The sequence below is a fragment of the Marinomonas hwangdonensis genome (genome assembly GCF_003721245.1).
Classification (GTDB): Bacteria; Pseudomonadota; Gammaproteobacteria; order Pseudomonadales; family Marinomonadaceae; genus Marinomonas; species Marinomonas hwangdonensis.
Genome location: NZ_RIZG01000004.1, coordinates 1 through 57,671 on the forward strand (window position 1 = coordinate 1; position 57,671 = coordinate 57,671).

Sequence of the window (57,671 nt, forward strand, 5' to 3'; positions counted from 1 at the left end):
TATGTCAACGTATTTTAGGATGGGACAGTAGATCAAAAAAGGGCTGAATAGATCAGCCCTTTTTTGTTTGTCACATTGTAAAATCTTGCAGCTTTGGATTATCCGCTAGCCACCAACTACGTTTACCAAAAGTGTCACCTTATCCCCTGGTTGAACGTATTTTTGACTGCTCACTTTCGGGTTCCATTTTTGGATGTCGTTTATGGACACTTTAAATTTGTTAGCAACCAAAGCGAGTGACTCGCCTGGTCGTATGGTGTAGATCACTTTTTTTACAACACTTCTAGCATTGCTTTTCTGTTGTTTGGGTTCTAGCCAGATCACCAGCTTCTTGCCAGGTCTGAGTGTGTCTCCCAGCCCCATGTTGTTCCAGCGCGCCAGTGTTTTCGTGTCTACATCGTACTTATTGGCAATCAACCATAAGCTGTCTCCTGACGCCACTGTGTGGTTTACCTTAATACGATTGCGAGTTGGCGACTTTGATTGTTTGGCAAGCAATCTCTGATGAGAACTTAGTGTATAGCTTTCAATCTTGTTGCCAGCAACGGGAATCATCAGCTCCTGACCCACGCGTATCATGGTAGAAGAGATTTTGTTGACGTCCTGAAGAACATTCACCGTGGTATTGTGCTGCTTGGCAACCAAAAGTAGGTTGTCTCCGGCTTTTACAGTATAACGAACCCAAGTGACTCTGTCTTTGCTGGGGATCTCTGCTAATCTGGTTCTAAATTGTTTGGCTTTACTCACTGGCATTAATAGTCTGTGGGGGCCATCGGGGGATGTTGCCCACTGATTAAAGCCTGGGTTCAGTAAATACACTTCATCTATGCTCACATCAGCCATTTCTGCAGCCTGAGCGAGATCGATCTGTCCACCTATATTGACCACTTCGAAGTAGGGCTTATTGGGGATAAAATACGTAGAGTAGTTGTATTTTTCAGGGTTTTTAATGATTTTTGCTAATGCGATAAGTTTTGGGACATAAGCGCGAGTTTCTTTGGGTAGATCCAAAGACCAAAAATCGGTTGGTTTACCGGCCGCCTTGTTCTTTCTTATGGCTCTCATCACGGTGCCTTCGCCTGAGTTGTAAGAGGCTAATGCGTGCATCCAATCCCCATCAAACATTTTATGTAGACGTGTGAGATAGGCAATCGCCGCTTGAGTTGATCCGATAATGTCGCGCCTACCGTCATACCACCATGTTTGGTCTAAACCATACATTTGGCCAGTCGATGGAATAAACTGCCAAGGCCCTGACGCACGTCCGTGACTGTAGCCAAATGGATCAAAGCCACTTTCAACAATAGGAAGTAAAGCGATTTCAGTTGGAAGGCCAGCTTTTTCTAGCTCGTCAACAATGTAATACAAATAGCGAGCGCCGCGTTTTGATACTCTGTCTAGGTGGGTGGGGTGAGTGCTGTACCAACGTAGTTGAGAGGATAATCTAGGGCGATCTATATCGATATCGAGTTGATAGCCCGCACGGATACGATCCCAGATATCCGTTGGAACGCTCGGTTCTTCAATAACGGCTACGGTATCTAGGTCCTCTTCGGTGGGCTCAAGAGCAGGTACTGTGTCGATAAATCCCAGCTGTTCGGTGTCGGCTTCGTCTATCTCTTCTTCGAGCTCTATTAGGTTGGTGGAAGTATTGTCGCCTAGGTTAGAGGGAGTTTGACACGCGCTAAGACCAAAAACAGCAATAACAATCCAAAAGAATTTATAAATCATGGGAACCACAAGGTTGAATAAAGTTTAGCCATTTTAAAGCGGTAATCTCATAGGTCAACTAAAACTGTCTTTAGCACTTCTGACTTGTCTAAAAGATCCAACAGGTTCGTTTGCTGGGGATTCATTAAGTTGTTGAGCTGCCGAGGTTTTAAGCGCTTCTATGTGTGTCCTAAGAAACGGATTGGTATTTTTTTCTAACGCTAAGCTGGTGGGTAGTGTTGGCTCGTTGTTGCGTCTTTTTTGCTGACTGCGTTCATTTTCAGCTACAAGTTCTGCATTGTTAGGTTCCAAAGAAAGGGCAAACCGGTAATTCGCTAAAGTGTACTCATGGGTGGCGTAGATTAGTGTATTATCGGGTAGCGCTGAAATCACAGTCATGGCGGCGAGCATTTGTGCTGGATTGCCTTCCATAATGCGCCCGCACCCACCTTTAAACAGCGTATCGCCACTGAATAGGATTGGTGTTTCCTGTGATGAAAAGTAGCATAGGTGATCCAGTGTGTGTCCTGGTGTTTCTAGTACTTTAAACGTGTGTGAAAAAATCGTCACTGTATCCCCTTTGGTCATAGGATGAGTGACTAGCTCCGTTAGGTGTGTTGGCCCATACACTGGACAATCGGCAAAGTGTTTTAATTCTGCCACGCCGCCAGTATGATCCTTATGGTGATGCGTGATTAAAATGCCTTTTAAAAGGACGTCTTGTTCACGACAATATTGCAATACAACACTGGCATCACCTGGGTCCACGGCCCATATTTCTGAACTTTTTGCGTCTTTTAGAATCCAGATATAATTATCTTGAAAAGCGGGGAGTGGAAAAATAGTCATAAAATGTCTGCTTTGTGGTGGTTTTCGTTCATACGACGTGATGACAAAAACAAAAAATAACACGTCTACATCGTTAAAAAGTGAGTTCATTGTATGTTGGATGATCAATCAAGACAATTTTTTCAAACTTGGTATCAAACAGAGCTAGGTGAAAATTTGTTGCAACGTGAAAAAGAGGAAATCATTGCCGAGCTGGATGCCGTGGTTGGTTACTATCTTGTGACTCAATCCCCAGTTAAAGCACTTACTCTAGATCCTCATCGCTTACGTGACAGTATTTTGATTGCACCAAGCTTGGAGTTGGGAGCATCCCCCAATACTGTTGTGGCGAGATCAAGTGAATTACCTTTTGAACCAGATGGGGTGGACGTTCATGTTTTTCATCATACGCTGGATATTTCGGCCACTCCCCATGACGATTTGCGTGAGGCCGCTCGAACCCTACTGCCCAGTGGTAAACTGATTATTGTAGGATTTAATCCCTGGGGGTTGTGGGGGGTATGTCGATTGTTTTCAAAACGACGAAAAGCGCCTTGGTGTGGACATTTTATTGCCCACCAACGATTGGAAGATTGGTTAAAGGTCGCGGGACTTACTTTAGAAGTTAAACGATTTGTTTGGTATCATCCGCCCCTACAATGCGGTAAATGGCGGGCGCGTTTTAATTGGCTTGATAAAATTCTTCAGCCTCTGAAGCTGCCTTTTAGTGGCGTTTATATCATAGTGGCGACTAAGCAAGAAAAGCGATTTATTCCGCTGAAACCACGTTGGTCAGGCGCTCGAGTTCGAGTGCCGCCCTTAACAAAACCAACAGCAAAAGAGATGAGAGAGTGAAGAAGGTAGTACTGTACACAGATGGTGCCTGTAAGGGCAATCCAGGAATTGGTGGTTGGGGAGCTTGGCTGACGTTTGGTGAACATGAAAAACGTTTATGTGGTGGCGAGCACGACACAACAAACAATCGGATGGAGTTGATGGGGGCGATAGAAGGTCTGAGAGCACTAAAGGAGAAATGCTCTGTGATACTTTATACCGACTCGTCTTATGTCCAAAAAGGCATTACGGAATGGTTGGCAGGTTGGAAGCGAAAAGGTTGGATGACCGCGTCTAAGCAACCCGTTAAAAATAAAGACTTATGGCAAGCCTTAGATGAACAATGCCAGCGCCATGAAGTCACTTGGAAATGGGTAAAAGGTCATGCCGGTATAGAAGGCAATGAAATTGCCGATGAGCTGGCGAATCAAGGTATAGATGAATTGAGGGCCGCATCATGAGGCAGGTTGTTCTAGATACGGAAACCACGGGGATCGACCCTAAGCAAGGGCACCGTATTATCGAGATTGGTTGTGTCGAAATGATAGGGCGTAAACTCACCAAACGTCATTTTCATGTGTATATCAATCCTGATAGAGAAGTCGAAGAAGAAGCCTTCCGTGTCCACGGCATCAGTAATGAGTTTCTGGCTGATAAACCGCGTTTTCATGAAATTGCTCAAGAGTTTTTTGATTTTATTAAAGGCGCTGAGCTGATTATTCATAACGCCCCCTTTGATATTGGTTTTATGGATCACGAATTCGCACGCTTGGGTGGTTATCCTAAAACACATGAGGTCTGTCGTGTCTTTGATAGCTTGGTGTATGCGCGTAAAAAGCATCCTGGTCAGAAGAACAATCTAGATATTCTTTGTAAGCGTTACGGTATTGATAATTCCCATCGAGAATTGCACGGAGCCCTATTAGATTCCGAAATCTTGGCGGATGTGTATTTGCTGATGACGGGGGGGCAAACCAGTTTAGGATTGGCAAACCATTCTGATTCACAAAATAAGGAAGAAGGGGATGTGGATGCTATTAGAAGGCTGTCGAATGAACGTAAGCCACTGAAAATCATCCGAGCCAGCCAACTTGAACTGCAATCTCACGAAGAAAGATTGAATCTTATTGATAAAAAATCTGGACAATCTTTGTGGCGTAAGCCGAACGTCCAATAAAAAAACCTCATTTTATGCCTTTCAATGCAGAGTAGTCCGCGATATTGAAAGGCATTTTATTGAGGGTTTTTAATGAACTATGGGTCAACTTTATAGTAAATAGACAACACAGAAGCCGCCTACAATGCTCAACACGATTGTGTAGGGCAGTGCCATCCAAACCATTTTTCCGTAGGACAAGCGCAGCAAGGGAGCAATGGCAGAGGTTAACAAGAACAAGAAAGCCGCTTGGCCATTAGGTGTCGCAACACTTGGCAAGTTTGTTCCTGTGTTTACCGCCACAGCCAATACATCAAAATGCTCACGTGTAATCAAACCAGCATCCAAAGCTGCTTTAATTTCATTGATGTAAACAGTCGCAACAAACACGTTATCACTGATCGCTGATAAGACGCCGTTTGCGATAAACAACACGATAGGCTGATGTTCAACCGGCATGCTAAAGACCAGATTAATCACGGGTTGGAAAAGGTGCTGGGCGTGAATAACGGAAACAACAGTGAAGAAAACCACCAAAAGTGCGGTGAAAGGAAGTGACTCTTCGAACGCGTGTCCGATTCTGTGTTCTTCAATAATGCCGTTAAAAGAGGTTAGTAAGACAATAACCATTAGGCCTACTAGACCGACTTCAGCAACATGGAAAGCAAGAGATAATACCAGAATAACAGCCACGATGCCTTGAATAATCAATTGCGCTTTGTGCTTATTGGTGTGCTTTTGCGATTCTTCTTTTTCGAAGTTATTCAAAATGTCTCGAACGGTATCAGGAAGCTGGGCACCGTAATCAAACCACGCGGTTTTTTCTAATACAATCACGGTCAGCAGGCCACAGACTAAGACAGGCATAGAGACGGGGGCGACATTTAGGAAAAATTCCAAGAAATCCCAGCCAGCAACTTTGGCAATGAGAAGGTTTTGTGGTTCACCTACTAATGTAGAAACGCCACCGAGTGCGGTACCCACAGCACCGTGCATCATCAGATCACGTAAGAAAGAGCGAAACTCACTCAAATCTTCTGCGTTGACGGGCAAGATGGAATCGTCTTTGCCATGATCATGATTTTTGTTAGAGCTCTGTCCGGATGCCGCTTTATGGTAGACTGAATAAAACCCGACACCGACACTGATAAGGACTGCGGTGACGGTTAACGCGTCAAGAAATGCAGACAATAAGGCCGCAGAAAAGCTAAAAATCAATGAAATAACAATTTTAGATTTCACTTTGACCAATAATTTGTTGAAGACAAATAACAGCATGTCTTTCATGAAGTAAATACCAGCGACCATGAACATCAGCAGTAAAATGACTTCTATATTATGGGAGACTTCAGTGTATACACCTTCGGGAGAGGTTAAACCAAGTACGACCGCTTCGATAGCAAGCAAACCGCCAGGCTGTAAGGGGTAGCATTTTAATGCCATGGCCAAAGTGAAAATAAATTCGACAATTAACAACCAACCCGCAACGAAAGGTCCAAACACCACCAGTACAATAGGGTTAATAATCAGAAAGGCTAGAATGACTTGCTTATACCAGAGTGGGGCAGCGCCCAGAAAGTTTCTGCCGAACGCTTGCGCGAGAGAGGGTTTCATTGGTTTCTCCTTTTAAGAAAAGGCACGAAAATGTGCGAAAAAAATAACAAGATTTCTCTGGTGTAAAAATGTCCAAAGGAATCTTGTTAGTTCTTTCACATCGAGTGTTTTCTAAAGCAGGGAAATTCTGAAGCGCCAGATAATAAGGCATATGAAATTTAGTATCTAGAGTGAATTGTAATAAAATTACATTGTTTTTTACATAATTACCCCAAATATATCTATAAATTATCAATATCTAGACAGAAGGAAGGCATTTTGGAATTTTTAACCGACTACGCCGCGTTTGCTTTAAAGTTAATCAGTGTTGCTTTAGTGATTGGTGTGTTGCTGGCGATGATGGCCAGTGGCAAGCGCAAATCACAGCCGGGTCATTTATCCGTAGCAAAATTAAATGACGCTTATGATGCAATGAAAGCTGAGTTAGACAGTCAGCTTTTGGATAAAAAAACGTTAAAAGCTCGACTCAAAGAAAAAAAGAAGAAAGAGAAACTTGAAAAGAAATCACAGAAAAAAACACCCAACAAGACAGAGGCGACAGAAGTCGTAAAAAAACGTGTATTTGTGTTGGATTTTGATGGTGACATAAAGGCTTCTGCCGTTGAAACCATGCGGGAAGAGATAACGGCAATTTTGAGCGTGGCGACGCCAGAAGATGAAGTTATAGTGCGCCTTGAAAGTGGCGGTGGTGTTGTGCATGGCTATGGGCTCGCTGCCTCACAGTTGCAACGTGTTAGAGAGGCCAATATACCGCTGACGGTATGTGTCGACAAAGTCGCTGCCAGTGGAGGGTATATGATGGCGTGCGTCGCGGATAAAATCATTGCCGCGCCTTTCGCTATTCTGGGGTCTATTGGCGTAGTGGCTCAAATCCCTAACGTACATCGACTATTAGACAAAAGTTTGATTGATGTTGAGCTTCATACGGCGGGACGTTATAAGCGAACGCTTACCATGCTAGGTGAAAATACCGATGAAGGGCGTGAGAAATTCAAACAAGATTTGGAAGATACGCATGATTTGTTTAAGCGTTTTGTGTCCAGTCAGCGACCACAGTTAGACATTGAAAGTATTGCTACAGGCGAGACTTGGTATGGTTCTGAAGCGTTGGAAAATAACTTGGTAGATTCGGTGATGACAAGTGATGCGTATTTAGTGTCTCACTATGACAAAGCAGACGTGATTCAAGTGACTTACAAGCAGCCAAAAGGCATGGCAGAACGGTTTGGTTTGTCCTTATTTTCTGCCTTAGAGCAGAAAGCCGTTAGTTGGATTGGTAAACTGACTCAGACGCGCGGTTATTAAAAAAGTAAAATTCGAAAAAAAGGAGCCTCAACAAGGGCTCCTTTTTTTTGCTCTGAATTTTTAACGCCAATTAAGCCTAGCAAAAACGTGTTTTAACGACTGTAAAGCTCGTTGGTGCTTTGTAGTTCATCGTAGTTCAAGCTGGCTCCGGTTTCAGGTGTCATTGTTTTCAATGCGATTCGCTCGAAAGCGTCTTCTAATTCAATCGGTTCAAAATACAATAAAGTGCCTATGGTTGGATGATCGAGGTAATTGACTTTTTTGCTGGCAGTCTTATTACTCTGATACAAAGTTAGCACGGCTGAAGGAACAAAGGCTTCGTCATTAATCGCCAAGTTAGGCAGTTCAATGCTGGTGCTCGTTTGCTCGGGTGCTTTTAGCAAGGTGATGTTGCTGTCTGTTACATCAAGGCTTGCTGACTGATCAGGTGTGTCATCTTGTGATGAGCTGACGGTGTTTTGCAATGCATTCCGACTAAATAAATAATGCTGATAACGAATGTCAGTTTCAAGATAGCGCCCCAGTTTTATGGCAACGTCCGCCGTAAGTTCAGGGTAGCCGAATGCTTCGCTGTAATGCGTAAACTGCTTGCGAATGCTGTCTCCTGGGGCTTTGAAAATCAGTGTCCATTCTTGATTGGCGAGTATGTCTACCCGACGTTTGAGTTTGTTTTCCATGGCAACAAACGGTGAATCGAGCTGTAGATCAAGAGGTGACTCTTTCTCATTGGCTTGTTGTTTATTGTTAGTCAGCAACCCCAATTCGGCAGGCAATAAATCCACATAATTGACTTGTTCAGTAGATTGGCCTTCAGGCCAACTAAACGTCAACAAGTATCCTTGATAAGCTCTGGCGGTTTCTGGGTCGTACTGTTCGGTGTCCGCTAGCAAGGGATGGCTGAACAAGCATGCTGTTAGTAGAACAGAAGTTGCGACTTTCAATGTAATAACTCCAAGGTTTTTGTCGTTTCTTGAAAACGCTCATCAGCGCTGTTCATTGTGGCAATAAACTTTAAGGTGTCTGGCCCTGCCAGTTTATATTGATCGGGTTTGGTTTGTATCAGCTTGATCAGTTTCATTGGGTCTACTGGGGTTTTGCTGTTAAAGAATATTTTACCTTCTTTGAGGTTGGCTTCAATTTTTTTGATGCCCAGCTGCTCCGCTTTGAGTTTTAGTTCCGTTTGACGAAACAGGTTTTTAGTGGCATCGGGCAGTAAACCAAAACGATCAATCATTTCCACTTGCAGATCTTTTAAGTCATCACTGGTTGCGGCACTGGCAATACGCTTATACAGAATTAGGCGTGAATGAACATCGCTTAAGTAGTCTTCCGGTATAAGGGCGGGGACGCGTAAATTGATTTCGGTTTGGGCAGGTGAAGATATGTCTATGTCAGGTGATTCGCCATTTTTAAGCGACTTTACCGCTCTGTCTAGCATGTCCATAAACAATGAAAAGCCCACATGTTCGATGTGACCGCTTTGGCCATCACCCAGTAGTTCACCCGTGCCACGGATTTCTAAATCGTGGGTGGCTAACGTGAAGCCGGCCCCGAGAGTGTCGGCTAAAGTAATGGCTTCGAGACGTTTTTCGGCATCGGTGGTCACCTTGCGATCACTTGGCGTCAGCAGATACGCATAAGCTTGATGGTGCGAGCGTCCGACACGACCTCTAAGTTGGTGTAATTGAGCCAGACCGAATTTATCGGCGCGTTCTATAATAATGGTATTGGCATTTGGGATGTCGATGCCTGTTTCAATAATGGTGGAACATACCAATACATTGGCGCGTTTATGGTAGAAGTCTGACATGACTTGTTCCAGTTCTCTTTCACGCATTTGGCCGTGGCCCACAATGACACGCGCTTCGGGAATCAGCTCTTCCAATTCTTCGGCGGCTTTTTGAATCGTTTGCACTTCGTTATGCAGATAGTACACCTGACCGCCACGATGCAGTTCACGCAAAATGGCTTCTTTTATTTGATGGGCGTCCTTCTGTTTTACAAAGGTTTTTACCGACAACCGTTTGGCGGGTGGCGTGGCGATAATAGACAAATCACGAATGCCCGAGAGTGACATATTGAGAGTCCGTGGTATCGGTGTCGCGGTCAAGGTGAGTATGTCTACTTCGGCTCGTAACGCTTTAAACTGTTCTTTTTGCTTCACGCCAAAGCGGTGCTCCTCGTCAATAATAACCAGGCCAAGGTTGGCGAATTTAATGTTGCTTTGAATCAGTTTGTGGGTGCCAACCACGATATCGGCTTTGCCATTTTCAAGTCGTTCAATGGCCGCATTGGATTCTTTGCCTGAACGAAAGCGTGATAAGAGTTCTACTTCTATTGGCCAATCAGCAAAGCGGTCGCAGAAATTTTCATAGTGTTGTTGTGCAAGCAAGGTAGTAGGCACAAGAACCGCCACTTGCTTGCCGCCTTGAACCGCCAGAAAAGCAGCACGCATGGCGACTTCTGTTTTGCCAAAGCCAACGTCGCCACAAACGAGTCGGTCCATAGGTTTTTTGGTCGACATGTCTTGCATAACGGCATCAATGGCCATTTGCTGGTCAGGCGTCTCTTCAAACGGGAAGCCAGCCGAGAAGATTTCGTATTGATCATCTGGTTTTGCAAAAGCATGACCGACTCTGGCTTCTCGTTTGGCGTAGATTTCCAGTAATTCGGCGGCTGTATCGCGGGCTTTCTCCGCGGCTTTTTGTTTGGCAACGCTCCATTTGTCTGTTCCCAGTTTGTGTAGTGGAGCGGTGTCTTCGTCGGCACCAGTGTAGCGAGAAATTAATTGCAAGGACGAAACAGGCACATACAGCTTGGCGTCGTTGGCGTAGCCAAGGGTTAATAGTTCGGTTTCCTGACCATCAATTTCGAGGTTGGTTAAGCCAAGATAGCGCCCAACGCCATGATCAATATGCACAACCGGGGCGTTTAATCTAAGTTCTGTTAAGTTGCGAATAATGGCATCGTCGCTGATATTGCTGTGCTTGTTGCGTCTGCGATGCTGAGAAACCCGTTCACCCAGAATGTCACTTTCGGGTATCAGGGTCAGTGTGTCCTGAATAACAAAACCGCGTCCGATGTTACCCTCAGTGATGGCTACTTTGTCGTTTGAATTTTCAAACGTTTTCCAGTTGCTGGTGAGTTTTGGGGTAATCTTGTGCTTTTTAAGTAGCTCAAGAAGCGCTTCTCGACGACCCGCTGATTCGGCGACGATAAGCACTCTGGTGTTTGTCTGATTTAAATGCTCTTGCAGCCTATATAAAGGTTGAGCCGCTTTCGAGTCGATTTTGACGTTGCTTAATGGCTTAAAGGTAGGGTGTTCGCCTTCGGCAGAAAAAATGACATTAGTGAAATGCTTTAATTCGGCAAATATTTCTTCTTCCTTTAAGCAGATTTCATCTGGATGAAGAATAGGGCGCTCTATGTTGTAGCTAAGCGACTCGTGTCGTGTGCGAAAATCGAGCTGGATACTAGCAAGTTGTTCGTTAAATGTACCAGATCGAATCACCAAGGTGTTCTTAGGTAAATAATCAAAGATGCTGGTGGTGTGTTCAAAAAAGAGCGGTAAATAATACTCTATTCCTGCTGGAATGAGTCCGCTGCTGACATCTTGGTAAATAGGGCTAGACAATGGGTCTTTGTCAAAACGCTCTCGAAAAGCTTGGCGAAAATATTGTATGCCCTGAGACGAGGTAGGAAACTCTTTTGCAGGCAACATCTTTATTTCAGTAACTTTACCAGTGCTGCGTTGAGTCTCTGGGTCAAACCAACGAATAGAGTCAATGTCGTTATCAAACCAATCGATTCGAATGGGATTCTCGGCGCCCATGGGGTAAACGTCCATTAATGCGCCACGGATGGTGTATTCTCCGTGTTCACTAACATGATCAACATTCGCATAGCCAGCGTCTACGAGTTTTCTCGACAAGGTTTCGAGGGGCAGTGTTTGGCCCTCTTTTAAATGAAAGCGTTGGGCATCCAAATGTTGTTTCGGACATAGACGTGTGAGGCACGAAGCCACTGTGGTCAAGATAATCGGGTTTTCAGCTTCATTTAAACGCGCTAGTGTCTCCAGTCGTTGCGATACGATATCTTGGTGGGGTGAAAAGGCGTCGTATGGCAAGGTTTCCCAGTCACTGAACCTGAGCAGCTCGTGCTGCTTGCTGCTGAGAAAAACGAGCTCACTTTCAAGTTCGTTCAGTTCAGCAACAGTGTCAACCATATAGAGAATGGGTTGTTTGTTGGAGGAGGCAATAGATAAAAGCTGTAATACTTTGCGACTGCCATCGAGGCCCGATATGAGGTTTTTGTAGCCAGGTTTTAGGGTGATGTTTGCAGTATCAGGCATAGTAAGGTTAAAGCTCTCTAGAAGCGGAAAGGGTTAAAGATACAGAGTCAGCAAAGCGTAAGGCGTGGGGTTTAGCGACCTCGACTTTTGCAAAAGTGACATGGTCGGCTTGCATGCAGATTTCAAGTAAATCTGCTGTCAGTTTTTCAAGCAACAAAAAACGATTGTTTTCAGTGTGTGAAATTATCTGCTTGCATATGGTGCGATAATTGACAGCATTATTGACATCGTCTGTGTGATAGGCGTCGGATGCTTGGTATTGCATCCAGGCATTAATCACCACATCTTGCTTGTTTTCTTTTTCAGAATCATTGAATCCAATATAGGTTCTAAGACGTAAATTGTTTATATGTATTTGCGCGTTTGGCTTAATCATAACTCATTGACTTCCGTTTTATTTGAGCTTGTTAATAAATTAACAAAGCAATATTGTGGCGTGTTAGGAAAAGTATAGCAACTTCGAAAGTACGGTGGTGATCGCTCGTTGGATCCTTTTATTTGCGGATGAATCTAAAAGTGTCTAATTGCTGTCAGTGCATTGATGTTCTTCTTTACGCCTTTTTGACGGACGCTTGGTGCGAATTGTGTTTCTGAGAATGAAAGATGCAAGCCAAAAGCGAAGGGCTTTGCTGGTCAAACCGTTGAATGCCCTTTATAATGTTGCGGTTTTTGGTGAAGTGAGTTTGTGTCAATAATCTACCCTTTAGATTAGTGGATTTACGCATGTTTTCCCGGAGGGGGGTGTAAACCTTGCACATTACGCTTTTTGTGTTCAATAAATTGTTGGGCAGAACATATGTTTAAAATCTCGAAAGGCCTAGATCTGCCGATCTCAGGCTCTCCCAATCAAGTGATTGATAATGCGACATCTGCCAAGACAGTCGCTGTCATCGGTCCTGACTACCATGGTATGAAACCTACTATGCTGGTTAAGGAAGGAGACGTTGTTAAAAAAGGCCAAGTCATTTTCACAGACAAGAAAACGGATGGTGTTAAGTATACCTCCCCAGCGTCTGGTGTAATTGAAGCGGTACATCGCGGTGAAAAACGCGTCCTGCAGTCCGTTGTTATTAAAGTTGAAGGCAGTGAAAGTGAAGCATTTGCTTCCTATTCAGGTTCTCAGCTTAAATCACTCGAACGCAGCAAAGTGGTTGAAAATTTAATAGAGTCTGGAATGTGGACTGCGTTTCGTACGCGCCCATTCAGTAAAGTGCCTGAAGTTGATTCGGTACCGAATTCTATCTTTGTAACTGCCATTGACACAAACCCTTTAGCGGCTTCACCAGAAGTTGTTTTAGCGGACCAAGCTGAAGCGTTTGCAGACGGTTTGACCGTTTTGACTCGATTAACAGAAGGCAAAGTTTTCCTTTGTAAAGAGCAAGGCGCCAAGATACCTACTACGTCTGATGTGACTGTTGAAGAGTTTGCGGGTGTTCACCCTGCCGGTCTTGCGGGAACACACATACATTTTCTTGACCCAGTCAGCGACAAAAAAACGGTTTGGTCAATCAACTATCAAGACGTTATTGCCGTTGGCAAGTTGTTCACAACGGGTGAGCTTTACGTTGAACGCGTTATTTCTTTAGCCGGTCCACAGGTTAAAAAGCCGCGTTTGATTCGCACTCAGATTGGTGCTGATCTTCTTGCCTTGACTGCGGGTGAGTTATCAGAAGGCGACAATAGAGTGGTATCCGGTTCAGTGTTGTCTGGCCGTAATGCGTTTGGTCCTTACGCTTACCTTGGTCGCTATCACAATCAAGTGTCTGTTTTGCTTGAAGGTCGCGAGCGCCAAATGGTGCATTACCTTCGTGCTGGTGTTGAAAAACACTCGACCATCAATGTGTTTGTTTCAAAATTGATGGGCAAAAAGACATTCGACATGTCCACTACGACAAATGGCAGTGACCGCACTATGTTGCCATTAGGTAACTTCGAGCGCCTAATGCCACTGGATATTCTGCCAACTCAGCTTTTGAGAGCTTTGGTAGTTAATGATACAGAACAAGCACAAAAGCTTGGTGCACTCGAGCTGGATGAAGAAGATCTAGCATTATGTACTTACAGCTGTTCAGGTAAGTTCGAATATGGCCCGATTCTTCGGGACTGCCTAACTCTAATTGAGAAAGAGGGTTGATTCATGGGACTTAGAAAAGTACTTGATAAAATTGAACCTGAGGTTCACTCAGGTGGCAAATACGAAAAATGGTATGCGCTTTATGAAGCCGTCGATACTATTTTTTATCGTCCGAGTTCCGTGACGAGAAACGGTTCACATGTGCGTGATGCGGTTGACATGAAGCGCATTATGATTCTCGTGTGGATGTGTACATTTCCAGCAGTTTTTTTTGGGATGTACAACATTGGTTTGCAGGCAAATACTGCGATGGATGCCATGGGTATCACAGCAGGTGAGTCATGGCGTCACGCGGTGATTGGAGGGTTAACATCCTACAATGCCGACAGTGTATGGGATAACATGATTTATGGTGCCATGCATTTCTTACCCGTTTATTTGGTGACCTTTATTGTAGGTGGTTTCTGGGAAGTATTGTTTGCTTCGGTTCGTAAACACGAAGTGAACGAAGGCTTTTTCGTTACCTCTATCTTGTTCTCATTGTCTTTGCCAGCGACTATTCCGCTATGGCAAGTGGCGTTGGGTATCACCTTTGGTGTTGTGCTTGCTAAAGAAGTATTCGGTGGAACAGGTAAAAACTTCCTAAACCCAGCGTTAGCAGGTCGCGCATTCTTGTTCTTCGCATACCCAGCGTCTATGTCTGGTGATGCTGTTTGGACAGCAGTGGATGGTTATTCAGGCGCGACTGCATTGAGTCAGTTAGCAGTTGATGGTGTTCCAGGCTTAACCATTGCTTGGTCTCAGGCCTTCTTTGGGTTTATTCAAGGCTCAATGGGTGAAACCTCTACACTTGCCATTTTAATTGGTGGTGGTGCCTTACTGATTATGCGAATTGCGGCTTGGCGTATTGTGGCGGGTGTGATGCTCGGTATGATTTTGACGTCAGGACTGTTCAATCTGATTGGTTCTGACACAAACCCAATGTTTGCAACACCTTGGTATTGGCATCTTGTTTTGGGTGGCTTTGCCTTCGGAATGATGTATATGGCCACAGACCCAGTATCGGCTTCCATGACAAACAATGGTAAGTGGTTTTACGGTATTTTGATTGGCCTTATGGTTGTTCTTATCCGTGTAGTTAACCCTGCTTACCCAGAAGGTATGATGTTGGCGATTTTGTTTGCAAATCTATTCTCGCCATTTATAGACCACTTTGTTGTTCAGGCGAATATCAAGCGGAGGATGGCTCGTAATGGCTAGTAGTAACGATAGTATCAAAAAGACCGTCATAGTTGCGTTGTCATTATGTTTGGTTTGTTCAATTTTTGTTGCTGCGGCAGCCGTTGGACTAAAGCCTATTCAGACCGCAAACAAGGATTTAGATAGAAAACGTAATATTCTATCTGCGGCAGGTCTGCTTGAAGAAGGTAAGTCTGTTGATGAGATCTTCGAGAACGTTGAAGCGCGTATTGTAAATTTACAGACTGGCAAATTTGCTACAGACGAAGAGATGCAAGCGGCAGGTATATCAGCGGGTAGCTTCAATCAGCAAGCGGCCGCTAAGGATACAGCGCTATCGATTGACCTAAAAGGAAACGATCCTGCAGGCATCAAGCGTCGCTCGAACTTCTCTGAGGTGTATTTGGTGAGAGCAGGTGACGATATTGATCGTATCATCCTGCCCGTTCATGGATATGGGTTATGGTCCACTATGTACGGCTTTATGGCGCTTCAAGGGGACTTTAATACGGTACTTGGATTTGGTTTCTATGACCAAGCTGAAACACCAGGTCTTGGTGGTGAGGTAGATAATCCAAATTGGAAAGCCTCTTGGGAAGGGAAAAAAGTCTACAACAGTGATGGTGAAGCTGTGCTTCAACTTGCTAAAGGTAGTGTAGACAGCTCTGACCCTCAAGCAGATTACAGAATAGATGGACTTTCAGGTGCAACATTAACATCTCGTGGCGTAACTCAGCTTGTTCAATATTGGTTGGGAGACAATGGTTTTGGAACATTTTTGTCGCACTTACGTAGCGGAGGAGTGTAATAATGTCTGAAGTAAAAAAAGTCCTTTTTGGGCCGATTCTTGCGAATAACCCGATTGCCTTGCAAATATTAGGTATTTGCTCGGCTTTAGCGGTAACAAGTAGCTTGAATGTAAGTTTGGTTATGGCGATAGCTTTAACATTAGTAACAGGGTTCTCTGGTTTTTTTATTGCGATTATTCGTAATCACATACCAAATAGTATCCGTATCATAGTGCAGATGATTATTATCGCTTCGCTCGTTATTGTGGTTGATCAAATTCTTAAAGCTTTTGCATTTGAGATTAGCAAGCAGCTTTCTGTGTTTGTTGGTTTGATTATTACCAACTGCATTGTAATGGGTCGCGCAGAGGCCTTCGCAATGAAAAATGGCCCTGTCATGAGCTTTGTTGATGGCATTGGTAATGGACTGGGTTACAGCGCGATGTTGATTGTGGTGGCCTTTTTCCGTGAGTTGCTTGGTGCTGGAAAACTGTTTGGTGTCGAGATTTTAGCTACGGTACAGAATGGTGGCTGGTATCAGCCTAACGGTTTGATGTTGCTTCCTCCTAGTGCATTTTTTGTTATTGGTTTAGTAATTTGGGCACTTCGTGCTTACAAGACCGATCAAGTAGAAGAGCCAGAATTCAAGATTGCAGCCAATTCCCGTTCACAGGAGGCACTATAAATGGAACAGTTAATTAGCCTATTTATTAAAGCGGTTTTCGTTGAAAACATGGCTTTGGCCTTCTTCCTTGGCATGTGTACTTTCTTGGCTTTGTCTAAGAAAGTTGAAACTGCCATTGGGCTAGGTATTGCGGTTGTTGTGGTATTAACGATTACCGTGCCGCTTAACAATTTATTGTACAAAAATCTTTTAGCGGATGGTGCTCTGGAGTGGGCTGGCTTGCCAGGAGTGGATTTAAGCTTCCTAGGTTTATTGAGCTACATAGGTGTTATAGCGGCGGCTGTTCAAATATTGGAGATGCTTCTCGATAAGTATATGCCATCTTTGTACAACGCACTTGGCGTATTCTTACCGTTGATTACGGTAAACTGTGCCATTTTAGGTGCGTCATTGTTCATGGTAGAAAGGGATTATAACTTTAGTGAAAGTGTCGTTTACGGCGCTGGCGCTGGTGTTGGTTGGGCGTTGGCTATTGCGGCGCTTGCTGGTATTCGCGAAAAACTTAAGTATTCAGATGTTCCAGCTGGTTTGCGTGGTCTTGGTATCACTTTTATCACGGTTGGTCTAATGAGTTTAGGTTTTATGTCATTTTCGGGTGTACAGCTGTAATACGCTGTACATTTAGGCAATCAAGAATAAGGTATAACTAACATGGTCAACTTAGAAATTATTCTAGGTGTGGTGATGTTCACGGCTATCGTGCTTGCGCTTGTGGCAATTATCCTTGCTGCTCGTGCACGCTTGGTAAGTACTGGTGACGTTACAATTCGCATCAATGGTGAAAAAGAGATTACCTCCCCAGCGGGTGGTAAGTTACTTCAAACTTTAGCTAATAGCGGCGTTTTCTTATCGTCAGCGTGCGGCGGGGGCGGTACTTGTGCCCAGTGTACTTGTAAAGTGATGTCTGGTGGTGGTTCTATGCTATCGACTGAGCAGTCGCACTTTACACGTCGTGAAGAAAAGGAAGGCTACCGTTTGTCATGTCAAGTTGCTGTAAAACAAGACATGGACATTATCGTGCCTGAAGAGGTATTCGGTGTGAAGGCGTGGGATTGTACTGTTGAGTCCAATCCTAACGTGGCAACTTTTATCAAAGAATTAACACTGAAATTGCCAGAGGGTGAGAACGTTGATTTTCGCGCAGGCGGATATGTTCAGCTTGAAGCGCCAGCTCATACGGTTCATTACAAAGACTTTGATATCGAAGAAGAGTACCGTGGTGACTGGGATAAGTTTAACCTTTGGAAGTTCACTTCTAAAGTAAACGAAACCGTTATTCGTGCCTATTCAATGGCAAACTACCCTGAAGAAAAAGGCTTGGTGAAGTTCAATATCCGTATTGCTTCTCCACCACCAGGTAAAGATGATTTACCACCAGGGCAGATGTCTTCTTACGTATTTAGCCTTAAACCGGGCGATAAAATTAAAGTGTATGGTCCTTTTGGTGAGTTTTTTGCCAAGGACACAGAAGCAGAAATGGTCTTTGTTGGTGGTGGTGCCGGTATGGCTCCAATGCGTTCCCACATTTTTGACCAGCTTAAGCGCCTTAATTCTAAACGTAAAATTTCTTTCTGGTATGGTGCTCGTAGTATGCGTGAAGCATTCTATGTGGAAGAGTACGATAAGCTACAAGAAGAAAATGAAAACTTTGAATGGCATTTGGCGTTGTCTGATCCACAACCTGAAGATAATTGGGAAGGTAAGACAGGCTTCATTCATAACGTTCTTTATGAAAACTATCTTAAAGACCACCCTGCGCCAGAAGATTGTGAGTTTTACATGTGTGGACCTCCAATGATGAACGCTTCGGTTATTAAGATGCTCGAAGATCTCGGTGTAGAAAAAGAAAATATTCTACTAGATGATTTTGGTGGCTAGAAACTGAATAAAAGACCCACCTTATGGTGGGTCTTTACGTTAATGACAACATAAGAACATTATGCGCATAAAAATATGGTTACCCGTTTTACTGATTCTATTGGCGGCTATTGTTTATCGTTTGGCGGCTTTTACCCCAGAGCTGGTAAGCTTTTCTGGTCCGACGATGGGTACCACCTATACAGTCAAATTTTACACGACAGAGGATTATGAATCGTCGTGGCGTGTAAAAGACAATATTGATGAACTCCTGCTAAAGGTTAACAAATCCATGTCAACCTATGACTCTCAGTCGGAGTTATCTTTGTTCAATAAGTCACCGTCTCAACAAGTTACAAAAATTAGTGATGAGTTGGCCTTTGTTATTGATAAGGCGCTGTTGATTAGCACCATGACGAACGGTGAGTATGATGTCACTGTTGGTCCTTTGGTAAACCTATGGGGATTTGGGCCAGGAAGGCTTGAAGACAAGGTTCCGTCTGACGTTTCCATTTTCGAAGCGAAGCGCAATGTTGGCTATCAGTACTTGTCTCTTCAGGATGGTGAATTGGTGAAAAGCAGAGACATATACGTAGATTTGTCATCCATTGCCAAAGGCTATGGCGTGGATGTTCTAGCAGAATTCCTAGATACAAAAGGGATTACGAGTTACCTAGTTGAAGTGGGTGGTGAGATCAAAGGCAAAGGTGTTAAGCTAGATGGATCGCCTTGGCGAGTTGCCATTGAAAGCCCTGCCGGTGGTCTAAACATGGCGGAAAAAGTAATTTCGCTTAATAACGCAGCGATGGCAACGTCCGGAGACTACCGTAATTATTTTGAAAAAAATGGTGTGCGATATTCTCATACTATTAGTCCGACAACAGGTAAGCCTATTACACATCGCTTAGCGTCTGTGTCCGTGATAGCAGAGACAGCAACGATGGCTGATGGCTTTTCTACAGCCATTTCCGTACTTGGTCCTGAATTGGGTTATGAGTTTGCTCAAGAAAATGGCATCGCCGCTTACTTAATAATGAAAACAGACTCAGGATTTGAATCTAAGTATTCAGAAAGCTTTAACGCTTACCTTGAATAAGAATTTCTTATATTAAACAATATACATATCATTACTGGTTAATGAATAGGAGTAGAAAATGTTAACAATAGTATTAGCTTTTTTTCTTATGCTGGCTCTTGTGGCAGCTATGGCCGTCGGTGTATTGATGGGCAGAAAGCCCATAGCAGGGTCATGCGGCGGTATGGGTGCATTAGGTATGGAAGTTGCGTGTGACCTATGTGGTGGCGATAAAGGTAAATGTGAAAAAGAATCCAGCAAAAGTGACGCTGGGAAAGTTGCTGATAAAAAGTTTTACGACGCAACAAAATAATTCGATATCAAAGAGGGTGTTATGACGACAAGACATTATGACGTAGTAGTATTAGGGACCGGCCCCGCAGGAGAAGGCGCGGCCATGAGTGCTGCAAAAGCAGGAAAAAAAGTAGCCGTTATAGAGGCGAGCTCACAAGTCGGTGGTAGTTGTACGCACTTAGGAACCATACCCTCAAAAGCATTGCGTCATGCTGTTAAGGAAATCATCGCTTTTAACACCAACCCAATGTTTCGTGATATCGGCGAGCCACGTTGGTTTTCATTCCCAAAAGTATTGGATAGAGCGAATCGAGTTATTGATCAACAGGTAATGGGGCGAACGGAGTATTACGCGCGTAATCGAATAGATATTTACTTCGGTACAGGTAAATTCAAAGATGCTAATACCATTGAAGTGAATACTTATGAAAAAGGGCCGGAGCTACTAGAAGCTAAAAAAGTCGTTATTGCCACTGGGTCTCGCCCATACCGGCCTGCCAATATCGATTTCTCACACCCAAGAATTTATTGCTCTGATACCATACTAAGTTTAAGTCACACGCCACGATCTTTGATTATTTACGGTGCTGGTGTCATAGGGTGTGAATACGCTTCTATTTTCTGTGGGTTAGGGGTTCGTGTCGAATTAATTAATCCGGCCAAGAAATTGTTGAGCTTTTTGGATGATGAAATTACTGATGCGCTAAGTTATCACCTACGCGATGGTGGTGTGTTGATTAGACATAACGAAACCTTTGAATCTGTTGAAACAACGGATAGAGGGGTAGTCATGCACATGACTTCAGGTAAGAAGCTTCGCGCTGATGCCTTGTTATTTTGCAATGGACGTTCTGGGAATACAGATAGCTTGGGTTTAGAAGCCATTGGGTTGGAAGCGAATGCCCGCGGTCAACTTGCCGTCAACGATACTTATCAGACTCAGGTAGAGAATGTGTTTGCGGCGGGTGATGTCATTGGTTGGCCAAGTCTTGCCAGTGCGGCGTATGATCAAGGTCGTGCAGCAGCAGCAAATATGTTTGGCTTAATCGGTGGGGAGTTTATTAGCGAAGTCCCCACAGGTATTTACACAATTCCTGAGATCAGTTCGGTTGGTAAGACAGAAGCGGAATTGACGGCAGAAAAAGTTCCTTACGAAGTGGGCCGAGCTTTCTTCAAAAACACGGCTAGGGCTCAAATAACTGGTGAAGCTGTGGGTATGCTTAAAATACTGTTTCATCGCGAATCACTGGAATTGTTGGGCATACACTGTTTTGGTGACCAAGCATCAGAGATCGTGCATATCGGTCAAGCTATAATGAAGCAGCCAGGAAAGCAAAACACACTTAAGTATTTCCTAAATACGACCTTTAACTATCCGACAATGGCAGAAGCTTATCGGGTTGCCGCCTTAAATGGTTTCAATCGGGTCTTCTAGATTAGTATAAGTTGTAACAGCAAAAAACCCACTTTAAGTGGGTTTTTTATGCGAGCAAACTAAGGTTGCTTGAGTCTGTGTAATTAGGGCTCTTCTAGCTGCCTTTGATTGCGTAAATGCCTTTAAGATTTCTAAAATAGCCTTTGTAATCCATGCCATAGCCGAAAAGAAAGCGGTCCGCGACATCTGTGCCTATGTAATCTGGAACGATATCTGTTTTTCTATCATGCAGTTTGTTAATGACAGTAGCGGAGTGGACACTGGATGTATCTTGTTGTTCCAACCATTTAATAATGGCCTGCAAGGTGTGCCCCTGGTCAAAAATATCGTCAATCACAAGGATATGTCTGTCTTTTAAACTGCTTTGAGGGTAACTAAGCCAATTTAAAGCAGCCCCTTCTGTTTCCATTCCATAACGTGTTGCGTGAATGTAATCCAGTTCGAGCGGGAAATTCAAGCGCTCAATAAGGGCTGCTGTGGGAACTAAACCACCATTCATCACACATAAAACCAGTGGGAGTTTGTCGGCTAGGTCAGCGGTGATTTGAGCGGCCATCTTATCGAGCGCAAGGTTGAGTGTGTGTTCGTTAACTAAGCAATCAGCGTCGTTCAGGATTTCATTTAAGTCATTGAGTGTGAGTGTCATGGAGGGGTCCCATTTTAAAAAATTGGCGCGATTCTACATCAATCTTTACCAGATGCTAAGTTTTAATATCATGCAGGCTTGCGCAGAGGCAAATCGATGCCAACACGATAAGCCAAGAGCTTTGCAGCCACACAATTAATATAGGTATGGCAGCGAAGGCACCATAGATTACCTGATAGCCAGTAAAAAACTGAGCGAATGAACCAAAAATGATATTGAGTATGTACAGACCTATGCTACCGGCTAGTGCTGAGATGGCAGCCCACTTGGGTGAGACATCGGCGTTAGGGGTCAAAAAATTTAATGTAAGCAACATTAGAAAGTATAAAATCATACTGCCTAGTTCGAGCAAACCATTCAACCAGATATTTGATTCGAGATTTTGTATCTGTATCGAGATTAGCGTGCCGTACATACTAAGCGAAGCCGCAAACAGAATTGGCCCTAATGTTAATATCGCCCAGTAAGTCAGTAGTCTCTCCCGTAACTTGCGAGCTTTCCTTATTCCCCATATTTCCTGAACACTGCCTTCAAAACTGTTTAGCAACAAAAGAGCAGTAAGAAACAAAGCCACTAAACCCGCTATAGGCAAGTTTTTCGCTTGTTCTGAAAAAGTGATCAGATAAGGTAGAACGACATCACTTGAGCCTGGCGCTAAGTGTTGTTCCACTAAATCAAAAAGCTGTATCTGCATTGATTCAAGCGCGGGTGTAAAGCTAAGGATGCCAAGAATAATACTGATAATTGGTACCGCTGCTAACAGACTTGATAGCGTCAGTTGAGAGGCTTTTTGTGACAGGTTACGATTCTGGAATCGAGCCAATGTTGGTTTTACGTAACGGGTAAAAGCCTCTTGGAATTGGAGTTTCTGAACAGTCATTTTATAAAGCTCTTTCGATTAGTGCGGTTATTATCGCAGCTTTTATCGGCGTTTCAAAAGCGCATTTCAATATCAACTGTCTAATTTCTAGTCATTGAGCTATTGAGTGTATTTTTTGTGACGTCAGGTGTGGATGAGTGCTTTTGTTGTTAAAAGCGAAATGCACAAATACGGTGCAAGAGTGCGTAACTATTGGTTTTTTGCTTGTTTTCTGGGCGTTGAGTCTATAAGATCCGCTTCGTTCCTTTTGTGATATTTGTATTGAAGGCGACAAATACTAGCTATTTATAGTTCCTTGTCTACAAATTGTCATTTAGCCCAGTTTTACTGGGCTTTTTTATGACTATTGGTTGACGATTATTATTCCATCCCTATAATAGCCCTCCAAATGAAATGTAATGACATTAGTTCCGTTAGCTCAGTTGGATAGAGCAACCGCCTTCTAAGCGGTAGGTCACTGGTTCGAATCCAGTACGGAGCACCATTTCAGTCCATTACTTTAATTAAATTTTTTATTTAGGTTTTGTTGGCTGCAATCAAATAAACGTCTTGTTAATAACAAGATTGCCAACAAATTAAAGCAGGTTCCCGAGAGGAAGTTTTATGCAAGTTTCTGTAGAGACAACGTCTCCAATCGAGCGCGTTCTAACAATTAGTGTTCCAGCTGCTCGTGTTGACGAAAAAGTAAATTCTGAAGTGGCTAAAACAGCGAAAACAATCCGCATAGATGGTTTCCGTAAGGGAAAAGTGCCTGTCAGCGTTGTGAAAAAACGTTACGGTCAAGGTATCCGCATTGATGCTGTTGAGCAAATCATGCGTGATGCTTATGTTGAAGCACTGCAAAAAGAATCGATTCAACCTGCTGGCGCTCCTTCCATCGAACCTAAGAGCCTTGCTGAAGGTGCTGATCTTGAGTTCGTGATTAAAGTTGAAGTTTACCCAGAAATTACTCTTGCTGATAACTCTGCGATTAAAGTAGAGCGCATCATTTCTGAAGTAACAGATGCTGATGTTGATACAATGCTTGAAACTTTGCGTAAGCAAAACTCAGAGTGGACATCCGTAGAGCGTGAATCAGCCGATGGCGATCAAGTAACGATTGATTTTGTTGGCTACCTAGGCGACGAAGCCTTTGAAGGTGGTGCAGCTCAAGGTCACAAATTAGTTTTGGGTTCCAACACCATGATTCCTGGTTTTGAATCCGGTATTCTTGGTGCTAAAGCAGGCGAAGAACGTACTATTTCTGTGACTTTCCCAGAAGATTACCAAGCTGAAAACTTGAAAGGCAAAGAAGCGTCTTTCAAAATTACTGTTTCCGAAGTAGCTGAACAGGTTCTTCCAGAACTTAATGATGCCTTTGTTGAAAAATTCGGTCTTGAAGAAGCAACGCTAGATGCTTTGCGTGCTGAAGTGCGTAAAAACATGGATCGCGAACTAAACCAAGCGGTTAAATCTAAGCTAAAAAATTCTTTGTTCGAAGGTTTGTCGTCTATTAATGAAGTTGAAGTTCCTTCCGCTTTAATTGATCAAGAAGTCGATGGCTTACGTAAACAAGCAGGCCAGCAATTTGGTGGTCAAGGTTTTGACGTGTCTCAGTTGCCAGCAGAGCTTTTCCAAGACGAAGCGAAAAAACGCGCTAAATTGGGTTTGCTGATTTCTGAAATCATCAAGTCAAACGAAATGAAAGTGGACGACGAGCGTGTATATGCTTTCTTAGAAGAGATGGCGCAAGCGTACCAAGAGCCACAACAAGTGATTGACTTTTACTTGAAGAATAAAGAGCAGCTTTCTCAGGTTCAATCTGCTGTACTTGAAGAGCAAGTTGTTGATAAACTGTTAGAATCTGCCCAAGTAACGGAAGTAACCTTGGGTTACGAAGACGCTATCAAGCCAAAAGCCCAAGCTGAAGAGGTTGGGGAAGAAGCATAAGACGAGTCTTATCTTTTTTAATAAGGTCGACATAGCATTTTGTTATGTCGACTTTTTTGTTTTAAGGAATGCGAAATGAATTTGATGAACCAAACTACCGGTCCTGTTGCGATAACAAGTAATGGCCTTGTTCCAATGGTAATTGAACAGACTGCTCGTGGAGAAAGGTCATTTGATATTTACTCGCGCTTACTTAAAGAGCGAGTGATTTTCTTAGTAGGTCAAGTGGAAGACCACATGGCTAACCTTGTAGTCGCTCAATTGTTATTCTTAGAATCTGAAAATCCTGAAAAAGACATTCATTTGTACATTAATTCACCAGGTGGTTCTGTTACTGCAGGCATGTCTATTTATGACACCATGCAGTTTATTAAACCTGACGTCAGCACCATGTGTATCGGTCAAGCGGCCAGTATGGGTGCATTGTTATTGACTGCCGGTGCCGCAGGTAAGCGTTTCTGCCTTCCTAATTCACGCGTTATGATTCACCAACCTTTGGGTGGCTATCAGGGTCAAGCTTCTGATATCGAGATTCATACTCGTGAAATCTTGGGTATAAAACATAAGTTGAATGAGATTATTTCTCATCATTCTGGTAAGCCAATTGAGCAAGTTGCTGCGGATACAGATCGTGATAATTTCATGAACCCGCAAACAGCAAAAGAATACGGTTTGATTGATGAAATACTACAGAAACGAACAGTTTAAAATAAGGGTGGAATAAATGTCAGATGATAATACTAGCCGTGGCGACCACTCTGATCGGTTATTATATTGCTCTTTTTGCGGGAAGAGTCAAGACGAGGTAAAAAAGCTCATTGCTGGACCTTCAGTTTACATCTGTAATGAGTGCGTTGATCTATGCAACAATATTATCACGCAAGAATTATCTCAAGCGGCCGACAGTGCTGAAGCGACGGACGTGTTGCCGTCACCAGCCAAACTTAGTGCAGCATTAGATGAATACGTAATTGGTCAAGATAAAGCCAAACGAGTGTTGGCTGTGGCGGTTTACAATCACTACAAACGCTTACGCCATCAAGGTAAATCGGATACCAGTATTGAGCTTGGCAAAAGCAATATATTGCTTATTGGTCCAACGGGTAGTGGTAAAACATTGCTTGCCCAAACGCTTGCTCGTGTTTTAGATGTGCCTTTTACTATTGCTGATGCGACTACGCTGACAGAAGCGGGTTATGTGGGCGAGGACGTAGAAAATATCATTCAAAAACTACTGCAAAACTGCGATTACGATGTTGAAAAAGCCCAGCGCGGTATTGTGTACATTGATGAGATAGATAAAATTTCAAGAAAGTCTGATAACCCATCTATTACTCGTGATGTGTCTGGTGAAGGTGTTCAGCAAGCCTTGCTTAAGTTGATTGAAGGTACGGTTGCCTCTGTACCGCCACAAGGGGGGCGTAAGCATCCTCAACAAGAATTTTTGCAAGTAGATACCTCCAACATTTTGTTTATTTGTGGTGGTGCGTTTGCAGGTTTAGAGCGTGTTATCAGTGATAGAACAGAAAAGAGCAGTATCGGTTTCTCAGCCACCGTGAAAAGCAAAGAAGTCGGACGTTCGTTCTCGGAAGCGGTTCATAAAGTGGAAACCGAAGACTTGGTTAAATTTGGTTTGATCCCCGAGTTTGTAGGTCGTCTACCTGTTGTAGCTACTCTTTCTGAGCTCGATGAAGAAGCGCTTATGACGATTCTCAGCGAGCCTAAAAATGCCTTGGTAAAACAGTACCAACATTTATTTGAACTAGAAGGTGTTGAGCTTGAGTTTACGCCAGAGTCATTGCGTGAAGCTGCTATTCTTGCACTAGAGCGTAAAACAGGCGCGCGTGGACTTCGTAGTATTCTTGAGTCGGCTTTGCTTGATTGCATGTTTGAACTGCCAACCCGAACGGATGTGGTTAAAGTGGTGATGGATGGTCCGGCCATACGTGGAACTTCTGAACCCAAAATGGTGTTGCAAAAGGAAGAGTTAGCGAAAAACGGCTAACCACTTTTACATAAGCCTAGCTAAGCCGAATTTGAGTATGATTGCTCTTATTCGGCTTTTTTTATGGTGTTTTGCGATAAAACACTGTGTACACTAAATTGAAATAACGATGGCGCTTGTAATTTCGGGCTTAGCCCTTATCTCTTTCCTATCAAAATGAATATAAAAGTGCGCGTTTTTTTGCGCCCAGATTGGAAGTCAATATGTCAGATTCTTTGCTCATGCCAATGTTGCCCTTGCGTGATGTGGTTGTCTATCCGCATATGGTGTTGCCCTTGTTTGTTGGTCGTCCTAAATCCATCGCGGCGTTAGAGTCCGCTATGGAAAATGACAAATATGTCTTTTTAGTGGCTCAGCAAGACGCGTCTAAAGATGATCCCAAGATTGAAGACCTTTATAAAATAGGGACAACGGCGAAAGTTATGCAGTTGTTGCGCCTACCGGACGGCACAGTCAAAGTGTTAGTAGAAGGGGGCAAGCGCGCTCGTCTTGACAAGATGGAAGAGGCGGACGGTTTTGTTCTAGGAAACATCACAGAAGTCAATTTAGAAGAAGAGAAGCAAGACGAACATGATGTGATCCGTAGCGCGCTCCTTAAGCAGTTAGATGAATATGTAGCTGGTAGTAAGCGCATACCTGCGGAAGTGGTGACTTCTCTTAAATCAATCGATGAATTGTCGAAACTGATTGATAACATCACAGGCCATATGAGCTTGAAGTTAGAAGATAAGCAAAAAGTGCTTGAGATCAACTCGCTAATTGGTCGTGGCGAATATCTTATGGGCTTAATGGACGGTGAATTAGACATAGCTCACCTAGAAAAGAACATCCGCAGCCGCGTGAAAAAACAAATGGAGAAGAGTCAGCGCGAGTACTATTTGAATGAGCAAATGAAAGCCATTCAAAAAGAACTGGGCGATATGGAAGATGGCAGCAACGATCTTGATATGCTTCAAGAAAAGATAAATGAAGCTGGAATGTCTGTTGAAGCGAAAGAAAAAGCCGACGCTGAGTTGAAAAAACTTCGCATGATGTCACCTATGTCAGCCGAAGCCACGGTTGTGCGTGGTTATATTGACTGGTTGACGTCACTGCCTTGGAAAAAACGCAGCAAAGTGCGTAACGATCTCGCTTATGCAGAAAAAGTGTTAAACCAAGACCATTATGGCCTGCAAGATGTTAAAGAGCGCATTTTAGAATTTCTTGCTGTGCAGCAGCGCGTGAAAAAAGTAAAAGGCCCAGTACTTTGTTTGGTTGGGCCGCCGGGTGTGGGTAAAACCTCATTAGGTCAATCTATCGCGAAAGCCGTTAACCGTCAGTATATTCGTATGGCGCTTGGGGGGGTTAGGGATGAAGCTGAGATCCGAGGTCACCGTCGTACCTACATAGGTTCTATGCCAGGTAAGCTTTTACAGAAGCTGGCAAAAGTCAAAGTGAAAAATCCGCTCTTTTTGCTTGATGAGATCGACAAGATGGGGATGGATCAACGAGGCGATCCAGCCTCGGCGCTATTGGAAGTATTAGACCCAGAGCAAAACCATACTTTTAATGATCATTACCTGGAAGTGGATTTTGATCTATCTGATGTTATGTTTATTTGTACTTCGAATAGCATGAACATTCCAGGTCCTTTGCTTGACCGAATGGAAGTGATCCGTATTCCGGGTTACACCGAAGACGAAAAACTCAATATTGCTAAGCGTTACCTGTTGCCTAAGCAGATTAAGTTAGCGGGTCTTAAAGACGGTGAGATTCAGGTCAGTGATGAAGCCTTGATGGATGTCATTCGTTATTACACCAAAGAAGCGGGCGTGCGTGGATTAGAGCGCGAACTCAGCAAAATTTGCCGTCGAGTGGTAAAAAAACAAGCACTCAACAGTGCAAAAGAAATTCAAGCGGTAGAAGTAACGCATTCTAATTTGGAAGATTTCTCAGGCGTTCACAAGTTCAGCTACGGGAAAGCAGAAGAAAAAAACCAAATTGGTCAAGTCACTGGCTTAGCTTGGACATCGGTAGGTGGAGAATTGCTCACTATTGAAGCGGCCGGCGTTCCGGGTAAAGGGCGTCATGTTAAAACCGGTTCTTTAGGTGACGTCATGCAAGAATCCATTCAAGCCGCGCTAACCGTGGTTAGAAGTCGGGCGATTGGTCTAGGGATAGATGAAAACTTCCATGAGAAAGTCGACCTTCATTTGCATGTTCCTGAAGGGGCAACGCCTAAAGATGGACCGAGTGCGGGTGTGGCAATGTGTACAGCTATTGTTTCAGTGCTAACTATGATCCCTGTTAAGGCCTCTGTGGCAATGACAGGAGAGATAACTCTGCGTGGTGAAGTCTTGCCTATTGGGGGGTTAAAAGAGAAGCTCCTAGCGGCTCACAGAGGAGGTATTAAAACCGTTATTATTCCTCAGGAAAACGCCAGAGATTTAAAAGAAATTCCGGATAATATCAAGTCTGATATTAAGGTGATTCCGGTGAAATGGATTGATGAGGTGTTGGATATCGCTTTAGAGAGCATGCCGTCACCAAAAAAGGACGAAACCTTAACAACGAATGAAAAAACTGTTGATGATCAGGAGCCTGTCAGTCATCATTAGGGGATAACCTGTGTTGACAGGGAGTAGGTTTGACTTGTATAACTGCTCGCTCGGCCTTGTGGCAAGGCATTTATACTGCGCCGAAAATTATTAAGGATCCACGAAAATACTGAAGGGGTACAACGTGAACAAATCTGAATTGATTGATGCTATTGCAGCGTCTGCTGATTTATCTAAAGCGTCTGCTAGCAATGCACTAGACGCGACTTTAAAAGCCATTGAAGCGGCTTTAGCAAAGGGTGACCAGGTTACACTAGTGGGTTTTGGTACTTTTGCAGTGAAAGAACGTGCGGCGCGTACAGGTCGTAATCCTCAAACTGGTGAGGAAATCCAAATTAAAGCAGCGAAAGTACCTGGTTTCAAAGCCGGTAAAGGTCTTAAAGACGCTGTAAACTAATGTTTTTGGAGCAGTAGTTCAGTTGGTTAGAATACCTGCCTGTCACGCAGGGGGTCGCGGGTTCGAGTCCCGTCTGTTCCGCCATTAGACACAAAAGGTGTATTCTAGTCAGGATACACCTTTTTTATTGGTCATTTAATTAACTTAATTGGAGGCAGTAATGCTCCAGGATATAAGAGATAAGTCTCAAGGCATTGTGGTAAAGATCATTGTCGGTTTTATCGTTGTGACTTTTGCTCTATTTGGTGTTGATGCATTAGTGCAAAGTTTTACGTCGTCTGAAACCGCTGCCGAAGTAGACGGTGTTGAGATCAGCCGTACCGAAGTGATGCAAGGGGCTGAAACTCAGCGTCGTCAGTTAATTTCGATGATGGGAGGGCAGGTTAATCCAGCACTACTAGAAGACAATCTTCTGCAGCGTCGTGCCCTAGATGAATTGGTTCAACGAGTTGTATTGTCTAACCAAGCGCGTGAATTAGGTCTTGGTGTGTCTGACGCGCAAGTAGACGCCTATTTACTGCAAGCAGAACAGTTTCAAACGAATGGTGTATTTGATCAAAACAAATACCTTAATTTCATACGCTCCCTTGGATTTACGCCACTTGCTTTTAAGGAGCGAATTAAACAGGACGTTCTGATTCAACAGCCGCGCAATGCCATTGCTGGTTCTGAGTTTGTTCTGCCTTACCAAGTAAACAGCGTAGCTACATTACAATCTCAGCAAAGATCATACGACTACGTGACTTTTTCATTGGCAAATGAAGCAGAAACCATGAGTGCTTCTGACGATGAACTAAACGCCTATTACGAAGAAAATAAGCAAAACTTTACTGCGCCTGAGCAGGTTAAAGTCGACTATGTGCTCATTTCCAGCGCGGATTTTTACAACAAAATCGAAATCAGCGATAACGAATTGCAAAATGAATATCAAGTGTCTATCGCATCTATGCCACAAGAAGAAAGGTTAGCCTCGCATATCCTTATAGATACTTCTGAGCGCAGTGACGATGAATCGCAAGCGCTGGTTGATGAGATTCAAGCGCGACTATCATCAGGGGAGTCTTTCTCTGCTTTAGCGGCGGAATATTCAGATGATATTGGTTCAAAAAATGAGGGAGGGAATTTAGGGTATGTTGCAGCCGGTACTATTGACCCAGCATTCGATGACGTATTGTTTTCTATGGAAGAAGGGGCAACTGAACTGGCGCAAACCCAATTTGGTTTCCATCTCATTCGCTTAGAAGCCATTACGCAAGCTGATGTACCAAGCTTTGAGTCTCAAAAGGATATCTTGGAACAAGCCTTACGAGAGACCAAAGCTAGGGATGCCCTGTTAACGGCGCATGAAGACATTACTGACCTTGCTTATGCGAGTGATAAACTGGGCGTACTTGCTAAAGAGTACGGTGTAGATATTCTGCAAAGTGCGTATTTTGACCGCAATGGTGGGACAGATCTCGTCACCAGCCACCCTGAGGTCATTGCAGCGGCGTTTAGTCCGACTATTCTTGAAGATAAATTGAACAGTAATTTGATCGAATTAAATGATGACGAAGTGGTGGTGATTCATTTAAATGATTACAAGGCCGCTTCTTTGATGTCATTTGAAGAAACCGTTGAGCAAATTACGTCTATTGTTGTTCAGGAAAAAGCCACAGCGTCTTTGAAAGCCAAAGCCGAGGCGGCTAAAGATTCCGTTGATACCGAATGGCGTGCGGTCGAGCAAGCGCAACGTGGTCAAGATGAAGTGACTGCATTGGCATTTGCTATGCGTCATCCAGAAGGTGACAACGCAGTTACAGAGGTGAAAAACTTGTCAAACGGTGATCTTGTGTTAATCCGTTTAAACAAGGTTGAGAATGGTACGGATGCGGTATCGGAAGAGCAGATCCTTGCTTACGAGCGTTATCTAAACCAAACTCAAGCTAGTATGAGCACACAAGGGCAACAAGCGTTACTGCAGAATAAGGCAGAGATTTCTCGATAATGTGTTTGTTTTGTCCTGTTTGAGAGGGTGTTGACACACCCTCTTTTTATATGAGTTCAACCCTATTGCGACCCTCTTGCTTGGCTTTATATAGTGCCTTGTCAGCGGATCGTAATAGGTCTTCATAGCTCCTCACTTGATCAGAAAATGCTAAACCAATACTGACTGTCATCGCGAAATTCTCGCCAAGGTCTGTGTAGTCGAGATTAGCAATCTTCTCGCGTAAATGATCACAATATGAAATGGCCTGATGAGCTCCAATGCCTTCTATCAGCAAAGTAAATTCTTCTCCTCCCCATCTGGCAACGTGCACATTATCATTTGTCATCGCATGCAGCTCTTTCGCTATAAGCTGTATGGCTTGATCACCAACGAGGTGAGAGTAGTGATCATTGATCGCTTTAAAATGATCGATGTCTAAAATAGCAAGGGCTAAAGAGGTGCCTTGACTCTTTGCATTGGCAAACGTACTGCTTAATGAGCGATCAAATGCACGACGATTTGGTAGGTGCGTTAAGCCATCTTCGTTGGCAAGACAACGAAGCTCTTCTGTTTGTTGTTGCAACGCAAAAGTTTGCTTATCAACCAGCTTTTTGAGTCTCAACTCGTTGGCCTGCAGCTGACGCAGGCGCCACTTTACACCAGCGGTCAAGAGTAGTAACAACACCACAAAAGCAGAAATTTGCATTTCTCTTGTTTGCCAAATAAAAGGCTGTATGGTGAACTCGTATAGGGTTTCGCTAGGTGTCCAATCGTTGTAAGGATAGCGCGCACTGAGCTTAAGCTGATAGTGTCCTGGAGGTAAATTGGTGTACTCTGCGGTCGTACCTTTGTCTCGGAAAGACCAGCCTTCTTCAAAGCCGACAAGATGGGTACGGTATTGGATACGTGAAGACAGTACATAGCCAAGTCCGGCATAGTGTATAGCCACTCGGCTTGTACCCGGTTTAAAAGCAGCATTTTGGGTTGAATCCACTAGCTCACCATCAACAAAGACCGATTCCAGCACCAGTGGTAGCGGACGAGCGATCTTTTCGGTCAAGCGTAAGCTGTTTATCATGGACACGCCTTTCGCCGTGGCAAACCACAGAGTGCCATTGCTCATTACAACCGCGGTCGGATTGGATCCCCCATTGGCTTGAGCGCTGGCCATGCCATCACTTTGGGAAAAGTGCTCAAAGTCGATATTTTCTTGCTTTCCATCGGCCACAGCTTGGGCTGAATCATACGCCACTTGCCAAATACCGCGATTACTCGTCAGCCACAAACTGCCATGGTTGTCACTGATCACCTGAAATAACTTATCAATGGGTAACCCCGCCTTACGGCCGACTAAGCCAAGGTGACCGTCTTTGTGCCGGTAACGAATTAACCCACGGTCCGTGGCAATCCAAACGTAGTCCTTTTCTGGCCAAAAACCAAACGCATATTCCGCACCCTCCATCGCGTTTATGGATAGCGTATTGATCTCATTTCCTGTGATTATGGCAACACCGACTCCGGTCCCCACCCAGATCTGGCCCTTGGTGTCCTCCGACAGTGCCATTATATAATTACCTGGTAAACCTTGTTCACGAGTAAAAAGGGTTTGTTCACCTTGTGCATTGCGTCGAACCAACCCTGTGGTAGTACCAATCCACAAGTTACCCTTGGTGTCTTCAAGTACTGCCCGGACTTCATTACTGGGTAAGCCATTTTTCTCGTTAAAATAAGGGGTAAGCTGGTTATCTTGCCATACCATTAGGCCGTTCAAATAGGTGCCAACCCAAACGCCACCCGCGCGCCGCCGGGCAAAGCTCAATGTTGAGACTTGTGCGCTTTTTTGATTCAGTGCGCTATAAGCTAGGCCTTTTTCTATAACGCTAAGACCCTCGCTGGAGCCGACCAGCAAGCTGTCCGGTGATAATGCGAAAACGCTTCGGACGTAATCCCCAACCAAGCCACGCTCTTTCGTCCAGCTGCTAAAAGGCGCGTTACGCAAGCGCATTAAGCCTCCGTTTGTGCCTATCCAAATGCTGTTTTCCAAATCCTGAAATATGGACAGCACTCGGTTATTAGGTAGACCTGAATCAGCACTCAGTTTTTCGATTTTTTGGTGAGCGAACCGAAAAACGCCCATATTGACGGTGCCAAGCCAAATATTATTTTGCTTGTCTTCAAGCAGTGTGGTGATGGTGGCTCCTGCCAAACTAGGGTGAAGTAGTAAGGCTTGTGAGCCCTTAATCACATACGCGCCTCGATTAGTGGCAACCAACAGCTCTTTATTGCGGGTTTCAATCACAGAATACACCTGTCGATTGGGGAGGTTATATTGCGCCAGAACGTCCTGCTGGCTGTTGCCATTTAAGTGATATAAGCCACTATCAGTTGCGGCCCAAATACGGCCTTGAGAATCCTCTAGCAAGCGATAAGCGCTCTTGTTTTTCAGTACCCAGACTTCGTTATGGGCATTGGGCGCACCGTCAGATTTTTGTGTTGGCCTGAAAAACACTCCCGTGCCTTCCACTGCAAGCCAGAGGTTATCCTTGGTATCCTTCATTACATGATTGACCATGCTTTGAGCGGGTGGTTGTGGTTTCCATTGTTGATGGTTTCGGTAGGTGATACCACCGCGTGCCCCTGCAATCCATAACCCATTTTCTGAATCGGGCACTAAGGTTCGAGTACCAGAGTCAATGATGCCTGTCTGTTCAGAACGTTCAAAAAAGCGAAACTCACTGCCATTATAGCGAGCCACGCCCTCCCACGTGGCAAACCACAAGTAGCCATCGCTGGTTTGTGTGATGGCGTTAATGCTGTTATGAGGTAATCCGTCTTCAGTGGTCCAAGTGTCGGCAAAGTAATTGGCCAATGGCGTACCTTGGTTACTGTATGTGTTGGTAGATAAGAGCGCGATAAGAAAAGTCACGCTCAAGAACCAAGGTTTTTTGAATCGAAGTAAGAACATCACAATCACATCCTGTAAAATTTAAACGCTAGTAGCAATTCGCTTGTTTGTTATCGGCGACTAGCGCCTCATATGTCACAAGATGAGGTGGTACATTTTTTTGTAAAGTGTCAATTCGAGTAGAGTGAGAAGGGTGAGTTGACAATAATTCTGGCGTTTTGCTGCTTCCCTTGGCGGCCATATTTTTCCATAACTGAGCGCTTTCTCTAGGATCGAATCCGGCTTCTGACATGTAGGCTAAGCCTAGTAAATCGGCTTCTGTTTCATGAGCGCGACTGAAAGGCAATATGATACCAACTTGAGCACCCAGACCCAGGGCTTGAAAGATGGCGGCTTTTTCTGGCGTAGCTTCTCCACTCAGCTGATAACCCAAAGCGAGCGCTTGGCTAGTGGCCAGCTGTGTCGAGACACGTTCATTACCATGACGGGCCAATACGTGGGCGATTTCGTGCCCGATGACGGCCGCTAGTTGGGACTGATTTTGTGCGACGTCCAACATGCCCGCATACACCCCAATTTTATAACCTGGCAGTGCAAACGCATTGACTTGTTTATCATCAAATAAAACAACTTCCCAAGCCTGGTTACGATATTTATCTGGCAGCGTAGCAATAAGTTTGTCGGTAACACATTGTACTTGCTGTTTGAGTGGGGTGTTGGTGGAGGCTGGCGTTTCTTGTTTCATCACCGCAAAGGATTTCACTCCCATCTGATTGATTTGGCTGTCAGGCAATATAGCAAACTGTTTACGTCCGGTTGGCGAAGAGCTGCAACCTACTAAAGTAATCAGCGTGGTGACTAAAAGGGTTTTATATAAAGTCGTCATTTGATGCATCTTTTGTTTGTCGATATTAGAGGGATTTAATAACAAGAGAGAAGCGACGACAACCATCGTTTCCCTCTATTTTTTGGTAACGGTTTATGTGATTATTGATGTGCACACTATGGCTTAGTTTTATCTTGTTTGGCACGATGAACTAAGGCTTTAAAGAGAGCACGTTGAGATCGCATATAAAGTAAAAACTCTGGGTGCCATTGCACTCCTAACATAAACGCCTTACTTGGCGCTTCAATCGCTTGAACTATGTTATCTGAGTCTCTGGCGGTCACCACCAAATGGTCACCTACCTGATCGATTCCTTGATTATGAAGGCTGTTGATTCGAAAACGGCCTTTGCCAATAAGGGACTGAATTAATCCGTTTTGAATGTCAGGCTTATCGGCTGTATACAATTTTTTAAACGGTAAAATAGTCCATCTATTGGACGTGTTTTTTCTCTGCAAACGCAGTTCTTGAAACAAGGTTCCTTTGCAGCACACATTCAGTAATTGTGCGCCACGGCAAATCCCCAGTAAAGGTATGTTTTTCTCTAGCGCATTATTTATGATCGCCATTTCAAAAGCGTCACGATCACTGTCGTAATTCGATTCTACTTCTGGTTTGGCCGCGTATAATACGGGCTCAACATCATGTCCACCGGTTACCACAACCGCGTCATAGTGCGGAGCGTGTTTTTCATCGCCAGGTTTAAGCTGCAGTGCACGACCACCAAACCAACGAATGATCCAAGCAACACAAGTGCGTGGCCCAAAAGCCCCTTTTGAAGGGCCTGTAATCGCAATTATGGGTTTAGCCATTTTGCCTCCACGATTGACGCCCAGTCACCCATGAGGCGTTTTAATGGACTCTGTAAAAATTCATGGTAAGCGGAACAGCAGGCGTCTAAACGTTGTTTGTCAGCGGCCAATCGCTCCACTTCAATCCAGTCATTCCACGCGACGTTTATTCCCCAAGCTGGGTCATCAATCTGGCAGTCAGGTAAACGGTAATGAAACGTAGGTCTGGCTTTAATCAGCACATCCTCCGTGCTTGCTAAGACTCTTTGCTCATCGAGAAACTTAAATAACGGCAGCATATCGAGCGCCCGATTACGGGTAGGGTTGTCAGCCAGATAATCGTCGATCAGATTAGCCAAATCAGGCCAATATTCTGCCACGATGATTTTTTTCACATACTGTGGCGGAAAAGGGTCAACGTAGCTGGTGACACGACGTGTGAAATTAATGTCTGATTGCTTGTAGAGCCAGTCGTATAGACACACAAAAGCTTTTAAACACGCCATAATATGTTGGGCATCATGACTGGCTAATTCAGGATTGAGTTGCATGCCAAAAGCATTAACCGCACTGTCTGCGGTCCCTTTCGCGCCTTTTTTACGCAAAAATGAAACGAGGTGTTCTACTTCATCAAGACGGCCCAGTGGCAAGGGAGGACTGACAATCTCAACGGGCACTAAATTTTTAGCAGCCCAAGCCAGTAGCTCTTCTGTCGAACGGTTCACCAGATCAGCAAACGATTCGTCTCTAAGTTCTTTACGCCCCAGCTTCTTAATCAGATCGAAATCCAATTCAATAATCCATTCGCCGGCGCTGTCACCCGTTAAGGTTCTTTCATAACGACCTTTTTCATTGACCGTTAGAGAGAGATATTCTGCGACGAGATCGGCTAACGCATCCAGCTCAAGACCACTCATTTCAAGCTCAATACCAATGTGTCTTTCCCCCCCTTTGGCGTTGTCATGCCAAGGTGGAGACTGAAAATCTGACGCTGTCATGATTCTGTTTCTCCTTGAAAATCCGTATAGGAATAACGCTTATAGGTTGTTTGAAGTCGTCACCGTTTCTTAAGCAGAAAAGACTAATATACGCGTTTTAAAGGGAAATGAAAAAAAACCGCCAAAAAAATCAAAAAGGAAACACAATCGGCACCAAAGCGAGAGTGACTATTAAAGCCAAAATTTGCAGTGGTATGCCCACTTTTGCAAAATCAGCAAAGCGATACTGCCCAGGCCCAACAACCAAGGTATTAACGGGGGAGGCAATGGGCGTTGCAAACGCAGTAGAAGCGGCTATTGCCACGGTGACCATAAGGGGTTCTGGACTTATGTTCAGCATTTGTGAGATTGACAAAGCAATGGGGGCAACCAAAACCGTTGTCGCCGTATTGGAAATAAATTGGCTTAACAAGGTAGTCAGTAAGAAGAAGCCCGCGCATAAAAACAAAGGGCTGGCGTGTCCGTATTCAGCGGCCAAGAGGTTAACGACGTAGCTCAGCGCACCGCTTTTTTCCATTGCCAGAGCCAGCGGCAGCATCCCTGCAATCAATACCAAGCTGGTGGCATTAAGGGATTTATAAGCGTCGTTTAAACTTAAACATTTAGTGACAACCATTAATAAGGCAGCAATTAAAATAGCGGTTAAGTTAGCCACCCAACCAAATGTCATTGCCAGCAAGAGTCCGAACGTGATCATCAAGGCAATTGGCGCTCTTGATGCGGTTTCAGGGATTTCTTGCATTTCGGTCGGCGTGTCCAGCACCACAAAATCACGCTTTCGCTCAATATTGCGAATATGTTGCCAGCTTCCCGCCAGCAAAAGCGTGTCGCCCGCCGACAGTTTGGTTTGAGCGAATTCGGTCGACAAGGGCGCAAGGTCACGTCGCACACCAATCACACTCAGGTTGTAATGTTCTCTAAATTGACTGTCCTTGATCGACCGGTCACATAACCGAGATAGAGGAGGGACAATGACTTCCGCTACCCCAAATATGTCATTCAACCGTGACAGCTCTTTTTCTTTGTATTGCAAACAACCTAGTTGTAAAGCCTGACAGGCGTTGTCTATGTTGTTAGGGTCGCCATAAGCCCACAAAATATCAGCGTGCTTTAACTGAGTATTTGCCAAGACGGGCATCAAATTAGACAGCCAGCTCCCCCTTCGTTCGATACCCACCACGGTCACTTCAAATTCGCTTCTCAATCCCACATCGGCCAATGTGCGAAAAGCGAGTGGGCTGTGCGGCTGCACAATCAATTTGTGCAGCTGGTTGTGAGTCCCGTATCGGGCATTGAATTCTTTTAAATTTGACCGTACTTCTTCTGACTTCACTTGCTTGGCACTGGGCAATAAGTATTTAGAGACAAACACCAAATACAGCATGCCGACAATGAAAATTGCCAGCCCCACTGGGGTAAAGGCGAAAAAGCCAAACGGCTCAAAGCCAGCCGCGCGCATTTGTGAACTGACAATAATATTTGGCGGCGTCCCTATTAGAGTTAACATACCCCCAATCAAGGCCGCAAACGCCAGCGGCATTAACAGTCGAGAAGGCTGCATGCCGGACTTACTTGCCATACTCAAGACAACAGGTATCAGCAGTGCTACCGCCCCTGTTGAGCTCATAAACGCAGAAAGAAGCGCCACCACCGGAAGCAAACACATCAGCAATCGTTGTTCGCTACTACCGCCGACTTTTAATAGCCAATTCCCCGCCGCTGCGGCGACGCCTGTTTTATAAAGCCCTTCGCCAATCACAAATAAGCCAGCAATCATAATAACCACGGCATTACCAAACCCTGATACCGCTTCCGCTGGTGTTAATACGCCAGACAACGCCAGAGCAATCACCACCATCAAAGCAATGGTATCCATACGCATTTTATTGCTCAAAAATAAAATGACAGTCGTGCCCAGCAAACCAAAAACAAACATCATATCCGTCGTCATAAACCGCATCCGTATTCGTAAAAGTCGAGTCAAAATGCACCGATCATACCGTTTCATATTTTTAATGGCGACCGGAATACTTACGGTAAACCTGAGCTAAATCAAAAAAACATCCCCTTTTCTAGCGACTATTTTTCGCCTTGTTAGACAAAAGTCTAATTTTGTTAGGCACTTATTGACTCACACACGTCAAGGCCCTAACATAAATCCTAATAGAGGTAAATTGGTAAGACCAATGTGCTTCTTGTGCAGAAGATTAACAATCCAATAATAAGAGAATGCTTATGCAATCAACCCTTTTTCCACTCTTAGCCTTCGCCCCTTTAGTGTTGGCTGCTATTTTACTGGTTGGCCTAAACTGGCCTGCCAAACGCGCGATGCCAATGGTGTTTTTAGTCACAGCGGCCATCGCACTGCTTGCTTGGGAAATGAGCTTTAATCGAGTCCTTGCATCGACCTTGCAAGGCTTGGTGCTAACCGGTGCCATTTTGTGGATCATATTTGGTGCGATTTTGCTGCTGAATACGCTCAAACACTCTGGTGCCATCACGGCGATTCGTGGTGGTTTTTCCAGTATCAGCCCCGACAGGCGAGTGCAGGTCATCATAGTGGCATGGTTATTTGGCTGCTTCATTGAAGGCGCTTCCGGTTTTGGTACGCCAGCGGCCGTTGCTGCCCCCTTGCTGGTCGCTCTTGGTTTCCCCGCTCTTGGTGCGGTCATGATTGGCATGATGATTCAGTCAACGCCGGTGTCTTTTGGCGCTGTGGGAACACCCATCGTGGTGGGTGTTGCTGGTGGTCTTGATCAAGCCAGCATTACGCAAACACTGGTTGCAAACGGATCTGATTGGGAAACCTTTTATCGTCTCATTACGTCAGAAGTGGCTATCATGCACGCCCTAATCGGTGTGCTTATGCCGTTGTTCATGGTGATGATGCTGACCCGTTTCTTTGGCCGTAATCGTTCATGGAAAGAAGGATTAGCCATGGCGCCTTTTGCCTTATTTGCCGGCTTAGCGTTTGTTATTCCTTATGCGGCGGCTGGTGTCTTCTTAGGGCCAGAGTTTCCATCCATGATTGGTGCCCTAGTGGGACTCTTGATCGTGGTTCCCGCGGCGAAGGCCGGTTTTCTTCTACCAAAAACACAATGGGACTTTGCAAAAGCAAGCGAATGGCCTGTTGAGTGGATGGGTAAAATAGAAATCAAACTGGACACACTCACTGGCAAAGCGCCTATGTCAATGAAATTGGCATGGTTCCCTTATGTTTTACTTGCTGCCTTGTTGGTCTTGTCTCGAGTCAATGCCGATGTTAAAGCCTTTTTCACTCAGAATCTGGTACTTGGTTGGAGCAATATTCTCGGTGAAACGGGCGTCTCTGGTAGTATCCAATTTCTCTACTTGCCGGGTGGTATCATGGTGTTGGTCGCGCTAACGACCTTTTTCTTGCATCGTATGAAGTTCAGTGAATTTCAAGCGGCATTGGGTGAGTCTTCGAAAACTCTCTTAGGCGCGGGCTTCGTACTACTCTTTACCATTCCTATGGTGCGTATCTTGATTAACTCAGGCGTCAACATGGCCGATCTGCCTTCCATGCCACGTGCCATGGCCGAATTAGTCGCTGGCAGCGTGGGTGACGTGTATCCTTTCTTTGCTGCGACGGTCGGCGGGTTAGGTGCCTTCATCGCAGGCTCAAACACCGTATCAAACTTGATGATGTCGCAATTCCAGTTTGACACCGCGCAACTGATCGGCGTATCGGGTGCCTTATTGGTCGCCGCTCAAGCGGTAGGTGCAGCGGCGGGTAACATGATCGCCATTCACAATATCGTTGCCGCCTCCGCTACCGTTGGACTGCTTGGACGAGAAGGGCAGATGCTACGTATGACCATCATCCCGACCATTTACTACCTGATTATGGCAGGCATACTGGCCATGATTGCCATTCATGTAGTGGGCGTCACAGATCCAATTATGGGTTAACCTTTATCCATGCTATTAAAAAAGGGCCGACATTCGGCCCTTTACTTATTTCCTTCTCACAGCACAATCAAAACCTCGAAAACAACAGGATTCAGAACACCATAGAAAAAACCGCGTATCCTTATGGTATAAAGCAGCCATCTACTTACGAGGATTGGATTTTTGAACCGAGAAACGCTAGAAAAATATCAGGTATTCCTTTATCTGATCGCCATTATTGTTGGCTTGACGCTAGGAATACAAAGCCCTGCGCAGTCAGGGAATCTAGAGTTGGCTTTGTGGCCTTTGCTCGGCGTGCTCCTTTATGCCACCTTTACTCAAATTCCCCTTTCGCAGTTAGGTGACGCCTTCACCGATACTCGCTTTATGTTGGCCGCCGTCATTGGAAACTTCGTTGTACTGCCTTTGATCGTTTGGGTGCTGATGCTTTCTGCGCCTAACGTTCCTGCCGTTAAGCTAGGAATATTACTGGTACTGCTGGTTCCCTGTACCGACTGGTTTATTACCTTTACTCACTTAGGTGGGGGCGACACAAAACGCGCCGTTGCTTTTACCCCCGTGAGTTTACTGCTTCAGCTGTTTTTATTGCCCGTGTATATATGGCTTTTCCTTGGTGCGGAAATCGCCATTAGCCTAGTTCAGCAAGAACTGCTTTTGGTTTTTTTTGGACTGATAGTCCTGCCTTTAATCGCGGCGTTTATCACCCAGAAATGGACGGAGCAACGAGCAGGCCGCCAACCATTTGTAAACGCGGTTGGCTGGCTCCCCGTTCCATTACTGTCCATGGTTGTGTTTTCTATCGCCGCGGCCCAAGTGAATGTCGTGATGGACTCATTGCCCCTGCTTCCTAGCGTATTGATGATATTTTGTGCTTTTCTACTCATCGCCGGGGTTTTATCCGTCCTGCTAGCAAACGCGTTTTCATTACCCACATACCAAGGCAGAGTGCTTGCGTTCAGCCTAGGCAGCAGGAATTCCTTCGTGATACTGCCCCTTGCCCTTTCATTGCCATCATCGCTTGAACTAACCGTCGTCGTGATCGTATTTCAGTCCTTAATTGAACTATTCGGCATGGCGATATACCTATGGTGGGTACCGAAAAAACTCCATCGCACCAACACCAAATTGTTAAGCATTACATCAAATTCAGCGTAAAAAGGACGAAGAGTGAGTATTCAATATACCGATATGCACGCAGACGGTGGAGAGCCTGATCGTATAGAACGACTCAAAAGTAAAATCCCGATGCAACGGGGAGGTTTGCCTGATGAAGTCGCAGAGGCAATTTATTGGTTAGCGTCTGAACAATCCTCATTTTCAACGGGTAACTTTCTAGATTTAGCCGGTGGTTTGTGAAAAGTAAGCTCAGATGAAAGAAAGCGTTTTCATCTGAGCTTAAATACATCGTGTCTGTAACCTTATTTACCTATGTAATAAGATGACTGAAATGGATACCGTTCTGGATAACCAAAGGCACATAGGATAAAAACAACCATGTCTCATTACGACAAGTTAACGTCACATTACCAAACACTCAGCCACTTTAATCATGCTCAAGCCATGCTTGGCTGGGATGCTGCGGCGAACATGCCATCTGGCGGTAGCGAAGCACGTTCCAATGCTATGGCCGAGTTATCGGTTCATATTCACCGTTTATCAACGCAACCACAGCTAGAAGAGTTGTTTGGTAACGCCGAGCAAGAATCCTTAAGCACAGAACAAAAAGCTAGCTTACGTGAGATGAAACGCCAATGGCAGCAAGCGACCATGGTTCCAGAAGACTTAGTACAAGCGCAATCCATCGCGGGTTCTAAATGCGAACATGCGTGGCGTTCACAACGCCAAGAAAATGATTGGACAGGCTTTGAGAAGAACTGGAAAGAAGTCGTTGCTTTATCCCGTGAAGAAGCCAAAATCCGTGGTGTAGCACTTGGTCTTACGCCTTATGACGCCATGCTCGACAAATACGAGCCGGGCACCACAACTGCGTCGCTTAATACTTTGTTTACCGATGTGAAAACCTGGTTACCAGAACTGATTGAAACAGTACTGGAAAAGCAGCGATCTGAATCCATCATTTTGCCATCAGGCACTTTTTCCACCACGACACAAAAAGCCCTTGGCTTAGAAGTCATGAAGCTTCTGCAATTCGACTTTGACCGTGGTCGACTAGATCAGAGTGTTCACCCATTTTGTGGCGGCGTACCAACCGATGTGCGCATTACCACCCGCTATAATGAGCAAGACTTTGTACAAGCCTTAATGGGCATCGTTCATGAAACAGGCCACGCTCGCTACGAACAAGGCTTGCCAAAAGCGTTTGCCGGATTACCCGTCGGCGAAGCGCGCTCAATGGGGATTCATGAATCTCAGTCCTTATTCTTCGAAATGCAGATCGGTCGCAGTAAACCCTTTATTTCGCATTTATCACGACTCTCAGCGGAAGCCTTTAACGCACACAATGACCCTGTGTTTGCCGAAGAAAACCTCTATAAAATCTATACCCAAGTAGAAAAAGGCTTTATTCGAGTGGATGCGGATGAACTTACTTATCCGGCTCACGTCATCATGCGTTACGAGATCGAACGCGACCTCATCAACGGCGTAATAGAAAACACAGACGTACCCGCACTGTGGGACGAGAAAATGAAAGCCGCTCTTGGCATCTCTACCAAAGACAACTACAAAAACGGCTGCATGCAAGACATTCACTGGACAGATGGGGCATTTGGATATTTCCCAAGCTACACACTCGGCGCCATGTACGCCGCCCAATACAAAGCCACCATGACACAAAACGTCGACTTCGGCTCTGATTTCGATATGGCTATCCAAAGCGGCGATCTAACCCCCATCTTCCAATGGCTCAGCGACAACATCTGGTCACAAGCCTCCCTCCACACCACAGATGAACTCGTCAAACGAGCCGCAGGCGAAACTCTAAATGCCGCGCATTTTAGAAAACATTTAGAAGGGCGATACCTAAAATAAGCCAAGAAAAGACTTCTATCTCTATAGTTATTCGAGATGTTTCCTTAATAACTCGAGTTGAGTGACCTTTTGTCTGTCTTGGTTCACGGTTTATTTTCAGTACTCAAAAAACATCAAACACGTGGGAGCTTATCGGTTAAATTCTCTCTCTTTATTTATGCGGTAATAATACTAACTGGATCAAACACATGGCTCAAAACTACACACCTACTCTTAAAAACTGGCTTTCTCTGTTGTTACTCATTCTGCTGTGGGGGACGTCATTTATGTTTACCGCTGTCTCACTGGAAAGTTTTAGCCCTGTGGCGATAGTCTCTCTTAGAGTCTTGGTTGCAGCGATTATTCTCACTCTCTTTATGTATGCCAAGGGTTGGCGTTTGCCTTTGGACCCTTTGGCTTGGGCGGTATTTTTGCTGCTGGGTATTATGGGTAACTTGTTGCCATTTTTTTTAATCTCCACAGGTCAGAAGGATATTAGCTCGGGCATTACAGGATTGTTGATGGCATTTATGCCGTTGGCGACAATGATTTTGGCACACTATTTTGTGTTAGGAGAAAGCCTTAATCGCTTTAAAGTCTTCGGTTTTATGCTTGGTATTACTGGCGTGGTGATTGTACTTTGGCCGTCGTTAATAGGCGCCCACAGTAACTTACTGAGTGGTCTATTGATTTTACTCGCTACTTTTAGTTATGCAATAAATGCCATTTTGGTGAGGCGATTGCCCTCCTATAACCCTGTTGTAACAGCGGCTGGCGTGATGATTATTTCCAGCATCGTTATCGTGCCATTGTGGCTGTGGCAAGATTTACCGTGGCAACAAAGCTATTCTTTAAAAGCCACATTATCAATGTTGTGGTTAGGTGTCGGTCCAACTGCGTTTGGCACCATTCTCTTGTTTGCCGTTATCGCCATAGCAGGCCCTACGTTTCTTTCGTACATTAATTACATGATTCCTATCGTGGCGTATTTTACTGGCGTGCTTCTTTTAGGCGAAGCCATTGAATGGCAAAGCCTAGCGGCCATGTTATTAATAATTTTGGGGATAGCGCTAACGCGAAAGCGGGTTGCTGATTAAACAAAAAAGCCGACAGGACATTTAGGGTATTAAGTGAATTTAGGGTCAGATGAAAAATTGCACGAATGTTTTATCAAGGCTACTCTCATTGACTGACGACCCATTTAGAAACTAAATTTGGTCATAATAAAGGGGCATTTATGAAGTTATCAGATCAAATCAAACCTATTAGCTATTTGAAGGCTCATGCTGCGTAACCTGTCTACTAACATGCAGCCAATGGTGATCACTCAAAACGGTGATGCTAAGGCTGTTATACAAGACATAAAAAGCTATGAGCAAACTCAATAGACCATGGCGCTACTTAAGATGTTGGCTCTGGGTCAGCGTCAGATTGACGAAGGAAAAATTCAGCCTGTCGGTGATGTTGTTGGCAAGCTTCGTAATCGAAGCTATGTCATGGTGATTGCTAATGTACCGCACAGCGGCTTTGAGTGTAAAACGATCTCCCGATAAAGGATAGCTACATTGCGAAAAGAGCTTAGAGAAAGAATTGTCGAAGTATGTGATCTAAAAATTGAGAAGAAGGGCGCGATGGTTGGGCTATCGTTTTACGCTTTCTTCAAGAATAAAAACGACCAGCCGGAGGTCCTCATGGAAGCCGCTCGGTGGTGGATAGAAACACACAAGTTAGACCACTTTGAAAAAGCGGTTAAGATCAAAGAAATGGTTCTAGCGGGTGTTTAGCTGAGTCATGAAATTCAGTCGCTGCTAAGAAATGTTATCTTCTATGCACATCCTGAGCTAAAATGCTGGCCTTGTCCGTCCCTTAATACATGAGATTTATAAATGACTGCATTTGATACAAAAGTGGAAGAGTTGATCGCTAAACATCCTAATTTAACCAAGGATGAGGCCATCAAAATCGTCACTGAGAAAAATAACCGTAAGAAACAGAAGAGAAATGCAAGATCCAATAAAGGCGATGGTCATAAAGGCTAGAATTTTCCTCTGATCTCAATAGCCTAAACGCGTATACTGACTGTTCATTTACCCGTTTAGGATCCTATATATGTCGCTTCTGTTTGAAGAGCTAGACAGTCAAGACTCATCATTGGGGGAGATTTCCCTCCGTAGGCGCCGCATTCCAGCTTTGGGTGATCGTGATATCTATGAAGTGAAGCTAGGTGATGAGTTTTTAATGTCGAGTATGTTTGTCGCGGCGGAAGAAGCGCTGTCAACGCTGGGCTTGGCGAAGGTGAAAGGCGAGTCGCTGAGTGTTGTTGTGGGCGGTTTGGGGCTGGGTTATACCGCGGTGGCGGCTTTGACCGATGAGCGTATTGCAGAACTGTTCGTCGTGGATGCGTTAGAGACGGTCATTCACTGGCATCAACAAGAGAGAGTGCCGCTGGGCAAAGTGCTCAACGCTGATCCTCGTAATCACTATGTGTTGGGCAGCTTTTTTGATTTAGCAACGGCAACTGAAACAGGCTTTGATCCGCAACATGCCGGTAAGAAGTTTGATGCGATTTTGTTAGACATAGACCATTCTCCCACCGAATATCTGAATCCCTCCAATGCGGGCTTTTACACTACGACGAATTTGTCTCTAATGGCAGAACACTTGATTGATGATGGGGTGTTTGCGATGTGGTCACAGAATCTACCGGAAGACGATTTTATCGCTTTGTTGGAAACTGTGTTTGAGGCCGTAGAATCTCATTTAGTCAAGTTTGAAAACCCTTTTCAAGGCGGCTTTGCCACCAACTCTGTCTATGTGTGCGAGCGTCCCATTCGTAAGCCCTAACTGTTTTGGGGTGGATAATTTAGGGTCAGATGAAAATAGAGCGTTTTTCATCTGACCCTAAATTCACTAAATTCACTAAATTCAATCATCCCCATTTAACCAAAGACGAAGCCATCAAAATCGTCACTGAGAAAAATAACCGTAAGAAACAGAAGAGAAATGAAAGATCAAATAAAGGCGGTGCAAACAAGGGCTAGCAATACGACATATAACACTTTGTAAACACGCGGTTTCGAAGTTGTGTCTTAGTCCATTCTTGGCGAAATGACACAGCAGAAAAAAGGCCCCTTTGTCATGTTGCAAAGGGGCCTTTTGCTTAATGTCGTTTAACTTGCCATACGGCTAGCATTGAAAATTTCAATCCAATAACCGTCTGGGTCTTTAATAAAGGCAATGTTGTTCATCTTGCCATCGCTTAGTTTTTTCTGGAATGGCACACCGAGCGCCTCGAAACGCTGACACGCGCCTTCTAGATCGGGCACATGAAAGCCAATGTGACCAAAACCACGAGGATCGCTGTTACCATTGTGATATTGCGTATTGTCTGGGGTATCGTCCCAGTTATGGGTAAGCTCTAACATGGCAGGGCGACCAAAGGTTTGCGCCGTTCGTTCCGAATCATCGTGACTAATATCGGAAAAATCTTCACCGTGAGTCAGAAAATACAAACTGAATTTCATGTCTGGAAAATCGAGTTTCTTTAATAGCGTCATACCCATCACTCGGGTATAAAAATCGAGTGTGCGCACAGGATCGGCAATGCGCAACATGGTTTGGTTGAATACAAACTCGTTTGTTGCTGGGTCTTTTTCTTCACACAAGCCTTCGGCTTGTTCAAAATGACGACTCATATTTGTACTCCCGTGTGGTAATGAATGTATAACTTAGGAGCTGGGGGCTGGCTGCGAAATTCCAACCCCTATGACCTTGTTCGTTAGTACGCCAGCGCCATCTCTGCCATTTTCATGGTGTTTTCAAACGATTCACAGCCTGCGATAAACAAGCCGTTATGACAGAACATGGCATCGTTTAAACCTGTTACGTCTTGCAGTTCTTTATCAGACAAACCTGCCCACGGCGCGGGGAGTTTTTTACGGTCTTCAAACGAGCCTAGTTCAACTGGTACGGTTTGTATGCGCCATTGTCCTGTTTGCGATGGGTAAACCATAAACAAGGCATCTTGCGATAATCTAAGTACTGTGGTTTTCCATGGTGTATATTGTTCTAACACGATGACTCTTGGATCTTCGGCTTCTTCGATTGCGTTGGCGACGATGGTTTTTGCGTTTACGCCACCGCTTGCTGCGGCGATGAATCGAGTTAATATGCGAGATGCAAAGGCAACCGCTTCATCGAAACAGGCATCAAAATCGCCTTCTTCTTGCCATGTAGGATTAAACATTGATATGGTTTGGCTCAGGCTAATGCCTGTTTGTACACCCTCTACGTGTCCACAATCTATTGCGTCGATGGTAGATACTAAATTTTTATCCAGTGAGTTAGCGACTTCTTGATTGCCAGCGCATATTTCTAGGCCGTACTTTTGCCAAATCAAGCCAAATGATGAAAACGGGATGCCGTTTTCTCGTGTACCTGCGCCGCCTTTTTGGTGGTGATCAAAACGGCCTTTGTCGGCGTCGTATATACCACCTACGTCGACCACAATGTCGGCTTTGGTTATGATTTCTAAGTCACGTGTACGTACTAATTCTATAGACGGAAAAATGCTTTTAAGTGCGGCTACGGCAAATACGTCGTCTGCATGAAAGTTTGCATTGTGCGTTGCGATTACTTGAGTTTGTTCGGTCATTCTATGATCTCTTTTATTGGCATCATTTCACTTAACAGCACACACGTCACTTCACAGTACATACGTACCAAGGGTCGGCATTTTACGGGGTTTTAATGATGGGTGACACCCTTCGTTTCAACCGTATCTAAGGCAAGCTTGTGTAAAAGCTAATAAGAAAAATAAACTGTCGTTTTTATTCAATATTTGAATTTGTAGACCTCTTAACATTGACATCATCTAAAGGCGGCTCTTCCTATGGAAGAACGGCGCCTTCTCTCTACATATGATCATGTCAATTTAAAGGTAAGTGCGATGTTTGAAATTAAAGCTACAGAATCATTAGATGTTATTAAAGAGTTAAAACAACAATACTTTGCGCTATCAACAGCGCCTCTAGACGGAATGTGGCATTTTGGCTTTGTGCCAATGGCTAACCATTTTAGCTTTTACGAACATGATGTGTTGATCGGTTACTGTTGCATCAATGCAGAGGGGTATTTATTACAATTTTTCCTATCACCCACTGCTAATGTAAAGGCAGCAGAGCTATTTACTTCAATCACGAGTCAGAGCAACGCTGAGTTGATGGGTGAAATTAAAGGAGCATTTGTCAGTACCGCCGAGGCGGATTTTCTTTCGCTATGCTTAGATAATTCGTCTTCATTTAAAGTGAATGCCTTAATGTACGTGCAAGACCCACTTCAAACGATAGAAGAAAAGGCGCTATTGCCAATGAAGCTGGTAGAACCATCACAACTGGACACGTGCATTAAATTTGTCAACGAGTCTATCGGTGCTCCAGAAGATTGGCTATCAAGTTACTTGGGTAACTTAATTCAACGTAAAGAGTTATTCGCTTATTGGAGGGGGAATGAAATCTTAGCGACAGGTGAGTGCCGTCTGTTCGATGATTATCAAACGGATTATGCTGAACTGGGTATGATAGTCGCCGAGTCTGAACGTGGTAGAGGTGTCGCAACCCAAGTATTAAAAACGCTGTGTCATAAAGCAAAAGAGCAGGGTCTAAAAGTAATCTGCTCAACTGAAAGAGATAACATCGGTGCACAAAAGGCGATCACTCGAGCAGGCTTTTTCGCTCCCAATCGGCTGATCCAATTTGAATTTAAGCGCACATAGTGATCGCCACTTTTTTGTAATCATAATCATTTATTGATGTGAGTTTATGAAGGGGTACAGGTCACTACAATGCTTAACCAACTTGGTATATATTGAAAATTATACCGTCAGAATTGAGAACGTATGCTGAATTGGATCGAAAGCCCCAAGTCACGAGAAGTTTGCCAATACATTGAATGTTATTGGCTTATTGAAAAAGATGCGCAGTCTGATAGCTATCAACATCCAAAATTGAATCCAGACCCTTGCGCACATTTGATCATATCCCCAGAAAACCAATCCTACCTTTATCAAATAGACGCAATGGATCATAAAGGGATTGGTAGTCATTGGCTGTTTCCGCATCAACACACGTTTCAATTAGATCACTCTGAACCCTTTATTCACTTAGGTGTTAAGTTTAGAGTTGGTGCCATTTACTCTTTAGGACTTGAAGATTGCCCTCACCCAGTGATTGATGCTGTAAAAGATGTTTGCCTTTCCACATTATTAAATGACATTGGGGTATCTGGCGATGAACTTACGCAATTAGGAAGAAGTGATCCAAGTCTCTGTCGGGATAAGTTAGATCGTTTGTTTTCAATTTGGTTGAGTAATTGCAAAGAAGATCAGCATAGTAAATTGACCCGAAAGTCTCTTTTGTTGCTAGATATCATGCCAATATCAGAAATTGGTAACAAGCTTGGTTGCTCGCAGAGAACATTAGAGCGGAGCTTTACTCGTGTTGTCGGATTAACATTGAAACAATGTCAGTCAATGAACACACTTGAAGCTATATTGGAATATCTCTATCAACGTGAAACGATTGATATAGATTGGGCCGAAGTGGCTATTCAATTTGGTTTTAGCGATCAACCTCATCTTATTCGCCAACTAAAAAAACAGATTGGTGTCACTCCTCAGAATTATGCAAAAAATAGAGGGCTAACAATTGATGTATATGGCGGCGTTAATTAAGTCTTTAGTATTACCTTAAATGAGCAAGAAATATTTGTGATCAGAGTGAAACTAAAGCCCTTCCATAGTACGAGATCGACAGTGCATTCGGCTACTTTCCTTAAGATACTTCAGGTGGCATGTCCACCACGTAATACAAAGCCACCATGATATAAAACGTGACACAGGCGAAAACTTAAATACTGTGTATTGTTAAGCAATATAAATAGGAATATGATTCGCAAAACCTTAGGGGAGTAGTCTCTCAGCTTTAGCTGAGATAACCGTCAACAGTCTCCGAACAATCGTTCGTGGCGGTTATATCCAGTTTTCTGGATTGACCAGACTTAAGGCAAGCGTTGTTCTCGGGGGGGAGGGCATTGCTTGCCTTTGTCTCTTCCGCCCCGAGGACGCTAATGTACTTAATCTAACTGTTTTCCTTGCTCTGTCCTTCGCTGGAGGGTTTGGAAATGAATAACCTCAATGGGCTATGGCTTTTGATAAAGCGATACGCCACCGCTATTCTTTTCAAGTCTTGTTTGTTTAGATCAATACTACCCGAATCCATGATCTTTTTTGCATCGTTTCTTTTTTTCAAACGTGAGGTAACGTTATGACGCTCGCTATTTTCGCCTTATTAGGTGGCTTTATTTTGTTGGTATGGAGTGCGGATCGTTTTGTTGAAGGGGCGGCCGTTACAGCAAAATACGCCGGTATGCCTTCATTATTGATTGGTATGGTAATCGTTGGTTTTGGTACGTCGGCGCCTGAAATGGTGGTGTCTGCGATGGCAGCGATGGATGACAATCCTGATCTTGCTTTGGGTAACGCGCTGGGTTCGAATATTGTAAATACGGGGTTGATTTTGGGTGTGACGGCCCTGATTGCTCCGATTATGGTGCAATCTAATATTGTTCGAAAAGAACTTCCGTTGTTGCTGTTAATCGGTTTGGTATTTGGTTATTTGATTTGGGATGGGTCGTTGACACGTTTTGAGTCTGCGCTTTTGTTGGTTGGTTTTTTTGCTTTGGTTGGCTGGAGTATTTATTCTGCAATGAAAGGCAAAGGCGATGCACTTGAAGGCGAAATGGAACAAGAGCTGGTGACCCAGACAATGTCTAAATCCAGAGCCATTTTTTGGTTAGTGTTTGGCCTGGTTGTGTTGATCATAAGCTCTCGGGTATTGGTGTGGGGAGCGGTGAATATTGCCCAAGCGTTTGGGGTGAGCGATTTGATTATCGGCTTGACCATTGTGGCATTGGGAACTTCGTTACCTGAATTGGCGGCGTCTATTATTGCGGTGCGAAAAGGCGAGCACGATATTGCCATTGGTAACGTCGTGGGATCGAATATGTTTAACATACTTGCCGTAATAGGAATTGCGGGGAGTATTTCGCCGATGACAAATTTGTCTGCCGAGGTGTTGTCACGGGATTGGCTGGTAATGATGGGGATGACGGTGATGTTACTGGTTATGGCATATGGTTACCGTCGTGCAGGGCGTATCAATCGATTTGAAGGTGCGGGTCTGTTGCTGGCCTTTGTGGCTTATAACATTTGGCTGGTTTCCTCTGTTATTGAGTAATTTAATAGTGTATTGGTTAGAATAAAACGAAGAAGAGAGGCTTATGCAAGAGACACTGATTCAATTTTGGCAAAATCATTCGGATACGATTATTGCGCTTTGTTATAACCTTGTATTGACCGTGGTGATATTTTTTGCCAGTTCCTTTATGGCAAAAGCGGTGCGAAAGACGATATTAGATACCAATTCTAAGGTAAAAAAGTTAGACGAAACCCTGATACCGATTTTATCGACCGTTGCCAGTTATGCGGTGTATGTGATTGGTGGTGTGTTTATTTTAGATATTTTTGGGGTCAATACGGCCAGTCTTATTGCCCTGATGGGGGCGGCAGGTTTGGCAATCGGGTTAGCGTTAAAGGACACCTTAAGTAATATTGCTGCGGGTATTATGTTGCTGATATTGCGGCCATTTAAGGCGGGTGATTTTATTGAATTTGGCTCAACGCAAGGTACGGTAAAGGAAATCAATTTGTTTACCTGTGTGTTTGAAACAGTTGATGGCTTATACATCGCTTCGCCCAATAGTATTTTGTGGGGGAACAATATTAAAAACTTCACCCGCAATGGTAAGCGACGAATGGATATTGTCGTCGGAATTTCCTATTCAGATTCCATCGACGTTGGCTTGTCTGTATTGCAGAAAATCATCGCCAGTGAACCTAGGCTATTGCCAGATCCCGCGCCTCAGACCATGGTGGTGTCCATGATGGACAGTTCAGTGAATATCCAACTTAGAGCGTGGGCAAAAATTGATGACTATTGGCCGACTTACTGGCATTTAAATAAGCAAGTGAAAGAGTCCATCGAAGAGGCGGGTTTAACCATCCCATTCCCGCAGCGTACTTTGCATGTGGTCACGGAACAAAGTATGCCCATGTTGAAAGAAAAGTCTTAATACTTCCAATAAAAAACACCACAAAAGCGACTTGCTTACCAAGTCGCTTTTAGTCTCCCTCTAGTCGTTTCCAGCCACCTCCTATTCGTAGCGAAAAATTACACTGAGTTCATTAGTAATCACTCCTTTTAAAAGCCCATATTTGGTAGGTAAGGAAAAACAATGAACGCAGCAGAGTTACACGACAAGTCCATTATCATTGACGGTTTGATATGTGCGAAATATAACCGCGAATTATTTGAAGATATGGCAAAAGGCAAGCTGACGGCGGCGAATTGCACTGTGTCGTTTTGGGAAAATTTCGAAGGCACGGTTCGCAATGTGGTTGAGATGAATCAGCTGATTGAAGCCAACAGCGATTTGCTATTAAAAGTCCGTACCACAAAAGATATTCACCGTGCTAAAGCGGAAGGCAAAACGGGCGTGATGATGGGCTTTCAAAATGCCCATGCGTTTGAAGATCAAATTGGTTACGTGCAGATTTTTAAAGACCTGGGCGTGGGCATTGTACAGATGTGTTACAACACGCAAAACTTGGTTGGCACGGGCTGTTATGAACGCGATGGCGGTTTATCTGGCTATGGTCGTGAAATTGTGGCGGAGATGAACCGTGTCGGTATGTTGTGTGATTTATCTCACGTTGGTCCAAATACCGCGAAAGAAGTCATCATCGAATCGAAAAAGCCAGTAGCGTATTCCCATTGTTTGCCTGCGGGTTTAAAAGAACACCCACGTAATCGCACCGACGAAGAGCTTAAGTTCATTGCTGACAATGGCGGTTTTGTCGGTGTCACCATGTTTGCGCCTTTTTTAAAAGCCGGCATTAACGCGACCATTGACGATTATGTCGAAGCCATTCAATACATCTACAACATTGTCGGTGAAGATGCCATTGGCATCGGCACGGACTTTACCCAAGGTCAAGGTTACGACTTCTTCGAATACTTAACCCATGACAAAGGCTATGCCCGTCGTTTGACACGCTTTGGCGAGATTATCAATCCGCTGGGTATGCGTACGGTTGGCGATTTTCCGAACTTGACTGAAGCCTTGTTGAAGCATGGTTTTAGTGAACGTCAGGTGGTGAAAATCATGGGCGAAAATTGGGTGAATCTTCTTGCAGAAGTATGGGGAGAATAATGATGACGACACATGCGCCAGAAATGCCAATTTTAGTGGATGACAAAACCGGAGTTTGGACAACCGATGCCTTGCCCATGTTGTATGTACCACGTCACTTTTTTGTCAATAATCACATGGGCATTGAAGACGAGATCGGTACCGAGCGTTATGCCGAGATTTTATACAAAGCGGGTTACAAGTCTGCCTATTTTTGGTGTGAACAAGAGTCTGCATGTCACGATATTTACGGTGAAGACATTTGGCACCATTACTTGAAGCGTCTATCTCAACGTGGCTGGGGCTTTTTTATTACCGAAGCATTAGACATAGAAAAAGGCACGGCAAAAGTGCGTTTAGAAAATTCAGCGTTTGTTTACCACTACGAAAAAATCCACGGTAAAAAAGTCAATCGCAAGGTGGATTATATGTTTACAGGTTGGTTTGCGGGTGCGTTGGATCAGATCTTAGAAAGCAAAGGTTTGACGACTCAAACGAAAGCGATTCAAACCCAGAGTGCAGCCGAGGAAGGCTGTGATGTAGGGTACTTTGAAGTCACACCGCTGTAATTCACTTTAATAAGGCTGTTTTTATGTCCCAGTATGATGCGTTGTTCGAGCCACTTAACATTAATAAATTAACCATCCGCAATCGTATTGTCAGTACGGCTCATGCCGAGGTGTACGCCACTGATGGCGGCATGACGACAGATCGTTATGTGAAGTATTACGAAGAAAAAGCCAAAGGCGGTTGTGGCCTGTGTATTTGCGGTGGTTCCAGTGTGGTGTCCATTGATAGTCCACAAAGCTGGTGGAGTTCGGTGAATCTTTCGACAGATCGTATTATTCCTCATTTCCAAAATCTGGCCGATGCGGTGCATAAACACGGCGGCAAGATCATGATTCAAATTAGCCATATGGGGCGTCGCTCTCGCTGGGACGGAGAAAACTGGCCCAACTTAATGTCGCCTTCTGGCATTCGTGAACCGGTTCACCGTGCGACCTGTAAAACCATCGAAGTGGAAGAAATGTGGCGTGTGATTGGGGACTTTGCCCAAGCCGCGCGTCGTGCCAAAGAAGGTGGTTTGGACGGCGTGGAACTGTCTGCGGTTCACCAACATATGATTGACCAGTTCTGGTCGCCACGAGTCAACAAACGTACCGATGAATGGGGCGGCACCTTTGAAGGTCGCATGAAGTTTGGTATGGAAGTGCTCAAAGCGGTGCGCGCTGAAGTGGGGCCGGATTTTGTCGTGGGTATGCGTATTACCGGCGATGAGTTCCATCCCGATGGCTTGGGCCACGAAGAAATGAAGAAGATCGCACAGTATTATGACGCCACTGGCATGGTGGATTATTTTGGTGTGGTGGGTTCCGGTTGCGATACGCACAATACTTTGGCCAACGTGATTCCAAACATGAGCTACCCGCCTGAGCCGTTCCTTTATTTGGCGGCGGGAATCAAAGAAGTCGTGAATGTGCCTGTCATTCACGCGCAAAACATCAAGGATCCGAATCAAGCCAAACGCATTATTGAGGCTGGTTATGTGGATTTTGTCGGCATGACACGAGCGCACATTGCGGACCCGCACTTTATCGCCAAGATAAAAATGGATCAGGTAGATCAAATTCGCCAGTGTGTGGGCGCGAACTATTGTATCGATCGTCAGTATCAAGGTTTGGATGTCTTGTGTATTCAAAACGCCGCGACATCGCGGGAATACATGGGCTTGCCGCATATCATTGAAAAAACCACAGGCGTCATTCGTAACGTGGTTGTGGTTGGCGGTGGTCCTGGTGGATTGGAAGCCGCGCGTGTTGCCGCGGAGCGGGGTCATAAAGTCACCTTGCTCGAGAAAGCGGACGAGTTGGGTGGGCAGTTAGTCTATGCAGCCAAAGCGCCGCAGCGGGATCAAATCGCAGGTATCACTCGCTGGTTGGTGATGGAAATCGAGCGTTTGGGCGTAGAGGTGCGTTTGGGCACCGCGGCCAGCGAAGAGATGATTAAGGCATTGAATCCAGACGTGTGCATCTTGGCAACTGGCGGCCGTCCTTTCTTGGAGCAAAACCCAGAGTGGGGCGCGGCGGAAGGCTTAGTGGTATCTACTTGGGATATTCTCAGTGGCAAGGTGGAACCGGGTAAAAACGTCTTGGTTTACGACACCATTTGTGAATTCTCTGGTATGTCGGCGGCGGACTATTTGGCGTCCAAAGGGTCATTGGTTGAATTGGTTACTGACGATATTAAACCGGGTGTTGGCATTGGTGGCACGACCTTCCCAACCTATTACCGCTCTTTGTACGAAAAAGAAGTCATCATGACCTCGGACATGCTGCTCCACAAGGTTTACCGCGAGGGCGATAAATTGGTCGCTGTGCTTGAGAACGAATACACCGCGCAAAAAGAAGAGCGGGTCGTGGATCAAGTTGTCGTCGAAAACGGCACGCGTCCCATTGAAGACTTGTATTACGCTCTAAAACCAAGCTCGCTCAATAAAGGTCAAATTGATAACGAAGCCTTGTTTGATATTAAACCGCAACCGGTTTTAGCAGAAGAGAAGGGCGCAGGCATGATCTTGTGGCGGTTAGGTGACATTGTGTCGCAGCGCAATGTTCACGCCGCCATGTACGATGCTTTGCGTCTTTGCAAAGACCTCTAAGCTAATGAGGGGGTTACTATGATGCTTGATTGGTTAGTTCCAACTTTAATAAGCGTTTTGCTGGTGCTTGCGAGTATCGGTGCGGTGCGTCGAATCAATTTATGGCGCGCAGGGCAGGCGGAAAAAGTCAACATGCTGGCGGGTCTGCTGGCCATGCCAAAACGCTATTTGCATGACCTTCATCATGTGGTGGATCGGGACAAATACATTTCCCGAACTCACGTGGTGACCGGTGGTGGTTTTGTATTGGCGATGGTGCTGGTGGTGTGTGTTCACCTGTTTGGTGTCGACAGTAAGATTCTTGCGTGGGCTTTATTGGCGGCGTTGGTGATGATGTTTTGTGGTGCTCTTTTTGTTTATAAGCGCCGTATTAATCCGCCTTCACGCCTGTCGAAAGGGCCGTGGATGCGTTTGCCAAAAAGTTTGCTGACTTTTTCGATTACTTTTTTTGTGTTGACTCTGCCTGCTGTGGGAGTGCTACCGGAGGGCTTTGGTGGTTGGCTGCTTACTTTGGTTTTGTCAGTGTTAATCTTAATGAGTCTCAGTGAAATGC

52 protein-coding genes and 2 tRNA genes (1 of these 54 running past the window's edge) are annotated in these 57,671 nt (G+C 44.6%); 39 read left to right on the top strand and 15 right to left on the bottom strand.

Features of this window, described 5'->3' with window-relative positions:
• Positions 1–105: 105 nt before the first annotated feature.
• Positions 106–1,731 carry a LysM peptidoglycan-binding domain-containing protein gene (locus EBI00_RS07975; RefSeq protein ID WP_123095414.1) on the bottom strand — a complete coding sequence of 542 codons (1,626 nt, stop codon included), beginning with the start codon at positions 1,729–1,731 and terminating at the stop codon, positions 106–108.
• 54 nt (positions 1,732–1,785) lie between these two features.
• Complete coding sequence (gene gloB / locus EBI00_RS07980) at positions 1,786–2,559, bottom strand: hydroxyacylglutathione hydrolase (RefSeq protein ID WP_123095670.1); 774 nt, start codon at positions 2,557–2,559, stop codon at positions 1,786–1,788.
• Positions 2,560–2,652: 93 nt separating this feature from the next.
• Between gloB and EBI00_RS07985 the strand changes: the two genes are divergently transcribed.
• From EBI00_RS07985 to dnaQ, 3 genes are read left to right on the top strand one after another with little or no spacing between them, the layout of a single operon-like run.
• The gene (locus EBI00_RS07985; RefSeq protein WP_123095415.1) at positions 2,653–3,393 is read left to right on the top strand and encodes a class I SAM-dependent methyltransferase; all 741 of its coding nucleotides are present in this window, start codon (positions 2,653–2,655) and stop codon (positions 3,391–3,393) included.
• Positions 3,390–3,833, top strand: coding sequence for a ribonuclease HI (gene rnhA / locus EBI00_RS07990; RefSeq protein WP_123095416.1), 444 nt, complete (start codon positions 3,390–3,392; stop codon positions 3,831–3,833). The genes EBI00_RS07985 and rnhA overlap by 4 nt, the downstream gene beginning before the upstream one ends.
• Positions 3,830–4,549 (top strand): DNA polymerase III subunit epsilon, encoded by a 720-nt coding sequence (dnaQ, locus tag EBI00_RS07995; protein ID WP_123095417.1) that lies wholly within the window; start codon positions 3,830–3,832, stop codon positions 4,547–4,549. The genes rnhA and dnaQ overlap by 4 nt, the downstream gene beginning before the upstream one ends.
• A gap of 90 nt (positions 4,550–4,639) precedes the next feature.
• On the opposite strand, the gene nhaB is transcribed toward dnaQ, so the two are convergent.
• Complete coding sequence (gene nhaB, locus EBI00_RS08000) at positions 4,640–6,142, bottom strand: sodium/proton antiporter NhaB (RefSeq protein WP_123095418.1); 1,503 nt, start codon at positions 6,140–6,142, stop codon at positions 4,640–4,642.
• 258 nt (positions 6,143–6,400) lie between these two features.
• On the opposite strand from nhaB, the gene sohB reads away from it, so the two are divergent.
• A complete protein-coding gene (gene sohB / locus EBI00_RS08005) occupies positions 6,401–7,447 on the top strand; it encodes a protease SohB (RefSeq protein ID WP_123095419.1) in 1,047 nt (348 codons plus the stop codon).
• 92 nt (positions 7,448–7,539) lie between these two features.
• On the opposite strand, the gene EBI00_RS08010 is transcribed toward sohB, so the two are convergent.
• The 3 genes from EBI00_RS08010 to folX are packed head-to-tail and all read right to left on the bottom strand — an operon-like array spanning position 7,540 to position 12,174.
• Entirely contained in the window at positions 7,540–8,388 is an 849-nt protein-coding gene (locus EBI00_RS08010) for a hypothetical protein (protein WP_123095420.1), read from the bottom strand.
• Positions 8,385–11,798, bottom strand: a complete 3,414-nt coding sequence (gene mfd / locus EBI00_RS08015; protein WP_123095421.1) for a transcription-repair coupling factor — start codon at positions 11,796–11,798, stop codon at positions 8,385–8,387. Before mfd ends, EBI00_RS08010 begins: the two co-directional genes overlap by 4 nt.
• A gap of 7 nt (positions 11,799–11,805) precedes the next feature.
• A complete protein-coding gene (gene folX / locus EBI00_RS08020; RefSeq protein ID WP_206612567.1) occupies positions 11,806–12,174 on the bottom strand; it encodes a dihydroneopterin triphosphate 2'-epimerase in 369 nt (122 codons plus the stop codon).
• A 420-nt stretch (positions 12,175–12,594) separates the two neighbouring features.
• On the opposite strand from folX, the gene EBI00_RS08025 reads away from it, so the two are divergent.
• The 9 genes from EBI00_RS08025 to sthA all read left to right on the top strand — a co-directional run bounded on the left by EBI00_RS08025 (position 12,595) and on the right by sthA (position 21,245).
• Positions 12,595–13,932, top strand: a complete 1,338-nt coding sequence (locus EBI00_RS08025; RefSeq protein ID WP_123095422.1) for a Na(+)-translocating NADH-quinone reductase subunit A — start codon at positions 12,595–12,597, stop codon at positions 13,930–13,932.
• Between the two features lie 3 nt (positions 13,933–13,935).
• Positions 13,936–15,132 carry an NADH:ubiquinone reductase (Na(+)-transporting) subunit B gene (locus EBI00_RS08030; protein ID WP_123095423.1) on the top strand — a complete coding sequence of 399 codons (1,197 nt, stop codon included), beginning with the start codon at positions 13,936–13,938 and terminating at the stop codon, positions 15,130–15,132.
• On the top strand, positions 15,125–15,919 hold the full coding sequence (locus EBI00_RS08035) for a Na(+)-translocating NADH-quinone reductase subunit C (RefSeq protein ID WP_123095424.1): 795 nt from the start codon (positions 15,125–15,127) through the stop codon (positions 15,917–15,919). The genes EBI00_RS08030 and EBI00_RS08035 overlap by 8 nt, the downstream gene beginning before the upstream one ends.
• Before the next feature lie 2 nt (positions 15,920–15,921).
• On the top strand, positions 15,922–16,584 hold the full coding sequence (locus tag EBI00_RS08040) for an NADH:ubiquinone reductase (Na(+)-transporting) subunit D (RefSeq protein WP_123095425.1): 663 nt from the start codon (positions 15,922–15,924) through the stop codon (positions 16,582–16,584).
• The gene (gene nqrE, locus EBI00_RS08045) at positions 16,585–17,193 is read left to right on the top strand and encodes an NADH:ubiquinone reductase (Na(+)-transporting) subunit E (protein ID WP_123095426.1); all 609 of its coding nucleotides are present in this window, start codon (positions 16,585–16,587) and stop codon (positions 17,191–17,193) included.
• 42 nt (positions 17,194–17,235) lie between these two features.
• Positions 17,236–18,462 carry an NADH:ubiquinone reductase (Na(+)-transporting) subunit F gene (gene nqrF, locus EBI00_RS08050; RefSeq protein WP_123095427.1) on the top strand — a complete coding sequence of 409 codons (1,227 nt, stop codon included), beginning with the start codon at positions 17,236–17,238 and terminating at the stop codon, positions 18,460–18,462.
• A gap of 61 nt (positions 18,463–18,523) precedes the next feature.
• Positions 18,524–19,537 (top strand): FAD:protein FMN transferase, encoded by a 1,014-nt coding sequence (locus EBI00_RS08055; RefSeq protein ID WP_123095428.1) that lies wholly within the window; start codon positions 18,524–18,526, stop codon positions 19,535–19,537.
• A gap of 58 nt (positions 19,538–19,595) precedes the next feature.
• Positions 19,596–19,829: a (Na+)-NQR maturation NqrM gene (gene nqrM, locus EBI00_RS08060; RefSeq protein ID WP_123095429.1), complete on the top strand. Its 234-nt coding sequence runs from the start codon at positions 19,596–19,598 to the stop codon at positions 19,827–19,829.
• Between the two features lie 21 nt (positions 19,830–19,850).
• On the top strand, positions 19,851–21,245 hold the full coding sequence (gene sthA, locus EBI00_RS08065; RefSeq protein WP_123095430.1) for a Si-specific NAD(P)(+) transhydrogenase: 1,395 nt from the start codon (positions 19,851–19,853) through the stop codon (positions 21,243–21,245).
• A gap of 94 nt (positions 21,246–21,339) precedes the next feature.
• On the opposite strand, the gene EBI00_RS08070 is transcribed toward sthA, so the two are convergent.
• Positions 21,340–21,891: a hypoxanthine-guanine phosphoribosyltransferase gene (locus tag EBI00_RS08070; RefSeq protein ID WP_123095431.1), complete on the bottom strand. Its 552-nt coding sequence runs from the start codon at positions 21,889–21,891 to the stop codon at positions 21,340–21,342.
• Positions 21,892–21,946: 55 nt separating this feature from the next.
• Positions 21,947–22,771 carry a YihY family inner membrane protein gene (locus EBI00_RS08075; protein WP_123095432.1) on the bottom strand — a complete coding sequence of 275 codons (825 nt, stop codon included), beginning with the start codon at positions 22,769–22,771 and terminating at the stop codon, positions 21,947–21,949.
• A 407-nt stretch (positions 22,772–23,178) separates the two neighbouring features.
• Between EBI00_RS08075 and EBI00_RS08080 the strand changes: the two genes are divergently transcribed.
• From EBI00_RS08080 to EBI00_RS08115, 8 genes are all read left to right on the top strand, one after another.
• Positions 23,179–23,255, top strand: a tRNA-Arg gene (locus EBI00_RS08080).
• A gap of 119 nt (positions 23,256–23,374) precedes the next feature.
• On the top strand, positions 23,375–24,700 hold the full coding sequence (tig, locus tag EBI00_RS08085; RefSeq protein ID WP_123095433.1) for a trigger factor: 1,326 nt from the start codon (positions 23,375–23,377) through the stop codon (positions 24,698–24,700).
• 75 nt (positions 24,701–24,775) lie between these two features.
• A complete protein-coding gene (clpP, locus tag EBI00_RS08090) occupies positions 24,776–25,408 on the top strand; it encodes an ATP-dependent Clp endopeptidase proteolytic subunit ClpP (RefSeq protein WP_123095434.1) in 633 nt (210 codons plus the stop codon).
• A gap of 16 nt (positions 25,409–25,424) precedes the next feature.
• A complete protein-coding gene (clpX, locus tag EBI00_RS08095) occupies positions 25,425–26,705 on the top strand; it encodes an ATP-dependent protease ATP-binding subunit ClpX (RefSeq protein ID WP_123095435.1) in 1,281 nt (426 codons plus the stop codon).
• Positions 26,706–26,908: 203 nt separating this feature from the next.
• Positions 26,909–29,302, top strand: coding sequence for an endopeptidase La (lon, locus tag EBI00_RS08100; RefSeq protein ID WP_123095436.1), 2,394 nt, complete (start codon positions 26,909–26,911; stop codon positions 29,300–29,302).
• A gap of 124 nt (positions 29,303–29,426) precedes the next feature.
• Complete coding sequence (locus EBI00_RS08105) at positions 29,427–29,699, top strand: HU family DNA-binding protein (RefSeq protein ID WP_012069435.1); 273 nt, start codon at positions 29,427–29,429, stop codon at positions 29,697–29,699.
• A 7-nt stretch (positions 29,700–29,706) separates the two neighbouring features.
• A tRNA-Asp gene (locus EBI00_RS08110) sits at positions 29,707–29,783 on the top strand.
• A gap of 76 nt (positions 29,784–29,859) precedes the next feature.
• Positions 29,860–31,686 carry a SurA N-terminal domain-containing protein gene (locus tag EBI00_RS08115; protein WP_123095437.1) on the top strand — a complete coding sequence of 609 codons (1,827 nt, stop codon included), beginning with the start codon at positions 29,860–29,862 and terminating at the stop codon, positions 31,684–31,686.
• A gap of 46 nt (positions 31,687–31,732) precedes the next feature.
• Here EBI00_RS08115 and EBI00_RS08120 read toward each other — a convergent pair whose 3' ends face one another.
• From EBI00_RS08120 to EBI00_RS08140, 5 genes are all read right to left on the bottom strand, one after another.
• Positions 31,733–34,633 carry a ligand-binding sensor domain-containing diguanylate cyclase gene (locus EBI00_RS08120; protein ID WP_123095438.1) on the bottom strand — a complete coding sequence of 967 codons (2,901 nt, stop codon included), beginning with the start codon at positions 34,631–34,633 and terminating at the stop codon, positions 31,733–31,735.
• Positions 34,634–34,661: 28 nt separating this feature from the next.
• Positions 34,662–35,459: a M48 family metallopeptidase gene (locus EBI00_RS08125; protein ID WP_206612568.1), complete on the bottom strand. Its 798-nt coding sequence runs from the start codon at positions 35,457–35,459 to the stop codon at positions 34,662–34,664.
• Between the two features lie 116 nt (positions 35,460–35,575).
• Positions 35,576–36,271, bottom strand: a complete 696-nt coding sequence (locus EBI00_RS08130; protein ID WP_123095439.1) for a gamma-glutamyl-gamma-aminobutyrate hydrolase family protein — start codon at positions 36,269–36,271, stop codon at positions 35,576–35,578.
• Positions 36,256–37,248 (bottom strand): amidoligase family protein, encoded by a 993-nt coding sequence (locus EBI00_RS08135; protein ID WP_123095440.1) that lies wholly within the window; start codon positions 37,246–37,248, stop codon positions 36,256–36,258. Before EBI00_RS08135 ends, EBI00_RS08130 begins: the two co-directional genes overlap by 16 nt.
• A 130-nt stretch (positions 37,249–37,378) precedes the next feature.
• A complete protein-coding gene (locus tag EBI00_RS08140) occupies positions 37,379–39,199 on the bottom strand; it encodes an SLC13 family permease (protein WP_123095441.1) in 1,821 nt (606 codons plus the stop codon).
• 284 nt (positions 39,200–39,483) lie between these two features.
• Here EBI00_RS08140 and EBI00_RS08145 point away from each other — a divergent pair, with 284 nt between their 5' ends.
• The 10 genes from EBI00_RS08145 (at position 39,484) to EBI00_RS16055 (ending at position 47,192) form a co-directional block, all read left to right on the top strand.
• Positions 39,484–41,181, top strand: a complete 1,698-nt coding sequence (locus EBI00_RS08145) for an L-lactate permease (protein ID WP_123095442.1) — start codon at positions 39,484–39,486, stop codon at positions 41,179–41,181.
• 162 nt (positions 41,182–41,343) lie between these two features.
• On the top strand, positions 41,344–42,336 hold the full coding sequence (locus tag EBI00_RS08150; protein ID WP_206612569.1) for an arsenic resistance protein: 993 nt from the start codon (positions 41,344–41,346) through the stop codon (positions 42,334–42,336).
• A gap of 12 nt (positions 42,337–42,348) precedes the next feature.
• The gene (locus tag EBI00_RS08155) at positions 42,349–42,537 is read left to right on the top strand and encodes an SDR family oxidoreductase (RefSeq protein WP_338322920.1); all 189 of its coding nucleotides are present in this window, start codon (positions 42,349–42,351) and stop codon (positions 42,535–42,537) included.
• Positions 42,538–42,675: 138 nt separating this feature from the next.
• Positions 42,676–44,172, top strand: a complete 1,497-nt coding sequence (locus EBI00_RS08160; RefSeq protein WP_123095443.1) for a carboxypeptidase M32 — start codon at positions 42,676–42,678, stop codon at positions 44,170–44,172.
• Positions 44,173–44,360: 188 nt separating this feature from the next.
• Positions 44,361–45,248: a DMT family transporter gene (locus EBI00_RS08165; protein WP_123095444.1), complete on the top strand. Its 888-nt coding sequence runs from the start codon at positions 44,361–44,363 to the stop codon at positions 45,246–45,248.
• A gap of 294 nt (positions 45,249–45,542) precedes the next feature.
• Positions 45,543–45,704: a hypothetical protein gene (locus tag EBI00_RS16160; RefSeq protein ID WP_241556986.1), complete on the top strand. Its 162-nt coding sequence runs from the start codon at positions 45,543–45,545 to the stop codon at positions 45,702–45,704.
• A 12-nt stretch (positions 45,705–45,716) separates the two neighbouring features.
• On the top strand, positions 45,717–45,935 hold the full coding sequence (locus tag EBI00_RS08175) for a DUF6500 family protein (protein WP_123095445.1): 219 nt from the start codon (positions 45,717–45,719) through the stop codon (positions 45,933–45,935).
• Between the two features lie 102 nt (positions 45,936–46,037).
• Positions 46,038–46,190, top strand: a complete 153-nt coding sequence (locus tag EBI00_RS16050; protein ID WP_174714909.1) for a hypothetical protein — start codon at positions 46,038–46,040, stop codon at positions 46,188–46,190.
• A 70-nt stretch (positions 46,191–46,260) separates the two neighbouring features.
• A complete protein-coding gene (locus tag EBI00_RS08180; protein WP_123095446.1) occupies positions 46,261–46,995 on the top strand; it encodes a spermidine synthase in 735 nt (244 codons plus the stop codon).
• A 29-nt stretch (positions 46,996–47,024) separates the two neighbouring features.
• Entirely contained in the window at positions 47,025–47,192 is a 168-nt protein-coding gene (locus EBI00_RS16055; RefSeq protein ID WP_174714910.1) for a hypothetical protein, read from the top strand.
• A gap of 129 nt (positions 47,193–47,321) precedes the next feature.
• Here the strand turns inward: EBI00_RS16055 and gloA are convergent, their stop codons facing one another.
• Positions 47,322–47,846, bottom strand: a complete 525-nt coding sequence (gene gloA / locus EBI00_RS08185; RefSeq protein WP_123095447.1) for a lactoylglutathione lyase — start codon at positions 47,844–47,846, stop codon at positions 47,322–47,324.
• 83 nt (positions 47,847–47,929) lie between these two features.
• Positions 47,930–48,805, bottom strand: a complete 876-nt coding sequence (locus EBI00_RS08190) for an MYG1 family protein (protein ID WP_123095448.1) — start codon at positions 48,803–48,805, stop codon at positions 47,930–47,932.
• A gap of 237 nt (positions 48,806–49,042) precedes the next feature.
• Here EBI00_RS08190 and EBI00_RS08195 point away from each other — a divergent pair, with 237 nt between their 5' ends.
• From EBI00_RS08195 to EBI00_RS08230, 8 genes are all read left to right on the top strand, one after another.
• Positions 49,043–49,924, top strand: a complete 882-nt coding sequence (locus EBI00_RS08195; RefSeq protein ID WP_241556987.1) for a GNAT family N-acetyltransferase — start codon at positions 49,043–49,045, stop codon at positions 49,922–49,924.
• A gap of 123 nt (positions 49,925–50,047) precedes the next feature.
• The gene (locus tag EBI00_RS08200) at positions 50,048–50,881 is read left to right on the top strand and encodes a helix-turn-helix domain-containing protein (RefSeq protein WP_123095450.1); all 834 of its coding nucleotides are present in this window, start codon (positions 50,048–50,050) and stop codon (positions 50,879–50,881) included.
• 592 nt (positions 50,882–51,473) lie between these two features.
• Positions 51,474–52,445: a calcium/sodium antiporter gene (locus EBI00_RS08205; RefSeq protein WP_123095451.1), complete on the top strand. Its 972-nt coding sequence runs from the start codon at positions 51,474–51,476 to the stop codon at positions 52,443–52,445.
• 43 nt (positions 52,446–52,488) lie between these two features.
• Complete coding sequence (locus EBI00_RS08210; protein ID WP_123095452.1) at positions 52,489–53,340, top strand: mechanosensitive ion channel family protein; 852 nt, start codon at positions 52,489–52,491, stop codon at positions 53,338–53,340.
• A gap of 162 nt (positions 53,341–53,502) precedes the next feature.
• Positions 53,503–54,480, top strand: coding sequence for a dipeptidase (locus tag EBI00_RS08215; protein WP_123095453.1), 978 nt, complete (start codon positions 53,503–53,505; stop codon positions 54,478–54,480).
• A 2-nt stretch (positions 54,481–54,482) separates the two neighbouring features.
• Positions 54,483–55,028 (top strand): DUF5943 domain-containing protein, encoded by a 546-nt coding sequence (locus EBI00_RS08220; protein WP_123095673.1) that lies wholly within the window; start codon positions 54,483–54,485, stop codon positions 55,026–55,028.
• A gap of 23 nt (positions 55,029–55,051) precedes the next feature.
• Positions 55,052–57,118 (top strand): dimethylglycine demethylation protein DgcA, encoded by a 2,067-nt coding sequence (gene dgcA, locus EBI00_RS08225; protein ID WP_123095454.1) that lies wholly within the window; start codon positions 55,052–55,054, stop codon positions 57,116–57,118.
• A gap of 18 nt (positions 57,119–57,136) precedes the next feature.
• A protein-coding gene (locus EBI00_RS08230; RefSeq protein ID WP_277749199.1) for a (Fe-S)-binding protein crosses the window boundary here: on the top strand, positions 57,137–57,671 show its 5' end (the start). It continues 1,421 nt past the right edge of the window; only the first 535 of its 1,956 coding nucleotides appear in the window; the start codon lies at positions 57,137–57,139; its stop codon lies off the right edge, out of view.

Excerpts from the sequence above, each read along its gene's own strand:
- EBI00_RS07975 (WP_123095414.1), bottom strand. The coding sequence starts at position 1,731 with ATGATTTATAAATTCTTTTGGATTGTTATTGCTGTTTTTGGTCTTAGC.
- gloB (WP_123095670.1), bottom strand. The coding sequence starts at position 2,559 with ATGACTATTTTTCCACTCCCCGCTTTTCAAGATAATTATATCTGGATT.
- EBI00_RS07985 (WP_123095415.1), top strand. The coding sequence starts at position 2,653 with ATGTTGGATGATCAATCAAGACAATTTTTTCAAACTTGGTATCAAACA.
- dnaQ (WP_123095417.1), top strand. The coding sequence starts at position 3,830 with ATGAGGCAGGTTGTTCTAGATACGGAAACCACGGGGATCGACCCTAAG.
- nhaB (WP_123095418.1), bottom strand. The coding sequence starts at position 6,142 with ATGAAACCCTCTCTCGCGCAAGCGTTCGGCAGAAACTTTCTGGGCGCT.
- mfd (WP_123095421.1), bottom strand. The coding sequence starts at position 11,798 with ATGCCTGATACTGCAAACATCACCCTAAAACCTGGCTACAAAAACCTC.
- folX (WP_206612567.1), bottom strand. The coding sequence starts at position 12,174 with ATGATTAAGCCAAACGCGCAAATACATATAAACAATTTACGTCTTAGA.
- EBI00_RS08025 (WP_123095422.1), top strand. The coding sequence starts at position 12,595 with ATGTTTAAAATCTCGAAAGGCCTAGATCTGCCGATCTCAGGCTCTCCC.
- EBI00_RS08030 (WP_123095423.1), top strand. The coding sequence starts at position 13,936 with ATGGGACTTAGAAAAGTACTTGATAAAATTGAACCTGAGGTTCACTCA.
- EBI00_RS08035 (WP_123095424.1), top strand. The coding sequence starts at position 15,125 with ATGGCTAGTAGTAACGATAGTATCAAAAAGACCGTCATAGTTGCGTTG.
- EBI00_RS08040 (WP_123095425.1), top strand. The coding sequence starts at position 15,922 with ATGTCTGAAGTAAAAAAAGTCCTTTTTGGGCCGATTCTTGCGAATAAC.
- nqrE (WP_123095426.1), top strand. The coding sequence starts at position 16,585 with ATGGAACAGTTAATTAGCCTATTTATTAAAGCGGTTTTCGTTGAAAAC.
- nqrF (WP_123095427.1), top strand. The coding sequence starts at position 17,236 with ATGGTCAACTTAGAAATTATTCTAGGTGTGGTGATGTTCACGGCTATC.
- EBI00_RS08055 (WP_123095428.1), top strand. The coding sequence starts at position 18,524 with ATGCGCATAAAAATATGGTTACCCGTTTTACTGATTCTATTGGCGGCT.
- nqrM (WP_123095429.1), top strand. The coding sequence starts at position 19,596 with ATGTTAACAATAGTATTAGCTTTTTTTCTTATGCTGGCTCTTGTGGCA.
- sthA (WP_123095430.1), top strand. The coding sequence starts at position 19,851 with ATGACGACAAGACATTATGACGTAGTAGTATTAGGGACCGGCCCCGCA.
- EBI00_RS08070 (WP_123095431.1), bottom strand. The coding sequence starts at position 21,891 with ATGACACTCACACTCAATGACTTAAATGAAATCCTGAACGACGCTGAT.
- EBI00_RS08075 (WP_123095432.1), bottom strand. The coding sequence starts at position 22,771 with ATGACTGTTCAGAAACTCCAATTCCAAGAGGCTTTTACCCGTTACGTA.
- tig (WP_123095433.1), top strand. The coding sequence starts at position 23,375 with ATGCAAGTTTCTGTAGAGACAACGTCTCCAATCGAGCGCGTTCTAACA.
- clpP (WP_123095434.1), top strand. The coding sequence starts at position 24,776 with ATGAATTTGATGAACCAAACTACCGGTCCTGTTGCGATAACAAGTAAT.
- clpX (WP_123095435.1), top strand. The coding sequence starts at position 25,425 with ATGTCAGATGATAATACTAGCCGTGGCGACCACTCTGATCGGTTATTA.
- lon (WP_123095436.1), top strand. The coding sequence starts at position 26,909 with ATGTCAGATTCTTTGCTCATGCCAATGTTGCCCTTGCGTGATGTGGTT.
- EBI00_RS08115 (WP_123095437.1), top strand. The coding sequence starts at position 29,860 with ATGCTCCAGGATATAAGAGATAAGTCTCAAGGCATTGTGGTAAAGATC.
- EBI00_RS08120 (WP_123095438.1), bottom strand. The coding sequence starts at position 34,633 with ATGTTCTTACTTCGATTCAAAAAACCTTGGTTCTTGAGCGTGACTTTT.
- EBI00_RS08125 (WP_206612568.1), bottom strand. The coding sequence starts at position 35,459 with ATGACGACTTTATATAAAACCCTTTTAGTCACCACGCTGATTACTTTA.
- EBI00_RS08130 (WP_123095439.1), bottom strand. The coding sequence starts at position 36,271 with ATGGCTAAACCCATAATTGCGATTACAGGCCCTTCAAAAGGGGCTTTT.
- EBI00_RS08135 (WP_123095440.1), bottom strand. The coding sequence starts at position 37,248 with ATGACAGCGTCAGATTTTCAGTCTCCACCTTGGCATGACAACGCCAAA.
- EBI00_RS08140 (WP_123095441.1), bottom strand. The coding sequence starts at position 39,199 with ATGACGACGGATATGATGTTTGTTTTTGGTTTGCTGGGCACGACTGTC.
- EBI00_RS08145 (WP_123095442.1), top strand. The coding sequence starts at position 39,484 with ATGCAATCAACCCTTTTTCCACTCTTAGCCTTCGCCCCTTTAGTGTTG.
- EBI00_RS08160 (WP_123095443.1), top strand. The coding sequence starts at position 42,676 with ATGTCTCATTACGACAAGTTAACGTCACATTACCAAACACTCAGCCAC.
- EBI00_RS08165 (WP_123095444.1), top strand. The coding sequence starts at position 44,361 with ATGGCTCAAAACTACACACCTACTCTTAAAAACTGGCTTTCTCTGTTG.
- EBI00_RS16160 (WP_241556986.1), top strand. The coding sequence starts at position 45,543 with ATGGCGCTACTTAAGATGTTGGCTCTGGGTCAGCGTCAGATTGACGAA.
- EBI00_RS16050 (WP_174714909.1), top strand. The coding sequence starts at position 46,038 with ATGACTGCATTTGATACAAAAGTGGAAGAGTTGATCGCTAAACATCCT.
- EBI00_RS08180 (WP_123095446.1), top strand. The coding sequence starts at position 46,261 with ATGTCGCTTCTGTTTGAAGAGCTAGACAGTCAAGACTCATCATTGGGG.
- EBI00_RS16055 (WP_174714910.1), top strand. The coding sequence starts at position 47,025 with ATGAAAATAGAGCGTTTTTCATCTGACCCTAAATTCACTAAATTCACT.
- gloA (WP_123095447.1), bottom strand. The coding sequence starts at position 47,846 with ATGAGTCGTCATTTTGAACAAGCCGAAGGCTTGTGTGAAGAAAAAGAC.
- EBI00_RS08190 (WP_123095448.1), bottom strand. The coding sequence starts at position 48,805 with ATGACCGAACAAACTCAAGTAATCGCAACGCACAATGCAAACTTTCAT.
- EBI00_RS08195 (WP_241556987.1), top strand. The coding sequence starts at position 49,043 with ATGGAAGAACGGCGCCTTCTCTCTACATATGATCATGTCAATTTAAAG.
- EBI00_RS08200 (WP_123095450.1), top strand. The coding sequence starts at position 50,048 with ATGCTGAATTGGATCGAAAGCCCCAAGTCACGAGAAGTTTGCCAATAC.
- EBI00_RS08205 (WP_123095451.1), top strand. The coding sequence starts at position 51,474 with ATGACGCTCGCTATTTTCGCCTTATTAGGTGGCTTTATTTTGTTGGTA.
- EBI00_RS08210 (WP_123095452.1), top strand. The coding sequence starts at position 52,489 with ATGCAAGAGACACTGATTCAATTTTGGCAAAATCATTCGGATACGATT.
- EBI00_RS08215 (WP_123095453.1), top strand. The coding sequence starts at position 53,503 with ATGAACGCAGCAGAGTTACACGACAAGTCCATTATCATTGACGGTTTG.
- EBI00_RS08220 (WP_123095673.1), top strand. The coding sequence starts at position 54,483 with ATGACGACACATGCGCCAGAAATGCCAATTTTAGTGGATGACAAAACC.
- dgcA (WP_123095454.1), top strand. The coding sequence starts at position 55,052 with ATGTCCCAGTATGATGCGTTGTTCGAGCCACTTAACATTAATAAATTA.